Origin of the sequence: Azospirillum sp. TSH20, assembly GCF_003115935.1 — a bacterium.
GTDB lineage: Bacteria > Pseudomonadota > Alphaproteobacteria > Azospirillales > Azospirillaceae > Azospirillum.
In genome coordinates, this window is the sequence record NZ_LGQU01000009.1 from 1 (window position 1) to 44470 (window position 44470).

The 44470-nt window shown below is 66.2% G+C and carries 34 protein-coding genes, 2 tRNA genes and 1 pseudogene; 13 read left to right on the forward strand and 24 right to left on the reverse strand.

Annotated features, from left to right (window positions below; genetic code table 11):
* From TSH20_RS02910 to msrA, 3 genes are all read right to left on the reverse strand, one after another.
* Positions 1 to 1426: DNA translocase FtsK (locus tag TSH20_RS02910; protein WP_109073347.1), on the reverse strand; the 1426-nt coding region annotated here is incomplete at its 3' end.
* Positions 1423 to 1956: a PAS domain-containing protein gene (locus TSH20_RS02915; RefSeq protein ID WP_109073318.1), complete on the reverse strand. Its 534-nt coding sequence runs from the start codon at positions 1954 to 1956 to the stop codon at positions 1423 to 1425. The genes TSH20_RS02915 and TSH20_RS02910, both read right to left, overlap by 4 nt.
* A gap of 167 nt (positions 1957 to 2123) precedes the next feature.
* Positions 2124 to 2765: a peptide-methionine (S)-S-oxide reductase MsrA gene (gene msrA / locus TSH20_RS02920; protein ID WP_109073319.1), complete on the reverse strand. Its 642-nt coding sequence runs from the start codon at positions 2763 to 2765 to the stop codon at positions 2124 to 2126.
* Positions 2766 to 2961: 196 nt separating this feature from the next.
* On the opposite strand from msrA, the gene TSH20_RS02925 reads away from it, so the two are divergent.
* The gene (locus tag TSH20_RS02925) at positions 2962 to 3423 is read left to right on the forward strand and encodes an RNA polymerase sigma factor region1.1 domain-containing protein (RefSeq protein ID WP_109073320.1); all 462 of its coding nucleotides are present in this window, start codon (positions 2962 to 2964) and stop codon (positions 3421 to 3423) included.
* Positions 3424 to 3429: 6 nt separating this feature from the next.
* Here the strand turns inward: TSH20_RS02925 and TSH20_RS02930 are convergent, their stop codons facing one another.
* The 6 genes from TSH20_RS02930 to TSH20_RS02955 all read right to left on the reverse strand — a co-directional run bounded on the left by TSH20_RS02930 (position 3430) and on the right by TSH20_RS02955 (position 9500).
* Entirely contained in the window at positions 3430 to 4272 is an 843-nt protein-coding gene (locus TSH20_RS02930) for an RNA methyltransferase (protein WP_109073321.1), read from the reverse strand.
* Between the two features lie 33 nt (positions 4273 to 4305).
* On the reverse strand, positions 4306 to 4884 hold the full coding sequence (locus TSH20_RS02935; protein WP_109073322.1) for a YqaA family protein: 579 nt from the start codon (positions 4882 to 4884) through the stop codon (positions 4306 to 4308).
* A gap of 120 nt (positions 4885 to 5004) precedes the next feature.
* Positions 5005 to 5388 (reverse strand): LysR family transcriptional regulator, encoded by a 384-nt coding sequence (locus TSH20_RS02940; RefSeq protein WP_109073323.1) that lies wholly within the window; start codon positions 5386 to 5388, stop codon positions 5005 to 5007.
* A gap of 111 nt (positions 5389 to 5499) precedes the next feature.
* A complete protein-coding gene (locus tag TSH20_RS02945) occupies positions 5500 to 6489 on the reverse strand; it encodes a glucokinase (RefSeq protein ID WP_109073324.1) in 990 nt (329 codons plus the stop codon).
* Positions 6490 to 6551: 62 nt separating this feature from the next.
* Positions 6552 to 7961, reverse strand: coding sequence for an alpha,alpha-trehalose-phosphate synthase (UDP-forming) (otsA, locus tag TSH20_RS02950; RefSeq protein WP_109073325.1), 1410 nt, complete (start codon positions 7959 to 7961; stop codon positions 6552 to 6554).
* A gap of 582 nt (positions 7962 to 8543) precedes the next feature.
* Positions 8544 to 9500 carry an N-formylglutamate amidohydrolase gene (locus TSH20_RS02955; RefSeq protein WP_109073326.1) on the reverse strand — a complete coding sequence of 319 codons (957 nt, stop codon included), beginning with the start codon at positions 9498 to 9500 and terminating at the stop codon, positions 8544 to 8546.
* Positions 9501 to 9694: 194 nt separating this feature from the next.
* On the opposite strand from TSH20_RS02955, the gene TSH20_RS02960 reads away from it, so the two are divergent.
* Positions 9695 to 9769: transfer RNA gene (locus TSH20_RS02960), tRNA-Val, on the forward strand.
* 170 nt (positions 9770 to 9939) lie between these two features.
* Positions 9940 to 10794, forward strand: coding sequence for a transporter substrate-binding domain-containing protein (locus TSH20_RS02965; RefSeq protein ID WP_109073327.1), 855 nt, complete (start codon positions 9940 to 9942; stop codon positions 10792 to 10794).
* Between the two features lie 159 nt (positions 10795 to 10953).
* On the opposite strand, the gene TSH20_RS02970 is transcribed toward TSH20_RS02965, so the two are convergent.
* A tRNA-Ala gene (locus tag TSH20_RS02970) sits at positions 10954 to 11029 on the reverse strand.
* A gap of 163 nt (positions 11030 to 11192) precedes the next feature.
* On the reverse strand, positions 11193 to 11582 hold the full coding sequence (locus tag TSH20_RS02975; protein ID WP_109073328.1) for a TIGR02300 family protein: 390 nt from the start codon (positions 11580 to 11582) through the stop codon (positions 11193 to 11195).
* A gap of 382 nt (positions 11583 to 11964) precedes the next feature.
* Here TSH20_RS02975 and aroA point away from each other — a divergent pair, with 382 nt between their 5' ends.
* The 3 genes from aroA to rpsA all read left to right on the forward strand — a co-directional run bounded on the left by aroA (position 11965) and on the right by rpsA (position 15914).
* Positions 11965 to 13314 carry a 3-phosphoshikimate 1-carboxyvinyltransferase gene (aroA, locus tag TSH20_RS02980; protein ID WP_109073329.1) on the forward strand — a complete coding sequence of 450 codons (1350 nt, stop codon included), beginning with the start codon at positions 11965 to 11967 and terminating at the stop codon, positions 13312 to 13314.
* A 4-nt stretch (positions 13315 to 13318) separates the two neighbouring features.
* Entirely contained in the window at positions 13319 to 14017 is a 699-nt protein-coding gene (cmk, locus tag TSH20_RS02985) for a (d)CMP kinase (protein ID WP_109073330.1), read from the forward strand.
* Between the two features lie 190 nt (positions 14018 to 14207).
* Complete coding sequence (gene rpsA, locus TSH20_RS02990; protein ID WP_042694362.1) at positions 14208 to 15914, forward strand: 30S ribosomal protein S1; 1707 nt, start codon at positions 14208 to 14210, stop codon at positions 15912 to 15914.
* A gap of 198 nt (positions 15915 to 16112) precedes the next feature.
* Here rpsA and TSH20_RS02995 read toward each other — a convergent pair whose 3' ends face one another.
* A complete protein-coding gene (locus TSH20_RS02995) occupies positions 16113 to 16565 on the reverse strand; it encodes a PRC-barrel domain-containing protein (protein ID WP_109073331.1) in 453 nt (150 codons plus the stop codon).
* A gap of 759 nt (positions 16566 to 17324) precedes the next feature.
* Here TSH20_RS02995 and TSH20_RS03000 point away from each other — a divergent pair.
* The 3 genes from TSH20_RS03000 (at position 17325) to ppdK (ending at position 26623) form a co-directional block, all read left to right on the forward strand.
* Positions 17325 to 21065, forward strand: a complete 3741-nt coding sequence (locus tag TSH20_RS03000) for a vitamin B12-dependent ribonucleotide reductase (RefSeq protein ID WP_109073332.1) — start codon at positions 17325 to 17327, stop codon at positions 21063 to 21065.
* Between the two features lie 254 nt (positions 21066 to 21319).
* The gene (locus TSH20_RS03005; RefSeq protein ID WP_109073333.1) at positions 21320 to 23575 is read left to right on the forward strand and encodes an EAL domain-containing protein; all 2256 of its coding nucleotides are present in this window, start codon (positions 21320 to 21322) and stop codon (positions 23573 to 23575) included.
* A gap of 354 nt (positions 23576 to 23929) precedes the next feature.
* Positions 23930 to 26623, forward strand: a complete 2694-nt coding sequence (gene ppdK, locus TSH20_RS03010; RefSeq protein ID WP_109073334.1) for a pyruvate, phosphate dikinase — start codon at positions 23930 to 23932, stop codon at positions 26621 to 26623.
* 444 nt (positions 26624 to 27067) lie between these two features.
* Here ppdK and TSH20_RS03015 read toward each other — a convergent pair whose 3' ends face one another.
* The 4 genes from TSH20_RS03015 to hrpB all read right to left on the reverse strand — a co-directional run bounded on the left by TSH20_RS03015 (position 27068) and on the right by hrpB (position 32846).
* Positions 27068 to 27778 carry a hypothetical protein gene (locus TSH20_RS03015; protein WP_199232097.1) on the reverse strand — a complete coding sequence of 237 codons (711 nt, stop codon included), beginning with the start codon at positions 27776 to 27778 and terminating at the stop codon, positions 27068 to 27070.
* 43 nt (positions 27779 to 27821) lie between these two features.
* Positions 27822 to 29357: an ATPase gene (locus TSH20_RS34520; RefSeq protein ID WP_146205438.1), complete on the reverse strand. Its 1536-nt coding sequence runs from the start codon at positions 29355 to 29357 to the stop codon at positions 27822 to 27824.
* Between the two features lie 125 nt (positions 29358 to 29482).
* Positions 29483 to 29893, reverse strand: coding sequence for a MarR family transcriptional regulator (locus TSH20_RS03020; RefSeq protein ID WP_247871580.1), 411 nt, complete (start codon positions 29891 to 29893; stop codon positions 29483 to 29485).
* Between the two features lie 394 nt (positions 29894 to 30287).
* Positions 30288 to 32846, reverse strand: coding sequence for an ATP-dependent helicase HrpB (hrpB, locus tag TSH20_RS03025; protein ID WP_109073335.1), 2559 nt, complete (start codon positions 32844 to 32846; stop codon positions 30288 to 30290).
* A gap of 177 nt (positions 32847 to 33023) precedes the next feature.
* On the opposite strand from hrpB, the gene TSH20_RS03030 reads away from it, so the two are divergent.
* On the forward strand, positions 33024 to 33497 hold the full coding sequence (locus TSH20_RS03030; RefSeq protein WP_109073336.1) for a ferritin family protein: 474 nt from the start codon (positions 33024 to 33026) through the stop codon (positions 33495 to 33497).
* Between the two features lie 43 nt (positions 33498 to 33540).
* Here the strand turns inward: TSH20_RS03030 and TSH20_RS03035 are convergent, their stop codons facing one another.
* The gene (locus TSH20_RS03035) at positions 33541 to 33753 is read right to left on the reverse strand and encodes a hypothetical protein (protein WP_109073337.1); all 213 of its coding nucleotides are present in this window, start codon (positions 33751 to 33753) and stop codon (positions 33541 to 33543) included.
* Positions 33754 to 33865: 112 nt separating this feature from the next.
* Complete coding sequence (locus tag TSH20_RS03040) at positions 33866 to 34885, reverse strand: hypothetical protein (protein ID WP_109073338.1); 1020 nt, start codon at positions 34883 to 34885, stop codon at positions 33866 to 33868.
* A 182-nt stretch (positions 34886 to 35067) separates the two neighbouring features.
* Between TSH20_RS03040 and TSH20_RS03045 the strand changes: the two genes are divergently transcribed.
* Together TSH20_RS03045 and TSH20_RS03050 are read left to right on the forward strand one after the other, a co-directional pair.
* Entirely contained in the window at positions 35068 to 35484 is a 417-nt protein-coding gene (locus tag TSH20_RS03045) for an HRDC domain-containing protein (protein ID WP_109073339.1), read from the forward strand.
* A gap of 228 nt (positions 35485 to 35712) precedes the next feature.
* Positions 35713 to 35859, forward strand: a complete 147-nt coding sequence (locus TSH20_RS03050) for a hypothetical protein (protein ID WP_247871581.1) — start codon at positions 35713 to 35715, stop codon at positions 35857 to 35859.
* Positions 35860 to 36088: 229 nt separating this feature from the next.
* Here TSH20_RS03050 and frc read toward each other — a convergent pair whose 3' ends face one another.
* Together frc and TSH20_RS03060 are read right to left on the reverse strand one after the other, a co-directional pair.
* Positions 36089 to 37339, reverse strand: a complete 1251-nt coding sequence (gene frc, locus TSH20_RS03055; protein WP_109073341.1) for a formyl-CoA transferase — start codon at positions 37337 to 37339, stop codon at positions 36089 to 36091.
* A 138-nt stretch (positions 37340 to 37477) separates the two neighbouring features.
* Positions 37478 to 37930 (reverse strand): PAS domain S-box protein, encoded by a 453-nt coding sequence (locus tag TSH20_RS03060; RefSeq protein WP_109073342.1) that lies wholly within the window; start codon positions 37928 to 37930, stop codon positions 37478 to 37480.
* A 323-nt stretch (positions 37931 to 38253) separates the two neighbouring features.
* Here TSH20_RS03060 and TSH20_RS03065 point away from each other — a divergent pair, with 323 nt between their 5' ends.
* Positions 38254 to 38925 carry a YopT-type cysteine protease domain-containing protein gene (locus tag TSH20_RS03065; protein ID WP_109073343.1) on the forward strand — a complete coding sequence of 224 codons (672 nt, stop codon included), beginning with the start codon at positions 38254 to 38256 and terminating at the stop codon, positions 38923 to 38925.
* 5 nt (positions 38926 to 38930) lie between these two features.
* Here the strand turns inward: TSH20_RS03065 and TSH20_RS03070 are convergent, their stop codons facing one another.
* The 4 genes and pseudogenes from TSH20_RS03070 to TSH20_RS35575 form a co-directional block, all read right to left on the reverse strand.
* Positions 38931 to 39656: a hypothetical protein gene (locus tag TSH20_RS03070; protein WP_109073344.1), complete on the reverse strand. Its 726-nt coding sequence runs from the start codon at positions 39654 to 39656 to the stop codon at positions 38931 to 38933.
* Positions 39657 to 39845: 189 nt separating this feature from the next.
* Positions 39846 to 41096: a 2-oxoglutarate dehydrogenase complex dihydrolipoyllysine-residue succinyltransferase gene (gene odhB / locus TSH20_RS03075; protein WP_109073345.1), complete on the reverse strand. Its 1251-nt coding sequence runs from the start codon at positions 41094 to 41096 to the stop codon at positions 39846 to 39848.
* Positions 41097 to 41136: 40 nt separating this feature from the next.
* On the reverse strand, positions 41137 to 44091 hold the full coding sequence (locus tag TSH20_RS03080; protein ID WP_109073346.1) for a 2-oxoglutarate dehydrogenase E1 component: 2955 nt from the start codon (positions 44089 to 44091) through the stop codon (positions 41137 to 41139).
* A 271-nt stretch (positions 44092 to 44362) separates the two neighbouring features.
* Positions 44363 to 44470: pseudogene (locus TSH20_RS35575) on the reverse strand (succinate--CoA ligase subunit alpha); the annotation flags it as partial.

Here is a 44470-nt window from a genome sequence, read left to right on the forward strand (position 1 = left end):
TGGCCTTGATGGTGCCGGTGATGACGTCGACCGAGGGACGCTGCGTCGCCATGATCAGGTGGATGCCGGCGGCGCGCGCCATCTGGGCGAGACGCTGGATCGCCGCCTCGATCTCCTTGCCGGCGACCAGCATCAGGTCGGCCATCTCGTCGACGATCACGACGATATAGGGCAGCGGCGTCGGTTCCGACGGCGTCAGGTCGAAGACGTTCTCCGGCTCGCCCGGCGCCGGGGCGCGGCGCGGCATCTTCTCGCCGGCGGCGATCATCTCCGTCATGCGGGCGTTGTAGCCCTCGATGTTGCGCACGCCGAGCTTGGACATCGCCTCGTAGCGGCTTTCCATCTCGCGCACGGCCCAGCGCAGGGCGACCACCGCCTTCTTGGGATCGGTGACGACGGGGGTCAGCAGGTGCGGGATGCCGTCATAGACCGACAGCTCCAGCATCTTGGGATCGACCATGATGAAGCGGCAGCGCTCCGGCGGCAGCCGGTAGAGCAGCGACAGGATCATGGTGTTGATCGCCACCGACTTGCCCGAGCCGGTGGTGCCGGCGACCAGCAGGTGCGGCATGCGGGCGAGGTCGGCCACCACCGGCTCGCCGCTGATGTCCTTGCCCAGCGCGATGGCGAGCTGCGCCGTGGTGTTGCGGAAGGCGTCGTGGTCGAAGCTTTCGCGCAAATAGACCATCTCGCGCACCGGGTTCGGCAGCTCGACGCCGATGACGCTGCGGCCGGGGACGATGGCGATGCGGGCGGTCACCACGCTCATCGAGCGGGCGATGTCGTCGGTCAGGTTGATGACGGTCGCCGACTTGGTGCCGGGGGCCGGCTCGAACTCGTACAGCGTCACCACCGGGCCGGGGCGCACGTCCATGATCTCGCCGCGGACGCGGAAGTTCTTCAGGACGGTTTCCAGCATCCGCGCGTTGCGGGCCAGCACCGATTCGTCATGCTGCTGGACCGGGCGCGGCGGCGGGTTCTGCAGCAGCGAGACGGCGGGCAGCGAGTAGACGGCGGGATACTCCACCGGCTCCGCCGGAGCGGCGGGCGCGCAGGGTGCCGCCGCCGCCGGCATGGGGGCCGGAACGGGGGCTGCGGCAGCCGGGGCGGCCTCGCACGGGGCGGCGGCGGGCGCTTCGGCCTCCGCCGGGTCGCGCGCCTCATAGGCCCATTCGACGCCGGACAGGAAGGCGAAGCCGGCGACCACCGCCAGCGCCTCGTCCGACAGGTTGGTGGAATAGACGGTGCCGGCGCGCGGCGTGCCGGGCAGAACCTCCACATCCCACATCACGCGGCCGTCGGGGCGCGGGTTGGGGACGAGGTTGAAGGGGCGGCCGTTCAGCGCGCACCACAGATTGAACTCGTCGGCGGTCACCACGCCCGCCTGGGTGGGCGGGGCGGCGAGATGCGGCATACGCGGGGTCATGCCGAGGCTCCCGGCTTCTGAACGGTGAGGGGGACTGGACCGGAGGAGGAGCCGCCCGGCAGGGGTGGGCGCGCCGCCAGCTCGCGCGGCGTCATCTCGTAGGCGGCGACCAGCAGTTTGTCGATGCTGACCCCGTCGCTGGACATCGGCAGCACCAGCCGTTCGAAGCTGCGGGTGCGCCCGCTGAAGACGGCGGTGTGGACACGGGCGACGGGCAGCCGTTCGCGGCGCACCGTCTCGTATTCCGGCTGCAGCAATGCCCGCTGTTCGGGCGGCAGATCGTCCAGCGTGGCGCCCAGGCGCGACTGGCCGAAGGCGGCGGCCAGCGCCTTGCCGTAATAGGAATAGACGAAGGTGCCGGATTCCTCCCCGATCACCTCGAACACGGCGATGTTGTCCTTCCACGGCCGCAAATCGGCCGGGGCGATGCTGCTGGGGACCGGCGGACGGCCGGCGACGGATTTGGTGAGCCAGAATTCGAGCAGGCCGCTGAGATACGGCGTCGCCAGCTCGGTTCTTTCCTTGGTCATGACAATCGCAGCTGGACGGGCGGCGCTCCCGCGGGGTAACGCCGCCGGAGCTTTCAAGAGCCGCCCGAACCATACCCGCAAGGGCCGGTGTGGCGCAACCGCAAGGGCTAAGCCCGGCAGGGGCGCCGCACCCCTGTGTTTACCCGCGCATCATCAGGCCGCGCCAATCACGCCGCGCAGGTGACGCCGGTGCCGCCCAGCCCGCAATAGCCGTTGGGATTCTTGGCGAGATACTGCTGGTGGTAGCCTTCGGCGAAGTAGAAGGGTGGGGCCTCGCGGATCTCGGTGGTGATCGGGCCGTAGCCGGCCTGGGCCAGCCGCTCCTGATAGGCGGCCAGAGTCGACTCCGCCGCCGCCTGCTGGGCGGGGCTGTGGGTGTAGACGGCGGAGCGGTATTGGGTGCCGACATCGTTGCCCTGGCGCATGCCCTGGGTCGGGTCGTGCGATTCCCAGAAGACGCGCAGCAGATCCTCGACCTTCACCATCGCCGGGTCGTAGACGACGCGCACCGCCTCGGTATGGCCGGTGCGGCCGGAACAGACCTCTTCATAGGTCGGATTCGGGGTGTGGCCGCCCTGATAGCCGACGGCGGTCACCCAGACGCCGGGAAGCTGCCAGAACTTGCGCTCCGCCCCCCAGAAGCAGCCGAGCCCGAGGTCGATGACCTCCAGCCCCGGCGGATAGGGTCCGGTCAGGCGATGGCCGTTGACGTGATGCTGTTCGGGAACCGGAACGGGTTGGCTGCGGCCGGGCAGCGCCTCCTCCGGCGTCGGCAGCGTCGCCGGCTTGCGCAGAAAATGCCCCAGCATGGTCGAGTCTCCCATCAATGACGATCCTGTGGACCGATGACGATCCGTTGGAGGGACCACTTATGTCGGGTGGCGGGCCGACCGCGGCAAGGTGGCGCAGGGGGCGGAAGGCGGGAAGGGAGGTGTCGTGAACCTTCGGGCGTTTCCATGCGTTTGACCAGAGGACCCGCGAGGATCTTGAACAAGGAGAGCCATCATGGCCAGCAGCACAGACGACCGTCTCATCCAGTCGCTGATCGATCGTGGCCGCCGCAACGGCAACCGCCTGAGCGCCGAAGCGCTGGGCGAGATCCTGCCTGTCGATACCATGACCCCGGAGGAAACCGCCGCGGTGATCGAGCGGGTGGAGGCTGCCGGAGTCGAGGTCGAACTGGACGATTCCCGCCTGATGCGCGGCCGCCCCAATCCGGCTTTGGCGCGCCAGCGCGGCGACTATCACCGCGGCGACGGTGTGGTGGATATGGCGAGCCCGGCGGCCCCGGCGGTGTCGGCTCCGGGTGCGGTTCCGTCGCGCCATGGCTGGGCCGACGACATCGCGGACGGCCATGCCGGCGGCCATCACGGCAATGCGCCGACATGGAAGCGTGACGGCGTGGAACTGCTGCCGCTGGCTTCCATGGCCGTGGTTGCGGTGGTGCTGATCGCGGCGCTCGGTTAAGCCGGCTTACCCGGCGGCCAGCGCGTGGATGAGGATGGCGGCGGTGGCGGCGACGTTCAGCGACTGGACGCGCCCGCTGCCGGGGATGGTCAGCACCGCCTCGCAGGCTGCCAGCGTGGCCGGCGGGATGCCGTCCTCCTCGTTGCCCAGCACGACGGCCGGCGGCTTCACACTCTGTTTGCCGCGCCAGCCGGTCAGCGCGCCGGCATCGACCGTCGGCCGGGTCTGGTCCAGCGTCGTTCCGAACACCCGGTGGCTGGCGCGCAGCCGCTTCAGCACGGCCGGCAGGGCGGGGGCTCGCTCCAGCGTCACCCACTCGAACCCGCCCTCCGCCACGCGATAGGCGGCTTCCGACGGCAGGGCCTGGCCAGGATGGTCGGAGACTAGGACGCGGGGCAGGCCGAAGAAGGCGGCGGTGCGCAGGATGGCGCCCAGATTGTGCGGGTTGCCGACGCCGTCGAGGATCAGCAGCGGCTCCGCCGCCCGGCGCGCGGCCTCCGTATCGAACAGCGGCAGTGTCCGCGGCGCCATCAGCGCCACCACCCCGCCATGCAGCACGGTGCCGGCGACCTTCGCCAGTTCGTCCGCCTCCACCATGCGGTAGGGCTTGCGGGCCGCCGCCATCGCCTTGCAGTAGGCGCCCACCGCCGGTTTCAGCCGCTCGTCGAAGAACAGGCGCTCCACCCGCTCCGGCTCATGGGTGAACAGGGCTGAGACGGCAGCCAGCCCGGCGACGCGGAACAGCTTGCGCTGGTCGACGCCGTCGGGTGCCGGGACGGAGGGGGAGGGATGGGCGGCGGTCCGGGAACGGGCGCGGCTGGGTTGGGGCGGGCGCCCGCGCGGAGGCATGGAGGTCCTGTCTGTCTGGGAAGAGGTGGCGGCCTACAGCAGCTTCACCACCAGAAAGCCGCCGACCAGCGCCACCGCGAACACGCTGGTGACCAGGGTCAGCCGCTTTTCGATGAAGGCGCGGATCGGCGGACCGAAGAAGTACAGAAGCGCCGCCACCAGATAGAAGCGGATCGACCGCGAGATGATCGAGGCGCCGATGAACACCCACAGCGGCAGATGCGCGACGCCGGCGGTGATGGTCAGCAGCTTGTAGGGGATGGGCGTCATGCCCTTGATGATGAGGATCTCGGCCCCATACTCGACGAAGGTGTGGCGCAGCTGCTCGAACTTGTCGGTCAGGTGATAGAAATCGATCACCCAGCGGCCGATCGTCTCGTACAGGAAATAGCCGATCATGTAGCCGGCGATGCCGCCGACGACGGAGGCCAGCGTGCAGATCGTCGCCAGCTTCCACGCCGCCTTGCGGTTGGCCATGACCATCGGCACCAGCAGCAGGTCCGGCGGCAGCGGGAAGAAGGAGCTTTCGGCAAAGGATACCCCGGCCAGCCAAGCGGTCGAATCCTTCGACGCGGCCTTGGCCATGGTCCAGTCGTAAAGACGCTTCATCATGAATGGTCCGCCCTTCGTCGCTGCCGTTGCGGTGCACAAGGCATCTTTTAGGCGCGACGGTCCCGGTGCGCCAGTGCCCAATTCGACCGCCCCCGGACAGGGTGAAGCCCTCCGGAGGCGTTAGCCCGTTCCGGCCGGACCTGTGCCGGGCATTTCTTCGGGAGCTTCCTCCTTCAGCACCTCGTCCAGCCAGCGCAGGTGCGGCTCGGCGGCCTTGCGCGCCTCTTCCTGGGTCCGGCGGTAGCGGGCGACCACCTCCTGGCCCAGCGGGGTCAGGCCGGCGCCGCCGCCTTCCCGCCCGCCGACGCTGGTGCGGATCACCGGCTCGCGGAAGGCGGTGTTCATCGTCTCCACCAGGAACCAGGCGCGGCGGAAGGTCATGTCCAGCGAGCGCGCGGCGGCGGAGATCGAGCCGGTGCGGTCGATGGCCTCCAGCAGGGCGATCTTGCCGGGGCCGATGGCGCCCGACGGGTGCAGGAAGCGGACACGAAGGTCGGCGGGCATGGTGTTCCGTTGCGAATCCGAAAGGGATAGGAACAACCATGTGGGGTCCGCCCCACCGGTTCAAGCGGCAAGTGGGGCGAACCTTATCCTGCGCACCTTACCCCGCGATCCTTACTCCGCCCCGGCGGCCTCGGCGAGGCCCAGGAAGGCGGGCAGGTCATGAGTGATGACATAGGTGGGGATCGGGGCCAGGAAGTCGCGCATGCGGCCCTTTTCCGTGAAGCGCTTGCGGAAGCGGGAGTGGGTGAACAGCGTGCCCAGCTTCGGCACGATGCCGCCGGCGATATAGACGCCGCCGCGTGCGCCCAGCGTCAAAGCGAGGTTGCCGGCGACGGTGCCCAGCATGGCGCAGAACATCTCCACCGCCTCCACGCAATGGGGTTCGCTGCCGGTCAGGGCGTTGTCGGCCACCTGGGCGGGGGTGAGGGCGGCCGGTTCCCGCCCATCCAGGATCGACAGCGCGCCATAGAGGTTGACGAGGCCCGGCCCGGACAGCACCCGCTCGGCCGAGACATGGTCGAAGCTCTTGCGCAGCTGGCCCAGCACGGCGCTCTCGCGGTCGCTGATCGGCGCCATGCTGACATGGCCGCCCTCGCCCGACAGCGCGGTCCAGCGGCCGTTGGCGCCCGGCACCAGACCGGACACGCCCAGCCCGCTGCCCGGCCCCAGAACCCCGACCACGGCCCCCGGCTGTGGCGCGCCGTCGCCGATCTGGCGCCGGTCCTCGTCAGCCAGACGCGGCACCGACAGGGCGACGGCGGTGAAGTCGTTGATGACGACCAGTCCGTCCAGCCCCAGGGCGTCGCGCACCCGGTTGACGGAGAACTGCCAGACCAGATTGGTCATGGCGATGTGGTCGCCGGTGACCGGCCCGGCCACCGCGAAGGCGCCGCGCCGCGGCCGGCCGGGAGTGCCGACTGCCGCCAGACCGACCGCCGACAGATAGGCGTTCGTCGCATCCTCGATCGAGGCGTAATCGGCGCAGCGCAGCACGCGGGTGTCGCGCACGATCCGGCCGTCGATCAGGCCGAAGCGGGCATTGGTGCCGCCGATGTCGGCGACAAGGATGGGAGCCGGGGTGGAGGAGAGATCGGCGGCCATGGATCCGGGTCTGCGTTGTTGGTGGGCCGAGCGGATGCTCGTTTGATGGACCGAGCGGATGCTCAGTTGACCGGAAAGTCATACGGTGCCCGGGTCAGCGCGTCCACATAGCTTTCACGCCACCAGCTGATGTCGTGCCGGCGCAGGGTCTGCATCAGGGCGGCGTGGCGTTCCTTGCGCTCGCCCAGCGGCATGGTCAGCGCCCGCTGCAGCGCGTCGCCGACGCCCTCGATGTCGAAGGGGTTGACGATCAGCGCTTCGCCCATCTCGTGGGCGGCGCCGGCGAACTGTGACAGCACCAGCACACCCGGATTGTCCGCGTCCTGGCAGGCGACATATTCCTTGGCGACCAGATTCATGCCGTCGCGCAGCGGCGTCACCAGCCCGACATTGGCCAGCCGGTAGAAGCCCGCCAGCACGCGCTGGCCGAAGCTGCGGTTCAGGTAGCGGATCGGCTGCCAATCGAACTCAGCGAATCGGCCGTTGATGCGGCCGGCCATCTCCGACAGTTCGCGGCGGATGGCGATGTATTCCGGCACGTCCTCTCGGCTGGGCGGGGCGACCTGCAGGAAGGAGACGCGGTTGCAATGCTCCGGATAGCTTTCCAGAAGCTGTTCGAAGGCGGCGAAGCGCTGCGGCAGGCCCTTCGAATAGTCGAGCCGGTCGACGCCGATGATCAGGCGGCGGCCGACCAGACTTTCGCGCAGCCGTTCGGCCTGCCGCGAGCGGCCGGCGGTGCGGGCCAGGCTTTCCAGCGCCGGGGTGTCGATGCTGATGGGAAAGACCTTCGCCAGCAGGGTGCGGCCGAAGGCGCGGATCATCGCCGTGCCGTAGGCGCCGCGCTGCTCGACCGTGCCGTCGGTTTCGGTGCGAATGTAATCGCAGAAGCCGCGCATGTCCGTTGCGGTGTGGAAGCCGACCAGATCGTAGGCGCACAGTTCGCGGATCAGGTCGCGGTGGTTGGGCAGGGCGGTCAGCAGTTCCGGCGGCGGGAAGGGCGTGTGCAGGAAGAAGCCCATGCGCTGCGAACAGCCGCGGCGGCGCAGTTCGTCGCCGAAGGGGATGAGGTGATAGTCGTGGACCCAGATCATGTCGTCCGGGCGCAGCAGCGGCTCCAGCTTGTCGGCGAAATAGGCGTTGACCCGCTCGTATCCTTCGCGCGTGCGCCGGTTTACCGAGATCAGGCCCAGCCGGTAATGGAACAGCGGCCATAAGGTCTGGTTGGCGAAGCCGTTGTAATATTCCTCGTGGTCGCGGCGGCCCAGATCCAGCGTGGCATAGGTCAGCTTGCCGGCCTCCGTTCGTGTCGGTTCCGCCTGGGACTCGCCATCGACGACCTTTCCGCTCCATCCGAACCAGATGCCGCCGGTCTTCTTCAAGGCGGCCAGGATGGCGACGGCGAGACCACCGGCCGCCTGTTTGCCCTCTTCCATCAGGGCCACCCGGTTGGATACGACGACGAGCCTGCTCACGATGTTCTTCTCCTTATTGGCCGCCGGCAGGGCGTTCCGCAGTCCGCGAAGTCCGGCTGTCCTTGTGGACACCCTTTACGGGTCCACTACGAAACGACGATGGGCGGGCTTGGTTCCGAGCGCCGGCCGTCAAGCTCAAGACGCTGGTCCGAAGGTCCGGCGCTCCCTGTCCTTTGGGTCAGATCACTCCACGAAGGGTTATGGTGCGGCGCAGCATGACTTGCTGAGGCGCTATCCGGTTCGCGATATCTCCAACTCCGGTTAACGCAATGTAATGAATAAGAAATTCTTTTTTGGGCTTGAAGCCGGGCGGCGCCGCGTTCATATTGTGCAGTGCGGCAACGGTCGCGCCTCGGCGTGGACGTTGGCGTAACGCACTTCTTGGGCGTTTCCTCCCTAGACTGAGGCCGCGGGTCCGCCCGCGGCCCTTTTTTTGTGCCAAAGGCACTCGGAGCCGACGCGACAGCGCGCCGCCCCGGAAGAGGTCGCAGCGGTGCCAAGCCGAAGCTTGGCCCTGACGTGATAGGGCGAAACTGTGGCAGAGACGGGGCAATGGTCCCTTAAGGGCGTCTCATCCGCGGATCAGCGCGGACCCAGCCCGTGGGGCGGCAGCAGGCCCAGCGTGTCGACCAGTTCCGTCATGTGGCGGGCGAGAACGTCCAGGTAGGGCAGGCGTGTCAGCGCCGCCTCGTCCATGTAGAGGTCGCGGGCGATTTCGATCTGAAGCGTGTGGATGCCCTGGCGCGGCCGGCCGTAATGACGGGTGGTGTAGCCGCCGGCATAGGGATTGTTGCGGCTGACGGCATAGCCCAGCCCGCACAGATACTCCTCCGCCGCGTCGATCACCGCCGGGGCGCAGGCGTTGCCGAAACAGTCGCCCAGCACGATGTCGGGATGGCTGGCGCCGCGCCCGCCGCCCCGCCCGCCGCCCCGCCGTCCATCGCTGGCGGCGCTGGCGGACGGCATGGAATGGCAGTCGATCAGCAGCACGTGGCCGAAGGCGTCGCGGGTTGCGTCCACCAACTGGCGCAGGGCGTTGTGATAGGGGGTGTAGCAGCGGCTGACCCGGTCCAGCGCATCGGCGAAGCGCAGCTTGCCCTTGTAGATGTCCTCGCCGTTGGCGACCACACGGGCGATGGTGCCCAACCCCGCCGCCACCCGGGGCGAACGGGTGTTGACATAGGCCGGCAGCGGATCGGCGAACATCTCCGGGTCCAGCTCGTAGGCCTCGCGGTTCACGTCCAGATAGGCGCGCGGAAACAGGGCGCGGATCAGCGGCACGCCCAAGCCGGGAGCGAAGGCGAAGATCTCGTCGACGAAGCAGTCCTCCGACTTGCGCAACGCGCGGGCATCCAGGCGGGATGAGGCGAGAAACGCGGCGGAATAAGCGTTCCCGCTGTGCGGCGACGCCAGCACGAGCGGCAGCCTCTGGCTCTGCGGGGCCAGGATTTCGAAGGCCGGGGCGTTGGGCGGCTGAGCGTCGGCGTCCGGATCGGGGCCGGCGCCGGCGTCGCGCTGCGCGTCGAAGGAGGCGTCCATGGTCGAATGATGTAATGGACACCAGCCGCCGTGTCACGGGACCTCTGTCACGGGATCGGTCGCCGCTCTATCGCCGGTGGATAAAAAAAGCGGGTGGGGCCATGAAAGGGCTTGCGTGTCGGCAAGGAGGTCGGTATACACCCGCCCACGCCGGACGGAACGACGCCAAACGCTCCGCCACCGGCCGCTACAGTGGGCGGTTAGCTCAGCGGGAGAGCACTACGTTGACATCGTAGGGGTCACTGGTTCAATCCCAGTACCGCCCACCATTCTGAAGGCCGCGAACCGGAACGGGTTCGCGGCCTTCTCCATTTTTGGGCTTCCGCGGCTTTTCGATTGTTGCATAGCTGAACTCTGCACATCCGGATCGCGGACTCTCGCCAGATCCTTCCCTGCGCCGTACCATCCGGTCGGCAAACAAAGCATTGGGAGGATCTTCATGCCCGTCCATACCCTGCGCCGCAGCGGCCGGAGCCTTGCCGCCGCGGCCGGCGCGGTTCTGGTCTGTGCCGTCGCCGCCCTGTCGTCCACCGGAGCCGTAGCGCAGACCGCTCCCTCCGCCCAAGCGGCCGCCCAAGCGACCGCTCAGGAGTCGCGGCTGGATGCGGTGATCTCGGCGGGCACGCTGCGCGTCGGCACCACCGGCGACTACAAGCCCTTCACCTACCTGAACCCGCAGACCCAGAAGTTCGAGGGCATGGACATCGACCTCGCCGAAGCCATGGGCAAGGCGCTGGGCGTCAAGGTTGAGTTCGTGAAGACGACGTGGGGCAACCTGCTGCCCGACCTGCTGGCCGACAAGTATGACATTGCCGTCGGCGGTGTCTCCGTGACGCTGGAGCGGCAGAAGAAGGCGCTGTTCTCCGATGCGCTGATGCGCGACGGCAAGACGCCGATCACCCGCTGCGAGAACAAGGACCGCTTCCAGACCGTCGCCGACATCGACAAGCCCGGCGTCCGCCTGATCGTCAACCCCGGCGGCACCAACGAGAAATTCGCCCGCGCCAACATCCACACTGCCCAGATCGAGGTGCATCCGGACAACGTCACCATCTTCGACCAGATCGTCGCCGGCAAGGCCGACCTGATGATCACCGATGCGGTGGAGACCCGGCTTCAGCAGAAGCTGCATCCGGAGCTGTGCGCCGTCCATCCGGACAAGCCCTTCGACTTTTCGGAAAAGGCCTTCCTGCTGCCGCGCGACATCGTGCTGAAGCTGTGGGTCGACCAGTGGCTGCACCAGGCCGTCGCCACCGGCCAGTATCAGGCGGTGTTCGACCGCTGGCTGAAGTAGCGGACGCTTGGGAAGGCCGTCCCGCCGTCCGCAGGCGCGGCGGCATTCCCGTCCGGTCGGACAGCATTCGCAAGTACGGGCAAAGCCGGCGGTTCAGCCGGGAACGTGGCGCAAAAGCATCAAGGGCCCGGCGATTGCTCGCCGAGCCCTTGATCGATTTGGTGGAGCCAAGGAGGATCGAACTCCTGACCTCTACAATGCCATTGTAGCGCTCTCCCAGCTGAGCTATGGCCCCTTTAACTCTGGGGGCCGGTCGTTTCCGTCCGGCCTTGGTGGAGCGGGATAATAGTCAGGCGGTGGAGTGATGCAAGCGGAAAATTCGTCCTTTCGCGCTTTTTTTCACCACCCCGCCGGACCTCCCGCACTCACCGGAAAGCAGTCACCGGAAAGGGCGCCGGTCAGCGCTCCTCCTCGTCCTCGCCTTCGACATCGACGACCTCGTCCATGTCGTCCTCACCCAGTTCCGACGTGTCCTCGATCAGGACGTCGTCCTCATCCTCGGTGGTGTCGTCGGCTTCCTCGATGTCGTCGACGGACATGTCGTCCTCGACGTCCTCCAGCTCGGTGGTCTCGGTCTCAGCCTCGGCCTCTTCCTCGTCCTCCGCCACGGCCACCACCTTCTTGGTGTCGTCGGCCGGGGCCGGACGGGCCTTGCGGGACTTCAGCAGAGCCTCGGGATCGAACTGCGCGCCACAGCTCGGGCAGACCGGCGGGTCCTTGCGCATGTCATAGTAACGAGCGCCACAGCTCGGGCAGATGCGCTTGACGCCCCATTCGGGTTTGGCCACGCCACGTCCTCCGTCACAAAAATCAGGGGGTTCTCAAGAGGCGCCCTTTGCCATGCCCTGAGACGCTTGTCAAAAAAAAGATGAAGCGGCCGGGTGATCGCCGCGCCGCAGCGGTAGCGGGAAAGAGGTATCCCGCCCGGGCAGGGGTTGCCTTTACAGGGCGTTAACCATAACTCGCTAGAACCGACCTGCACAGTGTGCAACTCCTCCATTTGGTTTCCTCCTTGAACTCGGGGCCGCCTTCGGGCGGCCTCTTTTCATTTGTGCGCCGCACAAGCTCTGGCGGGGACGGAAAGGGGCCCATCCTCTCGCATCGGGGCGGGGGCTGTGATAGGAACGGCGGCCATAACCGCTTCCCGTTCCGATCCGAAGGACCCGTCCCATGACGCACGCAAGGCCGCTGCGCTCCACCACCACCGGCGCGATCCGGGGCAGCATCCGTGTGCCCGGCGACAAATCGATCTCGCATCGGTCGCTGATGCTGGGCGCCATCGCCGTGGGCGAGACGGTGATCCATGGTCTGCTGGAAGGGGAGGACGTCCTGCACACCGCGGCGGCCATGCGCCTGCTGGGGGCTCAGGCGGAGCGTGAAGACAACGGCCAGGGGGCCGGGGTCTGGCGCGTGCGCGGCGTCGGGCTGGGAGCGTTGCAGGAACCGGCGCAGGTTCTGGACATGGGCAACAGCGGCACCGCCGCCCGCCTGCTGATGGGGCTGGTCGCCGGCCATCCGATCACCTGCGTCTTCACCGGCGACGCCTCGCTGAACAAGCGGCCGATGGCCCGCGTCACCAAGCCGCTGGAGGAGATGGGCGCCCGCTTCGTCGGCCGCTCCGGCGGGCGGCTGCCGCTGACCGTGGTCGGCAGCGGCGATCTGGTCCCGATCACCTATCGTCTGCCGGTGGCCTCCGCCCAGGTCAAGTCGGCGATCCTGCTGGCCGGCCTCAACACCGCCGGCGCCACCACGGTGATCGAGGCGGAGCCGACCCGCGACCATACCGAACTGATGCTGCGCCATTTCGGCGCAACCGTGACGACCGAGCGGCTGGAGGACGGCGCGCTGGCCGTCACCGTCATCGGCCAGCCGGAACTGACCGGCCGCACCATCCATGTGCCGGCCGATCCCAGCAGCGCCGCCTTCCCGGCGGTCGCCGCCCTGCTGCGGCCGGGCTCGGAGTTGCTGCTGAACGACGTCGGCATGAACCCACGCCGCACCGGCCTCTACGACACGCTGGTGGAGATGGGCGCTGATATCGCCTTCGAGAACCGCCGCGACGAGGCGGGCGAGCCGGTGGCCGATCTGCGGGTGAGGCATAGCGCCCTGAAGGGCATCGTGGTGCCGGCCGACCGCGCGCCGAGCATGATCGACGAATACCCGGTCCTGGCCGCCGCCGCCGCCTGTGCCGAGGGCACCACGGTGATGCTGGGCCTGAAGGAACTGCGGGTGAAGGAGAGCGACCGCCTCGCCATGGTGGCGGAAGGCCTGACCCGCTGCGGCGTGTCGGTCGAGGTCGGTGCCGACGACAGCCTGACGGTTCACGGCACCGGCAAGCCGCCGAAGGGCGGCGCCACCGTCGCCACCGCCATGGACCACCGCATCGCCATGAGCTTCCTGGTGCTGGGCATGGCATCGGAAGAGCCGATTTCGGTCGACGACGGCGCCTTCATCGACACCAGCTTCCCCGACTTCGTCGGTCTGATGAACGGGCTCGGCGCGAAGATCAGTGAGGCGTGAGGCGATGACGCAGCCGCTTTCCAATCGGGAGACCCCGGCCAGGGCGGTCGTCGTCGCCATCGACGGCCCGGCCGCCAGCGGCAAGGGCACCCTGTCGCAGCGCATCGCCGACGCCTTCGGCTTCGCCCATCTCGACACCGGCGTGCTGTACCGCGCGGTCGGCGTGTCGGTCCTCAGGGCCGGCGGCGATCCGGCCGACAATGCCGCGGCGGCGCGCGCCGCCTATGAGTTGCACCCCGAGCACCCGATCCTGCAGGAGGTGGCCCTGCGCACCGACGAGGCGGCGCAGGCGGCCAGCAAGGTGGCGGCGGTGCCGGAGGTGCGGGCCGCACTGCTCGACTTCCAGCGGCGCTTCGCCACCCATCCGCCGGGCGGTGCGCCGGGGGCGGTTCTGGACGGGCGCGACATTGGAACGGTGGTTTGTCCCGATGCCCAGGCCAAACTGTTCGTTACCGCTTCGGTGGAGGTCCGGGCCGAACGGCGACTCAAGGAGTTGCAGAGACGGGGGATTCCGGCTATATCCTCCGATGTCCTGGAGGACATGAAGGCTCGTGATGCGCGCGACAGCCAGAGAGCGGTGGCCCCGCTCCGTCCGGCTGTCGACGCTTTTGTGCTTGATACGTCCGCTCTCGATGCCGATCAGGTGTTCTCGATGGCGGTCGCCCACATCGGTTCGAAAACCGGTCTGAAGCCCACGGCCTAAAGCCGCCGCTTCCGACTTCCGTTGACGGGCCGCCGGTGGCGGCGCGGGCGGGTCCGACGCTCTCCATGGAAAACCATCAACCAAGTCGCCGGGCGTGGTGCCCGGCGCGGCGGTTCGGTCGAGGTCCCACCCGTTTTGCCGCGGGAGGGACCGGAACGGGGCCGCTTTCGCGCCACCTTTAGGAGTTTCAATGGCACAGTCACTGGCCCGCACGGTCGAAAAGGAAAGCTTTGCGTCTCTGCTCGAAGAGTCGCTGGGCGCGGCCGAGTCGCTCGAAGGTACGGTCGTCAAGGGACGCGTCGTCGCCGTCGAGAACGACATGGTCACCATCGACGTCGGTCTGAAGTCGGAAGGCCGCGTCGCGCTGAAGGAATTCGCCGTTGCCGGCCAGCCGCCCGAGCTGAAGGCGGGCGACACCGTCGAGGTCTACCTCGAGCGGATGGAAGACAAGAACGGCGAGGCGATGCTGAGCCGTGAGAAGGCGAAGCGCGAAGAGGCCTGGGCCCTGCTGGAGAAGTCGTTCAACGACCAGACCCGCGTCACCGGCGTCATCTTCGGCCGCGTCAAGGGCGGCTTCACGGTCGACCTGTCGGGCGCCGTCGCCTTCCTGCCGGGCAGCCAGGTCGACATCCGTCCGGTCCGCGACATCTCCCCGCTGCTGGGCACCCCGCAGCCGTTCCAGATCCTGAAGATGGACCGCTCGCGCGGCAACATCGTCGTGTCGCGTCGCGCCGTGCTCGAAGAGAGCCGCGCCGAGGCCCGTTCGGAACTGGTGGCCAACCTCAAGGAAGGCCAGATCCTCCAGGGCGTCGTCAAGAACATCACCGACTACGGTGCGTTCGTCGACCTGGGCGGCGTCGATGGCCTGCTGCACGTCACCGATATCGCGTGGCGCCGCATCAACCATCCGTCGGAAGCCCTGCAGATCGGCCAGACCGTCACGGTCCAGGTCATCCGCTTCAACCCGGAAACCCAGCGCATCAGCCTGGGCATGAAGCAGCTCGAAGCCGACCCGTGGGAAGGCGTCGAGGCCAAGTATCCGGTCGGCGCGAAGTTCAAGGGCCGCGTCACCAACATCACCGACTACGGCGCCTTCGTGGAGCTGGAGCCGGGGATCGAGGGCCTGGTCCACGTGTCGGAAATGTCCTGGACCAAGAAGAACGTCCATCCGGGCAAGATCGTGTCGACTTCGCAGGAAGTCGAGGTCATGGTCCTGGACGTCGATCCGCAGAAGCGCCGCATCAGCCTCGGCCTGAAGCAGTGCCTGGACAACCCGTGGGAGACCTTCACCGACAAGTTCGGTCCTGGCACCGAGCTGGAAGGCGAAGTCAAGAACATCACCGAGTTCGGTCTGTTCGTCGGCCTGCCGGGCGACATCGACGGCATGGTCCACATGTCCGATCTCGACTGGAACAAGTCGGGTGAAGAGGCGATCGCCGAGTACAAGAAGGGCGACCGCGTCAAGGTCAAGGTTCTCGACGTCGACGTCGAGAAGGAGCGCATCAGCCTCGGCATCAAGCAGCTGGCCAGCGATCCGTTCGAGTCGGCCACCGCCGGCCTGAAGAAGAACGAGGTCGTGACCTGCACCGTGACGCAGGTGACGGACGGCGGCATCGAAGTGACCGTCGGCGAGGGCTACACCGGCTTCATCCGCAAGTCGGACCTGTCCCGCGACCGTTCCGAACAGCGCCCGGACCGTTTCGCCGTTGGCGAGAAGGTCGACGCCAAGGTCACCCAGATCGACCGCGCTTCCCGCCGCATCTCGCTGTCCATCAAGGCCCGCGAGATGGAGGAAGAGAAGCAGGCGATGGCCGAGTTCGGTTCGTCCGACTCGGGCGCCTCGCTGGGCGACATCCTGGGCGCCGCTCTGAAGCGCAAGCAGCAGAACGACGAGTGATCGTCTGACGCCATCCTCCTCTTCGGCGATCGGACGGACCTTCGGTCCGCCGAGAGGAAGGGAGGGGGCTCGCGATCTCCCGGAAGTGTAAGAGAAAGGCCGCGTCCCGCTTGGGGCGCGGCCTTTTTTGTTGTGGGTCCCCTCCCTCTCCTGGGGCGGGAGAGGGCGTTTATCACCCGGCTGCCAAGCACCCGCCGCCTACCGCCGCGGCTCCGGGCTGCGGGTCAGCGAGGTGATGCTGTCGTCGTAGCGGAATTCTGGCATGTCGCGGACACTGGCGGCGGTCACCTCGCGCAGACGGATCGCCTCGCTGCCGGTGCGCAGGTCGGCCAGGGTCAGGTCGGCCGCGATGTCCTTGCCGCCGAAGCCCAGAATGCCGCCCGAGTGGATGACGATGTATTGGGCCTCGCCCTTGTCGTCGAGGATCACGTCGGTGACGGTGCCGATCTTCGACCCGTCGGCGCCGACGACGTTGCGGTTCATCAACTGGTCGACGCTGGGGCCGGTCTTGCGTTCCACCGCGGCGCCGACGGCCGGAGTCGAGCCGTCGATGATGACCGTCTGTCCAACGGCCCCTTGCGGAGTCGCCATGCCGACCAGCAGTGTCAGCGCAGGCAATGCAAACCACATCTTGTGGGTGATCTTCAGCATGGATGCCTCTCCTCCCCCAGGATCGCGTGGGATCCACCTTGGCTCCATGCGCCTCAACCGGGATCGCATGAAATAGTTGCGGGCGCGCTGCCACTACCCCTCTTCCGTGCCGAACCCCGGGCAAGTCCGCAGCGACTCGGGGTGGGAAAGGCGGGCCTTTTCGAGTCGCCCCTTGGATTCCGGCAGCTTGGTCCGAGTCGCCCCGTGGCGAATCGGTGGTGGGTACAACGGCATATTAGCAACAAGATGTTGATTTTCACCGCAAGGAAGCTCTGGCGGTCGGGCGCATTTTGCGCTCTAATCGGGGGAGTGCCGCGGTCATCTCCAGCACCGGCGGCCATTTGAGTGCCGACAGTTGGTGCCTTCCGGCCGCGATGCGGCCCAGCCGCCGCCTCCTCAAAAATTTGCTTGGCGGGCGGGAACAGGATCCCCGGTAACGGGTTGAACACCACAAGATCAAGGTTTTGAGGGGTTCGGTCATGTCAACCACAATATCTAGCAGAGTGGGGCTTGCTTGGCCCCGTCGCGCTGGCTAGGATGCGGCCCACGTGACCCGGCCGGCCTCAAGCGGCGGCCCCGGTCCCGGCAGCACAGCGGCGACGGCGGACAGTCGGGCAAGAGGCCCCTGTTTGTACGGCGCCATCTGCGTTGCCGGGCCGGACGGCGGATAGAACCGCCGGCCGCTTTCATCGGAACGGGTCGCACCATATTTCCATTCGAGCCCGCCGCGGCGTGCTCCAAGCAGGGGACAGTCTCATCATGCGGATCGAGCGTCGTTTCACGCACGAAGGTCAGGACGCCTACGCCAGCCTCGGTTTCCGCCAGGCGACCAGCGAGATCCGCAACCCGGATGGAACGATCGTCTTCCAGCAGACCGGCATCGAGGTGCCGGACAACTTCTCGCAGGTCGCCAGCGACATCCTGGCCCAGAAGTATTTCCGCAAGGCCGGCGTCCCCGCCGCGCTCCGCGCCGTGGAAGAGAACACCGTCCCGTCCTGGCTGTGGCGCAAGGAAGCCGACCAGGAAAAGCTGGCCGCGCTGCCGAAGGAAAAGCGCTTCGTCGGTGAGCATTCGGCCAAGCAGGTGTTCGACCGTCTTGCCGGCACCTGGACCTATTGGGGCTGGAAGGGCGGCTATTTCGACACCGAAGCCGACGCCCGCACCTTCTTCGACGAGATGCGCTTCATGCTGGCCGCCCAGATGGCGGCCCCGAACAGCCCGCAGTGGTTCAACACCGGCCTGCACTGGGCCTATGGCATCGACGGCCCGAGCCAGGGCCACTTCTACGTCGATTTCAAGACCGGCCTGCTGACCTCCTCCGCCTCGGCCTACGAGCACCCGCAGCCGCACGCCTGCTTCATCCAGTCCGTCGCCGACGACCTCGTCAACGAGGGCGGCATCATGGACCTGTGGGTGCGTGAGGCCCGCCTGTTCAAGTACGGTTCGGGCACCGGCTCCAACTTCTCCAAGCTGCGCGGCGAGGGCGAGAAGCTGGCCGGTGGCGGCAAGTCGTCGGGCCTGATGAGCTTCCTGAAGATCGGCGACCGCGCGGCCGGCGCCATCAAGTCGGGCGGCACCACCCGCCGTGCGGCCAAGATGGTCACGGTGGACATGGACCATCCGGACATCGAAGGCTACATCGACTGGAAGGTGAACGAGGAGCAGAAGGTCGCGGCGCTGGTGACCGGCTCCAAGATCTGCCAGAAGCACCTGACGGCGGTGATGGCCGCCGCCCAGTCGGGCTTGGACCCGAAGGAGAACAAGGAACTCAAGAAGGCGATCCTCGCCGCCCGCAAGGATCAGGTGTCTGAGAACTACATCCAGCGCGTGATCCAGTTCGCCGGCCAGGGTTTCACCTCGATCGAGTTCAAGACCTACAACACCGACTGGGATTCGGAAGCCTACCTAACGGTTTCGGGCCAGAACTCCAACAACTCGGTGCGCGTTTCCAACGAGTTCGTGCAGGCGGTTCTGGACGATGCCGACTGGAATCTGATCGGCCGCACCAACGGCAAGGTGGTGAAGACCGTCCGCGCCCGCGACCTGTGGGACAAGGTCGGCTATGCCGCCTGGGCCTGCGCCGATCCGGGCGTGCAGTTCGACAGCACCATCAACGAGTGGCACACCTGCCCGGCCTCGGGGCGCATCAACGCCTCGAACCCGTGCTCGGAGTACATGTTCCTCGATGACACCGCCTGCAATCTGGCGTCGCTGAACCTGATGTCGTTCCGTCTGAAGGACGGCTCCTTCGACGTCGAGGCGTTCGAGCATGCCTGCCGGCTGTGGACCATCGTGCTGGAAATCTCCGTGCTGATGGCGCAGTTCCCGTCGAAGGAAATCGCCCAGCTCTCCTACGAGTTCCGCACGCTGGGTCTGGGCTTCGCCAACCTCGGCGGCCTGCTGATGGCGTCGGGCCTGTCCTACGACTCGGACGAGGGCCGCGCCTACTGCGCTGGCATCTCCGCCGTCATGACCGGTGTCGCCTATGCCACCTCGGCCGAGATGGCGCAGGAACTGGGCACCTTCCCGGGTTTCGAGGCCAACCGCGACCACATGCTGCGGGTCATCCGCAACCATCGCCGCGCCGCCAACGGCGAGATGAACGGTTATGAGGGGCTGGCGGTCGAGCCGGTGCCCTTCGTCGCCGACCTCTGCCCGGACCAGGAGCTGGCTCTTGCCGCCGTCCGCGTGTGGGACGAGGCGCTGGAACTGGGCGAGGCCCACGGCTACCGCAACGCCCAGGCCACCGTGGTCGCCCCGACCGGCACCATCGGTCTGGTGATGGACTGCGACACCACCGGCATCGAGCCCGACTTCGCCCTGGTCAAGTTCAAGAAGCTGGCCGGCGGCGGCTACTTCAAGATCGTCAACCGGCTGGTGCCGGAGGCGCTGAAGACGCTCGGCTATACCCCGGACCAGATCGAAGAGATCGCGCTCTACGCCGTCGGCCACGGCACGCTGAAGAACGCCCCGGGCGTGAACCACGAGGCGCTGAAGGCCAAGGGCTTCACCGACGAGCTGCTGGAGCGGCTCGAGGGCAACCTCGCCACCGCCTTCGACATCAAGTTCGTCTTCAACCGCTGGACCATCGGCGCCGACTTCTGCACCCAGACGCTGGGCATTCCGGCCGAGACGCTGGACGCCCCGGGCTTCGACCTGCTGAGCCACATCGGCTTCACCAAGGCGCAGATCGAGGCGGCCAACACCTTCTGCTGCGGCGCCATGACGCTGGAAGGCGCTCCCTTCCTTCGGGAAGAGCACCTGTCGGTGTTCGACTGCGCCAACCCCTGCGGCCGCATCGGCAAGCGCTTCCTGTCCTGGGAATCGCACATCACGATGATGGCGGCGGCGCAGCCCTTCATCTCCGGCGCCATCTCCAAGACCATCAACATGCCGAACACGGCGACGGTCGACGAGTGCAAGGACGCCTACCTGATGTCCTGGCGCCTGGGCCTGAAGGCGAACGCGCTGTACCGCGACGGCTCCAAGCTGAGCCAGCCGCTGCAGGCCGCCCTGCTCGACGACGAGGAGGATGGCGAGGCGGTCGAGGCGATGATCGAGGCGCCGGCCGCCGTCCGCGCCCAGATGGTCACCGAGCGGATCGTCGAGAAGGTGATCGAGCGGGTGGTGGAGCGGAAGAGCAGCTCGCGTGAGCGTCTGCCGCACCGCCGCAAGGGCTACACCCAGAAGGCCAATGTCGGCGGCCACAAGGTGTACCTGCGCACCGGCGAGTATGAGGACGGCCGCCTGGGCGAGATCTTCATCGACATGCACAAGGAAGGCGCCGCCTTCCGGTCGCTGATGAACAACTTCGCCATCGCGGTGTCGATCGGCCTGCAATATGGCGTGCCGCTGGAGGAGTTCGTGGAGGCCTTCACCTTCACGCGCTTCGAGCCGTCGGGCATGGTGACCGGCAACGACACCATCAAGATGGCGACGTCGGTCATCGACTACATCTTCCGCGAGATCGCCATCTCCTACCTGAACCGCACCGATCTGGCGCATGCCACGCCGGAGGATCTGGTGCCCTTCACCGTGGGCAGCGGCGACAAGCAGGGCGACCTGCCGGATACCCAGGTGCAGCCGTCGGACATTGTCCGCCGCATCGCATCGACCGGTTATGTCCGCAACAACCTGCGCGTCCTGCATGGTGGCCAGACCCAGCGCGCCAGCGCCGCGGCGGCCTTCGCCGCCACCGGCACCGACACGGCGGCCGTGAGCGTCACCGCGTCGGCCGGCACCCAGGCTTCCGCCCAGGCTGCCATGGCGGCTAGCCCGGCGGTCGCCGCCGCCACCGCCCAGGGCCATGTCGCTGCCACCGCGGCCACCGGCACGGCCTATGGCGGCAGCACCAGCGACCAGCGCTTCGACCGCATCCGCGAGGCCCGCGCCCGCGGGTACGAGGGCGATCCCTGCGGCGAATGCGGCAACATGACCCTGGTCCGCAACGGCACCTGCCTGAAGTGCGACAGCTGCGGGTCGACCACCGGCTGCAGCTGATCCTCCAGGGAGCGCTCCTCCGGGAGCCTAGCCGGACGATGAACGATGAAGGGGAGGGAGCGGGAAACCGCTTCCTCCCTTTTGCTTGTGCACGAACAAAACCGCCGCGCGCTGTTTGGAACCATTCTCGTGTGGATGCAACAGGATGGCCGGATGATGAGGGGCCTTGACCGCGCCGCGTGTGTTCATGTTAGCTGACTCCCCCGGGGCGCCGGTGCGGCGTTCCCGAAGCATGTCCGGAGGGATCAGGGGTCATGGATTCGGCCGGGACCGCGCTGGACGACCGCCTGCCGTCCGATCGCCTGTTGCGGGTGACTGCTGCGCAATGGAGCGCGGCCTTGGTCTGGACATCGGCCGACGGCACCATCGTCGGCGCCAATCCCGGTTTCGCCCGGCTGGCCGGCGCCCCTCTGGATGCGCTGATCGGCCGCCCGCTGCCCGGCCTGCTCGATTTCGGTGGCCGTGACTGGCAGGCGGTGTGGGATGGGGCGCAGGAAAACGACCATCCACCGCCCGGCACCGCTGCCTTGCGCGTTCCTCGCCGCGATCCGGTCCCGGTCGATCTGCACTGGCAGCATCTGACCGACGGCGAAGACGTTCTGCTTCTGTGCGAGATGCGCGATTTCGACGAGCGCGAACGGGCGGAGGCGGTGGCACGCCTGCAACAGAATGTCCTGGAACTGGTGGCTGCCGGCCGGTCGCTGAAGCAGGTCCTGGATTTCCTCTGCCGGCAGGTGGAGGCCTGCGCGCCGGAGGTCGCCTGTTCGGTGATGCTGCGTGACGACGAGAACCGCATGCGGGTCGCCGCCGCCCCATCGCTGCCCGTCGTCTATGCCAACGCCATCGACGGGCTGGCCATCGGTCCGGACGTCGGCTGCTGCGGCAGCGCGATGAGCCGGGGCGAGGCGGTGATGTCCGTCGACATCGCCGAAGACCCGCGCTGGGCACCCTATCGCGAGGTGCCGCTGGCCCATGGGCTGGCCGCCTGCTGGTCCAACCCGATCAAGGGGCGGGACGCCCGCATGCTGGGCAGCTTCGCGCTCTATTACCGCGAGCGCCGCCCTGCAGCCCCCTTTCACCGCCGGTTGGTGGAGGCCTGCGTGCATCTGTGCGCGCTCGCCATCGAACATGACCGGGCGCGGGCGGAGATCAACCGGCTGGCCTATTTCGACACGCTGACCGGGCTGCCCAACCGCCAGCTCCTGGCCGACCGCGCCACTGCGGCGCTGGCGCTGGCCGGACGCACGCGGCAGCCGGTGACGCTGATGTTCCTGGACATCGACCGCTTCAAGACCGTCAACGATTCGCTGGGCCATGCGGTCGGCGACCGTCTGCTGGTGGAGGTGGCGACCCGGCTGGAGCGACTGTTCATCGAGGGCGACACTCTGGCCCGGCTGGGCGGGGACGAGTTCGTAGCATTGCTGCCGGGCTGCGACGCCGCCCATGCGTCCCTGCTGGCCGAACGGGTGCTGGCCACCCTGTCGGTGCCGCTGACGGTCGCCGATCTGACGCTGACCCCGACCGCCAGCATCGGCATCGCCGTGCATCCCGACGATGGCATGGATTTCGACACGCTGCTGCGCCAAGCCGACGCGGCGATGTACCGGGCCAAGCAGGCCGGCCGCAACCGCTGTCATTTCTTCCGCCGCGACATGAACGAACAGGCGGTGCGCCGGCTGGAGATGGAGGCGGCTCTGCGCGAGGCGCTGGACCGCCAGGAGGCCGGATGCCCGGATGACGAGGCACCGTTCGAGCTGCATTACCAGCCCCAGGTCCGGCTGAAGCCGCATTGCCTGCATCGGGTGGAGGCGCTGATCCGCTGGACCCACCCGCGCTGGGGCGCGGTGTCGCCGGTGGAGTTCGTGCCGCTGGCCGAGGAATGCGGGCTGATCGACCGGCTGGACAGCTGGGTGCTGCAGACTTCGGTGGCGCAGCTCGGCCGCTGGCGCGCGGCGGGGGTGCCGGTGCCGGGGCTGGCGGTGAACGTCTCCGCCGTCCGCTTCGCCCGCGGCGACCTGCCGGATCAGGTCCGTGCCGCGCTGGCCGCCAACGGCATCCCGGCCAACGACCTGACGCTGGAGATCACCGAGCGGCTGATGATGACGGAGGAGGTCGGCGTCCATGACGCGCTGGATGCCCTGCATGCGCTGGGCGTCACCCTGTCGATCGACGATTTCGGCACCGGCTACTCGTCCTTGAGCTACCTGAAGCGCTTCCCCGTCGGCGAACTGAAGATCGACCGCAGCTTCGTCAAGGAACTGGACATCGACGCCGCCAACCGGCCGCTGGTGCGCGCCATCATCCAGATCGGCGAGGCGCTGGGCCTGACCGTCGTCGCGGAGGGGGTGGAGCGCGAGGCCCAGCACCTCATGCTGGAGGCGGAGGGTTGCGCCATCGGCCAGGGATACCGCTTCGCCCGGCCGATGCCGGCGGCGGCGCTGGCTGACTGGCTGAGGGGGGAGGGCAAGCACTGGGTCGAATGTCCAGCCGACGCCTGCTTCAGCATCTGAAACATTTGCAGTGGAAATGGTCCCGTTTTTCTTTGGATTTACGGGGTACTTCGACCGCATTTCACCATTCGAATCGGTGCTTATGCGGTTCCGCCGGAGTAATGGGGAACCGGCAATACGATATAGTCGCAACGCTCCTTTGCCGGCAAAGCGCAGGTCATCCCGTTCTAGACCACGCGACTGTCTTGTGTCCCAACGTTTGGGGCGATAGAAGGTCCACTCAGCGGCATGTGCGGTCAAGCAAACTGACCACGGCGTTTCGCTGAGCGGAAAAGACCCGCCCGGTGGATCGCCCGTGGAGCACAAGGGGAGCACCCGCATGCCGGACGACCATGGGGCGAGAGGAATTCCGCGATGGCGAGCCAGGGTGAATCCAAGTGGGTCTACAGCTTCGGGGCCGGTGCCACCGAAGGACGGGCCGATATGAAGAACCTGCTGGGCGGCAAGGGCGCCAATCTGGCCGAGATGGCCAATCTTGGCCTGCCCGTTCCGCCGGGCTTCACGATCACCACCGAGCTGTGCACCTATTTCTACGCCAACGGCCGCTCCTATCCGCCGGAGCTGACGGCGCAGGTGAACGCCGCCATCGCGCGGCTGGAACAGGCGATGGACGCCAAGTTCGGCGACCCGGTCAATCCGCTGCTGGTGTCGGTCCGCTCCGGCGCCCGCGCGTCGATGCCCGGCATGATGGACACCGTCTTGAACCTGGGCCTGAACGACGCGACCGCGGCCGGTCTCGCCAAGCGGTCGGGTGACGGCCGCTTCGCCTACGACAGCTATCGCCGCTTCATCCAGATGTACTCCAACGTCGTGCTCGACGTTGAGCATCACCATTTCGAGGACATCCTCGACAACCACAAGCGCGACAAGTCCTACAACCTCGACACCGACCTGTCGGCCGAGGATTGGCAGGCGGTGATCGAGGACTACAAGAAGGCGGTCGAGCGCGAACTGGGCCGGCCCTTCCCGCAGGATGTGCAGGAGCAGCTGTGGGGCGCCATCGGCGCCGTCTTCGGCTCCTGGATGAACGCCCGCGCCATCACCTACCGCAAGCTGCACGACATCCCGGCCGACTGGGGCACCGCGGTCAACGTGCAGTGCATGGTCTTCGGCAACATGGGCAACGACTGCGCCACCGGCGTGGCCTTCACCCGCAACCCGTCGACCGGCGAGAATGCCTTCTACGGCGAGTATCTGGTCAACGCCCAGGGTGAGGACGTCGTCGCCGGCATCCGCACGCCGCAGCACCTGACCATCGCCGGCAAGATCGCCAACAAGTCCGACCTCCCCGCCATGGAAGAGGTGATGCCGGAGGTGTTCAACCAGCTGAACGAGGTCCGCCTCAAGCTGGAAAAGCACTACCGCGACATGCAGGACATCGAGTTCACGGTCCAGCAGAACAAGCTGTTCATGCTGCAGACCCGCAACGGCAAGCGCACCGCCCCGGCGGCGCTGAAGATCGCCGTCGATCTGGCGAACGAGGGCGTCATCGACCAGAACGAGGCGGTCCGCCGCATCGATCCGGCCTCGCTCGACCAGCTCCTCCACCCGACGCTGGACCCCAAGGCCGACCGCAAGGTCATCGCCAAGGGCCTGCCCGCCTCCCCCGGCGCCGCGTCGGGCAAGGTGGTCTTCACCGCCGACGAGGCCGAGCAGATGGCCGGCAAGGGCGAGTCGGTGATCCTCTGCCGCATCGAGACCTCGCCCGAGGACATCCACGGCATGCACGCCGCCCGCGGCATCCTGACCAGCCGCGGCGGCATGACCAGCCACGCGGCGGTGGTTGCCCGCGGCATGGGCCGTGCCTGCGTGTCGGGCGCCGGCGACCTGCGCATCGACTACAAGACCAAGCAGATGGCCGTCCGCGGCGTCACCGTGAAGGAAGGCGACATCGTCACCATCGACGGCTCCACCGGCGAGGTGATGCTGGGCGAGGTGCCGACGATCCAGCCGGAGCTGTCGGGCGACTTCGCCACCCTGATGGGCTGGGCCGACGGCATCCGTCGGATGAAGATCCGCGCCAATGCCGAAACCCCGCTGGACGCCCGCACCGCGCGGAAGTTCGGCGCCGAGGGCATCGGCCTGTCGCGCACCGAGCACATGTTCTTCGACCCGGAGCGCATCCTGGCCGTCCGCGAGATGATCCTGGCGGAGGACGAGGCCGGCCGCCGCAAGGCGCTCGCCAAGCTGGAGCCCTTCCAGAAGAAGGACTTCGTCGATCTGTTCACGATCATGACCGGCCTGCCGGTGACGATCCGCCTGCTCGACCCGCCGCTGCACGAGTTCCTGCCGAACACCGAAGAGGACATGGCGGAGGTCGCCCAGGCCACCGGCACCGATCCGCTGCGGGTTCGCCACCGCACCATCCAGCTGCATGAAGCGAACCCGATGCTGGGCCATCGCGGCTGCCGTCTGGGCATCTCGTACCCCGAGATCTACGAGATGCAGGCCCGCGCCATCTTCGCCGCCGCCGCCGAGGTCGCCAAGACCACCGGCGAGGCCGTCATTCCCGAAGTGATGATCCCGCTGATCATCACCAAGAAGGAGTTCGACATCCTCAAGGCGGTGATCGACCGCGCCGCCGAGCAGGTGAAGGCCGAGACCGGCGTGACGGTGGAGTATCTGACCGGCACGATGATCGAGATCCCGCGCGCGGCCCTGAAGGCCGGCGAGATCGCCGAGTCGGCGGAGTTCTTCAGCTACGGCACCAACGACCTGACCCAGACCACGCTGGGCCTGTCGCGCGACGACGCCGGCAGCTTCCTGCCGGAGTACCAGCGCCAGGGCATCCTGGAGCAGGACCCGTTCCAGTCGCTGGACGTCACCGGCGTCGGCGAACTGGTGGAGATCGCCACCGAGCGCGGCCGCAAGGTCCGTCCGGACATCAAGCTGGGCATCTGCGGCGAGCATGGCGGCGACCCGGCCTCGATCTCCTTCTGCGAGAAGATCGGGCTGACCTATGTCTCCTGCTCGCCCTACCGCGTGCCGATCGCCCGCCTCGCCGCCGCCCAGGCCGCGCTGAACAGCGACACGGTCAAGCGCGACTGAGCCGGTTCGGGTAGCTGAAACGACTTCGGCCCTCTTCCCGCAAGGGAAGGGGGCCGTTTCGTTTCGGGGGCGGAGTTGGGTGGGTGGAACATCGTGGAACAGGTTTCGGCGGACTGTTCACTGTTCCATCCGGGGCGGCCGACCCGGCCTGCGGTGGTCGGATGGAACGTTTGGAACAGGTTGGAACAGTTTTCCGGGGGCTGTTCACTGTTCCATCCGGCGGGGCGGGTGCGCGGGAGGAAGGGCGCAAGAGGGCGTGGCACCAGGGGCGATGCATGCAGGACACTCCTCGGGCGGTTGAGGCTTATAGTCCTATCATGGATGGCGGTTGGTGGTAAGGGGGCATGGGAAAGGCGTGGTCGCTTGCCGCCAGAGCAAGTGTCTGGGATGGTTCTGTGCAATGTGCCAAGCGTCAGCGATTTTACATATGTCTTTGAAACACGCTCAATCACGTTCTGCTGATAACCTCATGCGATATTCTAGCAATCTTTCATATCTGAGCGAAAACATCGCTCCCTCGTTACCATTTAACGGATAGCGATCAAGTGAGAAACTCTGTCCCCTTATAACGTCGAGAATCCGTATCTGATCAGATGGCACCGATGGCATAGCCATCGTAATTAGCCATAGCCCGAGACGGGCAGCTTCATCATTCAATACTGGATCAGGTGAAAAATAGGGGTAAACAGCGTACTCAGCATTAAGGCCGTCCCGAACCGATAGGAAGTTTTCAACTTTCACCGTTGCAGATAGGCTGGGGAAAAAGAATTGGCTTTTCAAAGTTGGACCAGGACGAAATGGTTCATTGGTCCAGCGCCGTCGATTGCTCCACCAAGTTAGGAAACCATCTCGAAGAAGAGGGTAAAGATTTCTCCGCCTGTAATTTGCCGCAATCCTTTCGTTAACCATTTGATGAAGGTCAGCTGATCCAAACACATGTGATCTAGCATCTGACCAAAAGGGTGCGTAGAAATCTCCACCAGAAGATGCGCGACCTTCGTCACGAGCTTTCTCATCACGAATATCTTCTAAGATATAAGCCCTCTGCTTGTTAGCGTTAAGGAACATTATCGCTAATAACTTTCTAAGATGAATTCTATCTAACGCCATTTCATCCCCCCAAAAGACTTGCATAACGATAGAAATAATGAGCAATGGAATTAAAACTTATATGTAAAGTTGATAAAATTTCCCAAAATCACTCGCAATCTCTATTAGATGTAGATCTCGATTCTTTCAGGTTTAGTCCGCGATGTAGGCCGTCGTGAATCTTGTATAAGGTTGCATCCACGAACCCCTGGGATTTGAAGAAGCATTTAAACTTCCACTGTTGAGAGTTCCCGACGCGAAAACCGATGATCGAGTTGTCAAACATAAACTTGAGGTTTTGCATTATTTCTGGTGGATTTATGTCAATAGCACTCCTTCTCAGAGAGTCAGAAAACTCTTCCTGAGTGAATGTGGTTCTCCCATTATTCTGTATTGCCGATATTATCTCATTTATTCTTGGAAATTGAACGCGCCATTCATCTCTCAGTTCTTCAACTAACCATTCAGAATATGCTGCCTCAGAGCTATATATTGATTCACATTCAAGCCGCTCTGGGTTGACTGACTCAGGCTCTAGAGGATTCTCCTTACGATCCCACATATCCTGCTTAATCAATTCAAAGTACTTGATAAAGTCACGAGGGCGGAGCATGGTTCTCAACATTACATAATCGAATGGAGATCGCTGCTGCCTCATCTGGTCTCTATCAAATAAATCTTCGATGCGAGATAATTCTGCTTTCGAGGCTTTGCGAGCAAAAAAGTTCACGCGCTCCAATATAAGCCGCGACAGACCGTCCTTAGACCAAGCAAGAAGCTTTCCGCAATCTGATCTAAGCTTATTTTTATCGTTTATGTCTAAAGTATCAAATATGTCTTCTCTAAGAAAAACAATGGGCCTCAGAGATCCTCTAAACTTTTGTGAAATATACTCTGATGCTCCAATAAGCCCCGCAATGATTCTCTGGCTTGACTCGAACGAAGCAGTATCCCAAGCTTCGTCTATTCTATCAAACGAAACAAAAATGCGCGATGACCCCCCAAGTACATCGATTAAGGTTGCTTCGAAAATCTCTGAAATTCGTTCAATTGACTTATTTAGTGCGCTTTGCAGTGACTGGTTTTGCTGGATGTCAGAAAACTCAATTTCTCCTCCTGAAGCAGAAATGCTATCAAGTGCATCTCCCTCAAGATCCAAGCTGCCAGCTGGGAGCTTTAACTTGCTAAGTTGAAGAAACTTTTGACCAATCAGCTGTCCTAAGCTTGGGTTTGGAGATGTGTAGATTCGCTCTATAAGCTTTTTGCTAGATTTCAGTTTCGGATTTCCGAAATCGGCCTCAATCAAAGCTTTTATGGCAACTAGATATATAATGTATTTCCAAGATTGAACGTAAGCTAGTGATGAAGCCTTGCCGTCAGCGCAAAGCAAAGAGTGAACGTTCCAATTATAATCTTGGAGTGATAGAGTTATGCTAAGATCATCAGGCTGAATATATTTTTTCGCATTGTCAGATAGATGCTGAAATACGGCAGTTTTCCCGGCGCCTTTTCGGCCAAGCACCAGAAATGAATGGCGAGTATCTACCACCGATTGAAGAACGCCATTGTCAAAGAAATATCGTGAGAGGTTCTCGTCCCTTTCGGCAGAAACTTGCCCGAAGCTGATCCAGTCAGCGATATCCATGGTGTCCGCCTCAAGGCAGTTTGCAGAGTCTTTAGGCTACCTCACCATGGTAGATTATGTTGCGGAGCAGATCAACTGCATTGCTGTTGGCTGCCGGCGGGCGCAATTCTGTGGGGAAATTAACCTTACCCATTGATGTTTTTGCTATGGACCGGTGCTGCGCCGTCATTCTCTGCCGGATCGCTTGAAGCTATATCTTCGCAAGCGCTGACTCGGAAGTTCGTCAGGTTGCGGGTGACCAGTTCCGGTCGGATGCTCATGCCGTCGCGGACGAGTCGCACAAGACCGTGCTCGGCCAAGTCTTGCAGAGCGCGAGAGACGTTGGGCTGGGCGCGGTTGGCGAGTTGGGCGAGGCGGGAGACCGTCTCCGGGCGTTCGGTGGCGATCAGGTGCATCAACGCCCGGTTGGCCGGGGTCAGCACGCCGAGAAGGCCGGAGACCGACTCGCCATCCTTCACGGACCGCACCGGGGGAACCGGGCGGGTGCCCTGGGCGACCGCCAGCATCTCGTCGCGCAAATCATGCAAGGTCCGCATGGTCGGGCTCTCTGGTGTGCTCGCTGTCTTCGGGGTGGTGGCCGGAGAGGCGTCTCTAATATGCGCTTGGCGAGGGGATGCGGCTACCGCATTTGCGCCCGGCTTTGGTTGGGGACGTGCAGGGACCATGCGGTTCTGAATTCTTGCCTCACCCCTCACCCTCCCCACGCCTTTGGCGCGGGTCCCCGCCCTCTCCCGGGGCGGGAGAGGGTGATTATCGCCACGGGTGACGGAGTTGGGGGGTGGTCGGGCGCGCTTTGGCGCGCCGCCAAGGGGCATGCTGCCCCTTCGCAATCCCCTGGCAAAGGCTGGCGCCTTTGCGGCCCCCTCACCCTGACCCTCTCCCCAGGGGGGAGAGGGGAAGTTTGCGGAGGGGAGGGGAGGGGGCGGGGCGTTACCGCCCCCTCGGCTTCGCCCTGGCGGTCGGCTCGGCTTCCAGCGGGTTGTCGGGCCAGTAGTGTTTCGGGTACTGGCCCTTCAAATCCGCCTTCACCGCCTTGTAGGCGTTGGCCCAGAAGCTCGCGAGGTCGCGGGTGACCTGGACCGGGCGGCGGGCGGGGGACAGAAGGTGCAGCAGAAGCGGAACCCGGCCGCCGGCGATGCGCGGGGTCTCGGCCAGGCCGAACATCTCCTGCAGGCGAACCGCCAGCACCGGCTCCTCGCCGTCATAGTCGATGGGGATGCGGGAGCCGCTCGGCACCTCGACATGGGTCGGGGCCTCGGCGTCCAGGCGGGTCCGCAACTCCCAGGGCAGCAGGGCGCGCAGGGCGCTCGACAGGTCGATGCGCTCCAGATGGGCGCGGCGCGACACGCCGTCGAGGAAGGGGGCCAGCCACTCCTCCAGACCGTCCATCAGGGCCGCGTCGGACAGGTCGGGCCAGACGTCGCCCTCCCGCGCGCGCAGGAACATCACGCGGGTGCGCCATTTGCGCAGCTCGTCGGTCCAGGGCAGGCAGGCGGGACCCAGCGCGCGGATGCCCTCGATCATCGCGGCGGTCATCGCGTCGGCCGGCGGCTTGGCCAGCTTCTCGTCCTTCAGGATCAGGGCGAACAGCATGCGGCGGCGGCGCGCCAGCACCATCTGTTCGCGCGCGTCCCAGGCGACGATGGTCTCGCTGCGGATGTCGTCGGCGAAGCTCTCCTCCAGGTCGGCCAGCGTGACCGGGGCGGCCAGGAAGATGCGCGATTCGCGGGCGGCGCCGTCGAGGTTGGCGATGGCGAGCCACTCCTCGGCCGACAGCGGCTCGGCATCCTGGAAATAGGCGCCGCGCCCACCCGACAGGCGATACTGCGCCGCCACCCCGCCGGGCTGGCCGCCGGGCCGGCGTTGGCCGATGCGGTCGGGATAGGCGAGCGCCACCAGAATGCCGACAGCATGCGAGTCCATCGCGTCGTCGTCGCGCACGCCAAGCTGGCGGCGCCACTGCCGCGCCTGCTTCACCGCCTGCTGCGCCCCGCCGCGGTCGACGCTGAGGCCGCGCGCCGCACCCTGGCCGCCGCGCTCCTCGCCGCGCAGCAGGTCGACGCGCAGGCGCAGGTCGGCGTCGCGGAAGCCGGGCTGGCTGCGGACGATGTCGCGCTCGCCGAGCAGGGCCGCGACCAGACAGGCGAGCGCGCCCTGGCCCATCGCCTTGCCGGCCAACATCATGTGGGCCAGACGCGGATGCACGCCGAAGCCGGCCATGCGGCGGCCGTGCGGGGTGATGGCACCGGACTTGTCGAGTGCGCCGAGGCCGGTCAGCAGCTCGCGCGCCTGGGCCATCGCCGCGGTCGGCGGCTGGTCGAGCCAGGACAGGCTGGCGGGGTCGGAGACTCCCCACACCGCAAGCTCCAGCGCCAGCGGGGCGAGGTCGGCGTCGGCGATCTCCGGCGTGGTGAAGGGGGCCAGCGCCTTGTGCGTCGCCTCCGGCCACAGGCGGTAACAGACGCCGGGCTCCAGACGGCCGGCGCGGCCGCGGCGCTGCTCGGCCGACGCCTGGCTGACCTTCACCGTCGCCAGACGGGTCATGCCGCCGCGCGGGTCGAAACGCGGAACCCGCATCAGCCCGCTGTCCACCACGATGCGGATGCCCTCAATGGTCAGGCTGGTCTCGGCGATGGAGGTCGCCAGCACGATCCTGCGCTGGCCGGGCGGGGTGGGGGCGATGGCCCGGTCCTGCGCCTCGGCCGACAGGTCGCCATAGAGCGGGGCGATGACGGTGTTCGGGCCGAGGTCGGACTGGTCGAGCAGGGATTGGACGCGGCGGATCTCGCCGACGCCGGGCAGGAAGACCAGGGCGTTGCCGGGCTCCTCGCGCAGGGCGCGGCGGACGGCGGCGGCGACGGCGTCCTCTATGCGGGTGCCTTGGGTCGGCGCGTCGAGGTGGTGGGTCTCGACGGGGTAGGCGCGGCCCTCGCTGGTCACCATCGCGGCGGGGCCGTCCGCGTCGGCCAGCAGGGTGGCGACCGGGGCGGCGTCGAGCGTCGCCGACATGACGACAAGGCGCAGGTCGTCGCGCAGCGCCCCGCGCGCCTCCTGCACCAGGGCAAGGGCGAGGTCGCTGTCGATGCCGCGCTCGTGGAACTCGTCGAACAGGACGGCGCCGACGGCGGGAAGCTCCGGGTCCTCCTGCAGTTGGCGCAGGAACAGGCCGTCGGTCACCACCTCGATCCGGGTCTTCGGGCCGATCTTGGTGTCGAGGCGCACGCGGTAGCCGACGGTCTCGCCCACCGCCTCCCCCAGCATCGACGCCATCCGGCGGGCGGCGGCGCGGGCGGCGAGGCGCCGCGGCTCCAGCACCAGGATCTTGCGGCCCTTCAGCCACGCCGCGTCGAGCAGGGCCAGCGGCACCCGCGTGGTCTTGCCGGCGCCGGGCGGTGCCTGGAGGACTGCGGTGCCGCGGCTGTCCAGCGCCTCCAACAGGGCGGGCAGGACGGGATCGATTGGCAGGGCGGGGAAGGCGGGCTTGCTCATGAGGGGGAGTCTGCTGCCGCGAACCGGTGCGAAAGGCAATGGTTTTCGGGAGGCGACGGGCACGGCGCGCGCCAAAAGGTCGCAGGGGCGGGGGAGGGGGACGGGGGCCGCGACCGATGGCCGCAAAAAATGTATGGTTTTGGGGTCGTCGGGCTTATTCGCTTATCAAAGGGATCCATGACCGAAATCCACGACGCCGCCCTGTTCCTCGCCCACGCCTGCGCGCTGGAAGAGGACGCCGCCAACCGCTTCGCCGATCTGTCGGAAGCGATGAAGACCTATGGCAACCAGGAGGTCGCGGCCTTCTTCGGCCAGATGGCGAAATTCTCGCGCATGCATCTGGCCGAGGCGCGGGAACGGTCGGGCTTCCGCAAGATCCCCGACCTTGCGCCGGAAGACTTCCAGTGGCCGGACGGCGACAGCCCGGAAGCGGCCTCGATGGAGGGCTCGCACTATCTGATGACGGTGGAGTACGCGCTGGAACTGGCGCTGGAGAGCGAAAAGCGCGGGCAGGCCTTCTACGCCGAGGTGGCGAAGACCACCACCGATCAGGAAGTCCGCATGATGGCCGAGGAGTTCGCCGCCGAAGAGGCCGAGCATGTCGCCCAGCTGGAGGTGTGGGCCAAGCGCTATCCGGCGCTGCAGCAGTAAGCTGGTGTGCGAGGAAGGGGGCGTTGGCGGCCCCCTCCCCTGGTTACTTTGACAGGGCGGACCAGTCGATCTCGTACACCTTGTCGGCCGGCTGGTAGGTCTTGAAGGCGGCGATCACGTCGTCGACGGTGACGTCGCCCGGCACATTCTGGATTTCATAGACGACCGAGCTGCCGCTGGTCGGGCCGACGTCGGCGTTGCGGTGAGCCTGCGAGACCAGCCCTTCGCCGGCCTTCTTGATCATGATGGAAGCCATGCATCCGTCTCCTGTTGCGACTCGCCCGACGGCAAAACCATAAACAAAAAGTGGTTTAACCGGAAGGCGGAAAGAACGGAGACGGGTGCACTGCGTCATTTGGGGGCGGCAATCACGGCAGCGCGGCGGCTTCGGTCACCATGGCGCGGCCCGGCATGCGGTCGGGCTGTGCGCCGGCCACCGCCCCGGCGATGCCGCCGGTCAGCCAGGCGGAGAAGGCGCTGCGCCCGTCGGTGCTGGCCTGACCGCAGGCGGTGGCGGGGATGGCGTCCTCGTCATCGTAGTTCCACAGCGGCAGGTTGATGCCGGAGGGCGCAGCAGAGGGCGCAGCGGACGGCTCGGCGGCGGACGCGGTGGCGATCAGGCCGGTGGAGCGCGGGGCGGCGGGGCGGCTGTGCACCTCGATCAGGGCGACGCGGATGCCGGCGGCCCAGGCGCGGTCGATGAAGGCGCGCACCTGCCGCGCGGTGGCGGTGGAGCCGTCGACGGCGCCGGGCGACCCGCCGGTCAGCCAGGCCGACGGCGTCGGGCCGCAGCCGCGCCGGTATTGCAGCGCCACCTGATCCTGCACATAGGTCTGGCCGCGATAGAGGCGCAGCAGGCCGTTGCCGTAGCGTTGCAGCTCGTCGAGCGGATCGCGGCTGGCGGTCAACAGGTTGCGGTCGAGCAGGATCAGCGTCGGCTTGACGGCGATCAGCCGGTCGAGCAGCGGCTCGAAATCGGCGAACTGGGCCTGCCGGTGGACGATGCGCAGGAACTCCAGATTGGGCACACCACGCTCGGCGGCGATCTTCGTCATGCCGCGCTCGTCCAGCGTGGCGTCGCGCAGCATGGTGTCGCCGAGCGCCACCACCATCACCGAATCGGGATTGCGCGCCACCCGGTCGGCCATGGCGTTGATGCGGTTCAGGTTGTACCAGGCGAAGGGCTGGTCGTAGAGCATCGAGCCGGCCCACAGGACAGCCAGCATCGCCAGCCCGCCCAGCGCCAGCGGCGCCAGCAGCAGCCCGGTCCCCAGCATCCACCAGCGCCGCCGGCCGCGGCGCGGTGTCGAGTCGGAAATCGTCTCCTCGGCATGCGGAGGGACGGGGGGGAGGTCCTGTTTCGGCTCCTGCGGCTCAAGATGGGACATCGGGCGTCTCCAGGCGTGCTGCGGCTACTCCCACAACGCGCGGGGGAGGAGAATCGACACCTGGAAATTGGGGGTATCCCCAAGGCCCCGGAACACCCCCGTGGCAGGGTCCCGGTTTGCCGAACGCGCCGTTTCTGTGTAGGCTCCCTCCATCCAGCGAAGCCTTTCAGCAAGGTTGGGCGATGAGCACCGAGATCCGCACCTTCACCATTCCCGACGCCGCCGCCGAAGAGGCGCAGGTGCAGCTGTCCGCCTTCCTGCGGACGGTCGAGGTCCAGCGCATCGAGACCGCCTATGCCGACGGCGCGTGGCGGGTGCTGGTGCTGTTCACCGACCTCCGCCGCAAGGAGGAGTCGCAGCAGATCGAGGCGGCCATCGCCGCCGCGCTGAACGGCTGGCGCGACAAGGCCGCCACCCAGGCCGGCGTGACGCGCGACGCCATCCTGGCCGATGATCTGGTGCAGGAGATCGCCCGCTTCGCTCCGACGACGGAGCATGAGCTGTCGATCATCGTCAACGCCCGCGGCCAGGCCAGCTCGCCCTATGGCGGGGAGATCGTGCAGGTGGTCCGCTCGACGCTGGATTTGCTGATCGACTGAGCGGGGTGCGGCGTCCGGCGGAGTCCTATCCGGTTCGGTCGGGTGCGGACACACCCAAAGGCTGCGCTGCTGCTGCCGTAAGCGTCAGTTGGTTCCTGATCCCTGCCGTGTCAGGATTGGACCCTTCACCGGCATCGACGGATGGGGTGGTTTGTGGCTTCAAAAGATCATCCGACGGCTCGTGTCGCGGCGGACGCGGCGTGGACCGCCGTTCCGGACTATCGCAAAATGGCCCTTGAACTGGCCCAGCTCGGTGCGGAAGCCGCCCGGCGCGCCCGCATGACCGGCAACGGGCGTTACGACCGGCTGGCCCACACCTTGACCAGCCGCGCCGGGGAAATCCTGGACGATCTGGAGCGCGGCGGGAAGGCGTGACGGTCGGGGGTGGATGCGAAAGAAAACGGCGCCCGGGTGGGGCGCCGTTGTCGTTTGTGCGAGGTGGCTGCTGATTTGCCCCCACCCCGACCCTACCCCGCTGGGCGGGGGAGGGGATTAAGTGCTGATTGGGGAAGCGGCGGAGTTCCCTCCCCTGCGGAGCGGGGGAGGGTTAGGGTGGGGGCAAGTGCGACTTGCCTCAGACCACCCTGCCTCAGCCCCCCCTGCCTCAGACCACCTTGGCTTCGTGCATGGCGGCGATCTGGTCCTTGTTGTAGCCGAGCTGGGCCAGGACCTCGTCGGTGTGCTCGCCGAGCAGCGGGGAGCCGGTGACCTCGACCTTCATGTCGGAGAACTTGATCGGGCTGCCGACGGTCAGGTACTTGCCGCGCACCTTGTGGTCGACCTCGACGACCGTGCCGCTGGCGCGCAGCGACGGGTCGTTGGCGATCTCCTTCATCGACAGGACCGGCGAGCACGGGATGTCGAACTTGCGCAGGATGTCGACGGCCTCGAACTTGGTCTTGTCCTTCAGCCAATCCTCGATCACCGCGAAGATGTCGAAGATCTTGTCCTGGCGCGCCTCGGCGGTGTTGTAGGCCGGGTCGTCGATCCACTCCTCGCGGCCGAGAGCCTTGCAGATCGGCGCCCAGGCATGGCCCTGGATGGTGAAGTAGATGTAGGCGTTGGGATCGGTCTCCCAGCCCTTGCACTTCAGCACCCAGCCCGGCTGGCCGCCGCCGCCGGCATTGCCGCCGCGCGGAACCACGTCGGTGAACTTGCCGTGCGGGTACTGCGGGTATTCCTCCAGATAGCCGACGCGGTCGAGGCGCTGCTGGTCGCGCAGCTTGACGCGGCAGAGGTTCAGCACGCTGTCCTGCATCGACACGGCGACCTTCTGGCCCTTGCCGGTCTTGGTGCGGGCCATCAGGGCGGTCAGGATGCCGATGGCGAGGTGCATGCCGGTGTTGCTGTCGCCGAGAGCGGCGGCGGACACGGTCGGCGGGCCATCCCAGAAGCCGGTGGTCGACGCGGCGCCGCCGGCGCACTGGGCGACGTTCTCATAGACCTTCAGGTCCTGGTAATGGTGGCCGTCGCTGAAGCCCTTGACCGAGGCGACGATCATGCCGGGGTTCAGTTCGCGGATCTTGTCCCAGCTGAAGCCCATGCGGTCGAGCGCGCCGGGGCCGAAATTCTCCACCAGCACGTCGGATTCGCGGATCAGACGGGTCAGGACTTCCTTGCCTTCGGCGGTCTTGGTGTCCAGCGTCAGGGAGCGCTTGTTGCTGTTGAGCATCGTGAAATAGAGCGCGTCGGCGTCCGGGATGTCACGCAGCTGGTTGCGGGTGACGTCGCCGGCGCCCGGACGTTCGACCTTGATCACGTCCGCGCCGTACCAGGCCAGAAGCTGGGTGCAGGCGGGGCCGGCCTGCACATGGGTGAAGTCGATGATCTTAATGCCTTCAAGCGGCTTGGTCATGACTGCAACACTCCCTTTTTTCACGTAGTTTCAGATTGTCTCTTGGACTTGCTCTTCTGCCCGGCCGGCCCACGCCCGGAGATCGGGGGGCGTCGAGGTCGCCGCCGGCCGGAATTCGATGATCGCCGCAGGGCGCCGTCAGCCGGCCGCCGCTTCGAGTTCGGTGAGGCGGCGGCGCAGTTTCCGTTCTTCGGTCCAGCGGGCGGTTTCGTCCCGCACCACGGCGACGATCCCGGACACCCCTCCGTCGGTCCCGCGCAAAAGCGCGACGGTGAAGGCGATCGACAGGCTGTGCCCGTCCTTGTGGACCGCCGGAACCCGCAGCAGGTCATGGCCGTAGCGGGTCTCGCCGGTGGCCATGGTCTTTTCGTAGCCGTCCCAATGACGCTGGCGCTGGCGTTCGGGAATGATGATGTCGAGCGACTTGCCCATCGCCTCGTCGGCGGTGAAGCCGAACATCCGTTCCGCCGCCGCATTCCACAGGATGATGGCGCCGGTCGGGTCGGACACGATGACGGCGTCGCCGATCACCGCCACCAACTGTTCGCAATCCACAACCGCGGGCGAACCCGCTGCTGCTGTCTGTTCCATGTCGATCTCCTTGGCGCTCGCCCCCTCTTGGATTGGGCGCCGGGGGAGCCGGTGCGGCGGTGGCCCGTAAAGCGTGCCGCACTGACATTATCGATACGGTATACCAGATACCATCGACCATGCAAGAGAATTTGAGCGCGAGGCAAACTGTCATTGTGGCGAACAGACAGCCACTCCGAGAGGGGGGACCGGAATCCGGAATCGACAGAACGCCGGCGGTGGCGCAATCGATTGTGTACCTACAGTTATCGGCATAGGATCCCGGCGACGGAGCCCGCCGGGCGGCGAAGATCGTCGTTCCGCCGCCAACAGAAGGATTGGAAATGGCCGCTTTCGACAGCTATTGCGTGGCGCCTTTCAAGCAGCGCCTGCCGATCCAGCGGCTGTTCCCGGACGATCACGAGGTGAATGGCGGGATTTGCTTCGGCCTTACCTTGGAATGGATCCGGCGCCACCGGGCCAACAAGGGCGAGACGCCGCAGAAGCGCATCGCCTTCATCGACCAGGACAGCACGATCCTGCATGCCAGCATCAAGCAGCGCCTCTATGGCGCCGAGTTGTTTTTCGATCTCGACCTGTCGTCGGGCCAGTTGGGCGCCCGCAATCAGGCGATGAGCCATGCCGGATTGAAGATCGGATCGACCAGGACGGAGTGGATGGACGCGACCGACTCAGACAGCGTCAAGGAGGTGATGAAGGCGATCTCGATCGCCACCGCCAGCCCCCACACCTATCACATCGTCAGCATGAATTTCGAACAGCGGGGGGCGGCGCATGCGACCTGCTGTTACAAGTCCGGCGGCAAGGCCTTCGGTTTGGGATCGCACCTGTATTTCTTCGATCCCAATTTCGGCGAGTTCAGGGCATCGAGCGGCAGCGCCGCCGACCTGTTCACCGGGCTGGTCGACCGGTACCGCCATTTCGTGAAGCGGGACGGGTCGACCATCGATTACCGGGTTCAGGAATTCGTCGTGCAGAGCATTTCCTTCGCCTGACCGGATCACCCGACCAGACTGAAGAAGGGCATCGACGCGTATTTGCTGGACTTGATGTTGGCGACCACCTTGTCCTGCGAATGGCCGCCGGTGGACAGGGTCGCCGGCAGCTTGATCACCTTGCCGACCGCCTTCGACGATTTGCTGATCGGGTCCCATTGCAGGTTGAAGTTGATGATCTGCTTTTCGATGGACGCCAGATCTTCGGTGGGCACCCGGACATAGGGGCCGTGGATGATGCCGCCGCGCACCATCTTCGACACCGTCGGCGCATTGAAGGCGCAGCAGGGCAGCGCGGTCTCGACCGCGACGATGGTGGCGATGGCGCCGCCCAGCGAATGGCCGCACAGGATCGGACGGGCGGCGCCCAGCAGCATCTTCGCCTGTTCCAGCAGAAGATGGGCGGCACGGATGCCGGCGGGCAGGCTTTCGATGGTGTAGAGCGCGATGTCCGTCTTCAGGTTCTTGGTGCCGGCCATCTGGCCCGACGTGCTGCTGCCGACCGCCGTGCCGCGATAGGCGATGATGTACTGGTCGGAGTGCTTTTCCTGATAGACGGCGCCAAAGAAGCCAACGTCGATATCTTCATGGGTAAAGATCACCTGGAAGCCGGGCGGAGACCGCCGTGCCCCGTCCGCCTTGTTGAAGGCGGCGGCGTCGTTGCCGCGGCCCTTCTGGAAATTGTAGACGGTGTTCGCGGCAACGGCCAGATCGAGGATATTGACCGGCATGATGGCGCCCTTCGTCGTAAACGGGAAGCCGAGACAATACCGGCACGCAGGGGCTGTCAACGAACCGGAGCGATTGTTATCGGCATTTGTGATTTTGTTTTGGTTGTAAGTGCGGTTCCGGTCGGATGGGCAAAAGAAAAGGGCGCCTCGCGGCGCCCTTCCTTGCGTCATTGAACCCGTTCTTCCGGATCAGACGTCCAGCAGCAGGCGGCGCGGATCCTCGATCAGCTCCTTGATGCGGACGAGGAAGGTGACCGCTTCCTTGCCGTCGATGATGCGGTGGTCGTAGGACAGCGCCAGATACATCATCGGGCGGACCTCGATCTTGCCGCCGACGACGACCGCGCGGTCCATCGTCTTGTGCATGCCGAGGATGGCCGACTGCGGCGGGTTGATGATCGGGGTCGACATCAGCGAGCCGTAGACGCCACCGTTGGAGATGGTGAAGGTGCCGCCGGTCAGCTCGTCCATCGACAGCTTGCCGTCGCGGCCCTTCTTGCCGAGGGCGGCGATGGTGCCCTCGACGCCGGCGAAGTCCAGCTTGTCGGCATCGCGGACGACCGGAACCACCAGACCCTGCGGCGTGCCGACGGCGACGCCGATGTCATAGTAGTTCTTGTAGACTATGTCGGTGCCGTCGATCTCGGCGTTGACGGCCGGGATCTCCTTCAGGGCCTGGACGGCGGCCTTGACGAAGAAGGACATGAAGCCGAGCCGCACCTTGTGGCGCTTTTCGAAATAGTCCTTGTACTCGGCGCGCAGGGCGATCGCCGCCGACATGTCCACCTCGTTGAAGGTGGTCAGCATGGCGGCGCTGTTCTGGGCCTCCTTCAGACGCTCGGCGATGCGCTGGCGCAGGCGGGTCATGCGGACGCGCTCTTCCTGCGCGGCCCGCGGACGGTCGCCCTGGGTGCCGGCGGCCCACACCATCTTCGGCGCCGGAGCCGCGGCCGGAGCGGCCGGCTTGGCGGCCGGGGCGGCCAGCACGTCGCCCTTGGTCACACGGCCATCCTTGCCCGAACCGGCGATGGACGAGCCGTCGATGCCCTTCTCGTCCGCCAGCTTGCGGGCGGCCGGGCCGGAAGCGGCCAGATTGCCCGGAGCAGTGGCGGCGGCGGCCGGGGCCGGGGCGGCGGCCGGAGCCGGAGCAGCGGCGGGTGCCGGGGCAGCGGCCGCAGCAGCCGGAGCGGCGCCGGCGCTGGCGCCCTCGTTGATGACGCCCAGCAGGGCGCCGACCTCGACGTTCGCGCCTTCCGGAGCGACGATCTCGGCCAGCACGCCGGCGGCCGACGCATTCACCTCAAGCGTGACCTTGTCGGTCTCCAGCTCGACCAGCGCCTCGTCCATGGCGACGGCCTCGCCGGCCTTCTTCAGCCAGCGGGCGACCGTCGCCTCGGAGACGGACTCACCCAGCGTGGGGACCTTGATGTCGGTAGCCATTCTTTATCCTCGTTCGTCTTCTTGTTCGCTTGGGTGATGGTCAGCGGACCGTCAGGGCTTCGTCCAGGAGCTTGGCCTGCTCCTGGTTGTGACGCTTCAGCAGGCCGGTCGCCGGCGAGGCGGTGGCCGGGCGGCCGACATAGGACGGGCGGCCGGCCTTGTGGCCGACGTCCTTCAGCACGGCTTCCAGGCGGCGGTCGGCGAAGAACCAGGCGCCCTGGTTCTCCGGCTCTTCCTGGCACCAGACCAGCTCGGCGTTCGGATACTTGGCGAACTCGGCCGCCAGAGCGTCCTTCGGGAACGGGTAGAGCTGTTCCAGGCGCAGGATGACCACGTCCTTGATGCCGCGGCTCATGCGCTCCTGCAGCAGGTCGTAATAGACCTTGCCGGAGCACACCACGATGCGGCGGATCTTGTCGTTGGCGGCCAGATCGTTGGCGGTCTCGCCCAGCACGCGGTGGAACGTGCTGCCCGGCCCCATCTCCGACAGGTCGGAGATGCACAGCTTGTGGCGCAGCAGCGACTTCGGCGTGAACAGGACCAGCGGCTTGCGGAAGCTGCGGCGGATCTGGCGGCGGAAGACGTGGAACAGGTTGGCCGGCGTCGTCACGTTGCAGATCTGCCAGTTGTCCTCGGCGCACATCTGCAGGAAGCGTTCCGGACGGGCGGACGAGTGTTCCGGACCCTGGCCCTCGTAGCCGTGCGGCAGCAGCATCACCAGGCCGGACATGCGCAGCCACTTGGACTCGCCCGACGAGATGAACTGGTCGATGATGGTCTGCGCGGTGTTGGCGAAGTCGCCGAACTGCGCCTCCCACAGCACCAGATTGTGCGGCTCGGCCAGCGAATAGCCGTATTCGTAACCGACGACGGCGGCTTCCGACAGCGGGCTGTCATGGACCTCGAAGGTCGCCTGATCCGGGCTGACGTGGCAGAGCGGGACGTACTTCTCTTCGGTGTTCTGGTCGTACATCACCGCATGGCGGTGCGAGAAGGTGCCGCGGCCGGAATCCTGGCCCGACAGGCGGACGCCGGTGCCCTCGGCCACCAGCGTGGCGTAGGCCAGCGCCTCGGCGGTCGCCCAGTCGATGCCTTCGCCAGACTCGAGCGTCTTCTTCTTGGCTTCCAGCTGGCGCGCGATCTTGGAGTTGATCGCGAAGTTCTTCGGGTACTCGCAGAGCTTGAAGCCGATCTGCTTCAGCTTGTCGATGTCCACGCCGGTTTCGCCGCGGTGGGCGGAGTTGGCACCCTGCGCCTGCAGGCCGGCCCACTTGCCTTCCAGCCAGTCGGCCTTGTTCGGCTTGTAGGTGCTGGACGCCTCGAACTCACCCTCCAGCTTCTTCATGAAGTCCTGGGTGATCTGGTCGCCCTCGGCCTGGGTGATCACGTTCTCGTCGACCAGCTGCTTGGCGTACAGCTCGCGCGTGGTCGCGTGGGCGCGGATCTTCTTGTACATCAGCGGCTGGGTGAAGCCCGGCTCGTCGCCCTCGTTGTGGCCGTGGCGGCGGTAGCAGACCATGTCGATCACGACGTCCCGCTTGAACTTCTGGCGGAACTCGATGGCGATGCGGCTGACATGGACGACGGCTTCGGGATCGTCGCCGTTCACGTGGAAGATCGGCGCCTGCACCATCTTGGCCATGTCGGAGCAGTACACGCCCGACCGCGAATAGGTCGGGTTGGTGGTGAAGCCGATCTGGTTGTTGATGATGAAGTGCATGGTACCGCCGGTGCGGTAGCCGCGCAGCTCCGACAGGCCCAGCGTCTCGGCCACGATGCCCTGGCCGGCGAAGGCGGCGTCGCCGTGGATCAGCACGCCCATCACCTGCTCGCGCTCCAGGTCGCGGCGCTGCTGCTGCTTGGCGCGCACCTTGCCCAGCACGACCGGGTTGACCCATTCCAGGTGGGACGGGTTGGCGGTCAGCGACAGGTGGACGATGTTGCCGTTGAAGTCACGGTCCGACGAGGTGCCGAGATGGTACTTCACGTCGCCCGAACCCTGGACGTCCTGCGGGCTCGACGGGTTGCCCTGGAACTCCGAGAAGACGGCGGAGAAGGGCTTGCCCATGAAGTTGGTCAGCACGTTCAGGCGGCCGCGGTGGGCCATGCCGACGACGACCTCTTTCAGGCCGAGCTGGCCGCCGCGCTTCAGGATCTGCTCCAGCGCGGGGATCATCGACTCGCCGCCCTCAAGGCCGAAGCGCTTGGTGCCGGTGTATTTCAGCTGCAGGAACTTCTCGAAGCCCTCGGCCGCGGTCAGGCGCTCCAGGATGGCGCGCTTGCCGTTCACCGTGAAGTCGGTGTGGTTGCGGCCGCCCTCGATGCGCTCCTGGATCCAGGCCTTCTCTTCCGGGTCCTGGATGTGCATGAACTCGACGCCGATCGTCCCGCAATAGGTCTTGTGCAGGATCTCGAGGATCTGGCGCAGCGACGCCGTTTCCAGGCCGAGCGAGTAGTTCAGGAAGATCGGACGGTCGAGGTCGTCCGGGCCGAAGCCGTAGGTCGCCGGATCCAGTTCCGGGTGCGGCTCGCGCTTTTCCAGGCCCAGCGGGTCGAAATGAGCGTTCATGTGGCCGCGGACGCGGAAGACGCGGATCAGCATCAGGGCGCGGATGCTGTCCAGCGTGGCGGCGCGCAGCTGCTGCGGGCTGATGCCGCCGTAGACCTGCTGGGTGTGGGCCAGCATGGCGCCGTTGGCCGGGCCGTTCATCGCGGCGGCGGCGCCATTGGGAGCGGCGCCGTTGGGGAGACCGACGATGAAGCTCTCGGCGACCGGGTCGCGCTTGGCCTTGGGGTCCTCCAGATCGGACACGGTCCAGGACGCGCCGCGCAGCTCGTCCAGGACGGCGCGCGAATCCTCGTCCAGATCCTGGAAGAAGCTGTTCCAGCTGGGGTCGACGGCGGCCGGGTTGGACAGGTAGCTGGCGTAGAGTTCGGCGACGTAACCGGCGTTCGAGCCGAAGAGGAACGAGGTCTGTTCCAGATTTGCCGACATGGTTTCACCTCGGGCCGTGCGCCCGGGTCCCTGTGGGAGATGGTTTTAAGGCGGAAGGGGACGGGGGATCGTTGGATCCCCATGTGCCAGCGCCGGCGGGGAGCCCGCCGACGCTTGCATATGGGTCCCCAGGACCGTCCGTCCAGAGGGCCGACCAGAGAGGCGGCGGGCGGGGCACCGCAGCGTCCCGCCCGTCAACCTCTTTCGAGGCGTCCTCTTTTCAAAGGCCGGAGGCCGTGGGCGTCACCCTTGAGGCGACGCCCACAGGCGATCAGCCCTTGAACACCTTCAGCATGGTGGAGCCCAGGCTGGCGGGGCTGTCGGCGACGGCGATGCCGACCGACTTCATGAAGTCGATCTTGAAGTCGGCGGTGTCGTT

Bases quoted from the DNA above. Each gene is read 5' to 3' on its own strand.
- TSH20_RS02915 (WP_109073318.1), bottom strand. From the start codon at position 1,956: ATGACCAAGGAAAGAACCGAGCTGGCGACGCCGTATCTCAGCGGCCTG.
- msrA (WP_109073319.1), bottom strand. From the start codon at position 2,765: ATGCTGGGGCATTTTCTGCGCAAGCCGGCGACGCTGCCGACGCCGGAG.
- TSH20_RS02925 (WP_109073320.1), top strand. From the start codon at position 2,962: ATGGCCAGCAGCACAGACGACCGTCTCATCCAGTCGCTGATCGATCGT.
- TSH20_RS02930 (WP_109073321.1), bottom strand. From the start codon at position 4,272: ATGCCTCCGCGCGGGCGCCCGCCCCAACCCAGCCGCGCCCGTTCCCGG.
- TSH20_RS02935 (WP_109073322.1), bottom strand. From the start codon at position 4,884: ATGATGAAGCGTCTTTACGACTGGACCATGGCCAAGGCCGCGTCGAAG.
- TSH20_RS02940 (WP_109073323.1), bottom strand. From the start codon at position 5,388: ATGCCCGCCGACCTTCGTGTCCGCTTCCTGCACCCGTCGGGCGCCATC.
- TSH20_RS02945 (WP_109073324.1), bottom strand. From the start codon at position 6,489: ATGGCCGCCGATCTCTCCTCCACCCCGGCTCCCATCCTTGTCGCCGAC.
- TSH20_RS02955 (WP_109073326.1), bottom strand. From the start codon at position 9,500: ATGGACGCCTCCTTCGACGCGCAGCGCGACGCCGGCGCCGGCCCCGAT.
- TSH20_RS02965 (WP_109073327.1), top strand. From the start codon at position 9,940: ATGCCCGTCCATACCCTGCGCCGCAGCGGCCGGAGCCTTGCCGCCGCG.
- aroA (WP_109073329.1), top strand. From the start codon at position 11,965: ATGACGCACGCAAGGCCGCTGCGCTCCACCACCACCGGCGCGATCCGG.
- cmk (WP_109073330.1), top strand. From the start codon at position 13,319: ATGACGCAGCCGCTTTCCAATCGGGAGACCCCGGCCAGGGCGGTCGTC.
- rpsA (WP_042694362.1), top strand. From the start codon at position 14,208: ATGGCACAGTCACTGGCCCGCACGGTCGAAAAGGAAAGCTTTGCGTCT.
- TSH20_RS02995 (WP_109073331.1), bottom strand. From the start codon at position 16,565: ATGCTGAAGATCACCCACAAGATGTGGTTTGCATTGCCTGCGCTGACA.
- TSH20_RS03000 (WP_109073332.1), top strand. From the start codon at position 17,325: ATGCGGATCGAGCGTCGTTTCACGCACGAAGGTCAGGACGCCTACGCC.
- TSH20_RS03005 (WP_109073333.1), top strand. From the start codon at position 21,320: ATGGATTCGGCCGGGACCGCGCTGGACGACCGCCTGCCGTCCGATCGC.
- ppdK (WP_109073334.1), top strand. From the start codon at position 23,930: ATGGCGAGCCAGGGTGAATCCAAGTGGGTCTACAGCTTCGGGGCCGGT.
- TSH20_RS34520 (WP_146205438.1), bottom strand. From the start codon at position 29,357: ATGGATATCGCTGACTGGATCAGCTTCGGGCAAGTTTCTGCCGAAAGG.
- TSH20_RS03020 (WP_247871580.1), bottom strand. From the start codon at position 29,893: ATGCGGACCTTGCATGATTTGCGCGACGAGATGCTGGCGGTCGCCCAG.
- hrpB (WP_109073335.1), bottom strand. From the start codon at position 32,846: ATGAGCAAGCCCGCCTTCCCCGCCCTGCCAATCGATCCCGTCCTGCCC.
- TSH20_RS03030 (WP_109073336.1), top strand. From the start codon at position 33,024: ATGACCGAAATCCACGACGCCGCCCTGTTCCTCGCCCACGCCTGCGCG.
- TSH20_RS03035 (WP_109073337.1), bottom strand. From the start codon at position 33,753: ATGGCTTCCATCATGATCAAGAAGGCCGGCGAAGGGCTGGTCTCGCAG.
- TSH20_RS03040 (WP_109073338.1), bottom strand. From the start codon at position 34,885: ATGTCCCATCTTGAGCCGCAGGAGCCGAAACAGGACCTCCCCCCCGTC.
- TSH20_RS03045 (WP_109073339.1), top strand. From the start codon at position 35,068: ATGAGCACCGAGATCCGCACCTTCACCATTCCCGACGCCGCCGCCGAA.
- TSH20_RS03050 (WP_247871581.1), top strand. From the start codon at position 35,713: ATGGCCCTTGAACTGGCCCAGCTCGGTGCGGAAGCCGCCCGGCGCGCC.
- frc (WP_109073341.1), bottom strand. From the start codon at position 37,339: ATGACCAAGCCGCTTGAAGGCATTAAGATCATCGACTTCACCCATGTG.
- TSH20_RS03060 (WP_109073342.1), bottom strand. From the start codon at position 37,930: ATGGAACAGACAGCAGCAGCGGGTTCGCCCGCGGTTGTGGATTGCGAA.
- TSH20_RS03065 (WP_109073343.1), top strand. From the start codon at position 38,254: ATGGCCGCTTTCGACAGCTATTGCGTGGCGCCTTTCAAGCAGCGCCTG.
- TSH20_RS03070 (WP_109073344.1), bottom strand. From the start codon at position 39,656: ATGCCGGTCAATATCCTCGATCTGGCCGTTGCCGCGAACACCGTCTAC.
- odhB (WP_109073345.1), bottom strand. From the start codon at position 41,096: ATGGCTACCGACATCAAGGTCCCCACGCTGGGTGAGTCCGTCTCCGAG.
- TSH20_RS03080 (WP_109073346.1), bottom strand. From the start codon at position 44,091: ATGTCGGCAAATCTGGAACAGACCTCGTTCCTCTTCGGCTCGAACGCC.